This window comes from Lentzea albidocapillata subsp. violacea (assembly GCF_900100275.1).
Taxonomy (GTDB): Bacteria; Actinomycetota; Actinomycetes; order Mycobacteriales; family Pseudonocardiaceae; genus Lentzea; species Lentzea violacea.
Genome location: NZ_FNET01000002.1, coordinates 518,927 through 576,597 on the forward strand (window position 1 = coordinate 518,927; position 57,671 = coordinate 576,597).

Below are 57,671 nucleotides of genomic sequence, written 5' to 3' on the forward strand. Positions count from 1 at the left end.
TGCAGGAGCAGGTACTCACGCACGGGCTGACGCGCATCACGGCGTTCACGGTGACGGAGCCCGGGCGGATGCGGGCCCAGTTGCACCGGGTTCGGCGGGACGGGTACGCGCAGACGTTCGAGGAGATGACGCTCGGGGCGTGCAGTGTGGGGGTGCCGATCGAGGTGGACGGCCAGGTCGTGGCGGCGCTGGGGATCGTGGTGCCCGACCTGCGCAACGTGCGGGCCCGGCTGGTCGCGGCGCTGCAGGTGGCGGCTCGCGGGATCGCCCGGATGCTGGAGCCCGGTTTCCATCCATCGGAAGCAGGACTTGGATGATCAGGTGGTCTGCCGCTTGAATCCCTGACCGTGGCAAGCGAAAAACGTGAGCTCCTCATCGGCGGCGACAGCGTTCCGGCGCTGGACGGCCGCACCACCGACGACCTCAACCCCTTCACCGGCGAGGTCCACGCCGTCGTCGCGGCGGCCGGGCCCGCGGACGTCACGCGGGCCGTCGACGCCGCCGAGCAGGCGTTCGCCGGGTGGGCGGCGACGTCGCCGTCCGTGAAACGCGGGATCCTGCTGCGAGCCGCGGACGGGCTGGAGGCCAGGACGGCCGAGGTCGTCGCCCTGATGGCCGCCGAGGTCGGCGGCGTCGGCGGGTGGGCCGGGTTCAACGTCATGCTCGCGGCGAACGTCCTGCGCGAGGCGGCCGCGGCGGTCACCCAGCCCGTCGGCGAGGTGCTGACGACGGAGGTGCCCGGTCAGCTGTCGCTCGCCGTGCGGGAACCGCTCGGGGTCATCGCGGCGTTCGCCCCGTGGAACGCGCCGGTCATCCTGAGCACGCGGGCCGTGGCCGCGCCCATCGCCGCCGGCAACACCGTCGTGCTCAAGCCCAGCGAGGACGCGCCGATCGCGGCCGGGCTGCTGATCGCCGACGTGCTGCGCGAGGCAGGGCTGCCCGCGGGCGTGCTCAACGTCGTGACGAACGCCCCGGAGGACGCCGCCGCGGTCGCCGAGGCCCTGATCACCGACTCCCGTGTGCGCGCCGTGAACTTCACCGGCTCCACCGAGGTCGGCCGGATCGTCGGAACCCTTGCCGCGCACCACCTCAAGCCCGCCGTGCTGGAGCTCGGCGGCAAGAACTCGTTGCTGGTGCTCGACGACGCCGACCTCGACCACGCGGTGAACGCGGCGACGTTCGGCGCGTTCCACAACGCGGGCCAGATCTGCATGTCGACCGACCGCATCCTGGTGCACCGGGCCGTGGCCGAGGAGTTCACCGCGAAGCTCGCGGCCAAGGTCGGTTCGCTGCCGCACGGCGACCCCGCCGACCCCAGCACCGTGATCGGCCCCGTGATCAACCCGCGAGCGGCCGCGCGCGTCGCCGCACTGGTGCAGGACGCGGTCGAGAACGGCGCCACCGTCCGTGCGGGCGGCAACGGCGGCGCGACCGTGCTCGACGGCGTCACGCCGCAGATGCGCGTGTTCCAGGAGGAGATCTTCGGTCCGGCCGTCATCGTCGTGCCCGTCGCCGACGACGACGAGGCCGTGGCCATCGCGAACGACACCGAGCACGGCCTCACCGCGGGCATCCTCACCGAGGACTCGCGGCGCGGACTCGGGCTCGCGCAACGCATCCGCACCGGCATCGTGCACGTCGGCAACCAGACGGTGGACGACGAGCCGCAGGCGCCGTTCGGTGGCGTGAAGTCCAGCGGCTATGGCAGGTTCGGCGGCCGCTGGGGCATCGAGGCGTTCTCGGCGACGCGCTGGGTGACGATCGCCAGCGAGCACGGCCACTTCCCGTTCTAGGCGATCAGGCCCGCCTCGTGGGCCACGATGGCCGCCTGGACGCGGTTCTCCGCGCCCAGGCGGCTCAGGATCGCGCTGACGTGCCCCTTCACGGTGCCTTCGACGAGGTCTAGGCGCCGGGCGATCTGCGCGTTCGACAGCCTCTCGCCGAGCAACGCCAGCACGTCGCGTTCCCGCGCGGTCAGCGTCTCGACCCGCTCGTTGCCGGGCGCGGCTTCCCGCAGCGCCTCCCGAGCCCGTTCCACCGCTCCCGCCGCGTTTTCGGGCTGCGGCAGGCTCTTCTCCGGCAACGTCCGTGAGCGCTGCACCCCAGATGTTCATGGGAGAGAACGTAAGGATCAGCGCGGGCAGAAACCCGGCCCGAAAGACAGAGCGGACCCCGGACGAAAGTCAGGGGTCCGCTCCCAGCAGATCAGTGACCCGCGGCCATCTCCGCCGCCAGCCGGTCGTCACCGCTCGTCTCCTTGAGCGGCTTCTCCTTGATGAACGCCACGGCGAGCAGCGCGAGCACCGCGAACGGCGCGCCCACCAGGAAGATCTCCGCGGTCGCCGTCGCGTAGATCTCGGCGACCACGGCCTTGATCTCCGGCGGCAGCACCGAGATGTCCGGCACCGCGTTCTCGCCGCCGGCCGTCGTGCCGAACCTCTCGGCCGCGAGCGACGAGACCTTGCTCGCCAGCACGGCACCCAGCGCCGAGACGCCGATCGCGCCGCCCAGCGAGCGGAAGAACGTCAGCGTGGACGTGGTGGCGCCGAGGTCCTTGGCCGGCACGTCGTTCTGCGCCGCCAGCACCAGGTTCTGCATCATCAGGCCGACGCCGACGCCGAGCACGAACATGTGCACGGACACCATGAACACCGTGGTCTGCGCGGTGATCGTGGACAGCAGCAGCATGCCGCCGACCATGAACACGCCACCGGCGACCAGGAACGCCTTCCACCTGCCGAACTTCGTGATCAGCTGACCGGCCACCGTGGACGAGATGAGCAGCCCGAAGATCAGCGGCAGGCCCAGCAGGCCGGCCTGGGTCGGCGTCTTGCCGAGCGAGAGCTGGAAGTACTGCGAGAGGAACACCGTGCCGCCGAACATCGCGATGCCGACCAGGGCGCTCGCGATGGTCGTCAGCGAGACGGTGCGGTTGCGGAAGATCGACAGCGGCACGATCGGGTCGTGCGCGGTGGCCTCGACGCGGACGGCGGCCACGAGCAGCAACACGCCCAGCGACACCAGACCGGCGGTCCAGCCCGACACCCACTCGAACTTCTGCCCGGCCAGCGACGACCAGATCAGCAGCGTCGAGACGCCGGACACGATCAGGAACGCGCCCAGGTAGTCGATCTTCGTCTTCTCGTTGCGCACGACCGGGAGGCGCAGCGTGCGCTGCAGCATGTAGATCGCGGCGAGGGTGAACGGGATGCCGATGAAGAAGCACCAGCGCCAGCCGAGCCACGAGGTGTCGACCAGGACACCGCCGATCAGCGGGCCCGCGACGGTACCGACGCCGAACACCGCGCCGAACATGCCGGAGTACTTGCCGAGCTCACGCGGCGGGATCATCGCGGCCATCACGATCGTCGCGAGTGCCGTGACGCCACCGGCGCCCAGGCCCTGCACGACACGGCTGACGATGAGCATCTCGACGTTCTGCGAGAAGCCCGCGATCAGCGAGCCGACGACGAACAGGCTCAGCGACGCCTGGATCAGCAGCTTGCGGCTGTAGAGGTCGGCGAGCTTGCCCCACAACGGCACGGTCGCGGTCATCGCGAGCAGCTCGGCCGTCACGATCCACGCGAAGATCGACTGCGAGCCCTTCAGCTCGGCGACGATGCGCGGCAGCGCGTTCGACACGACGGTGCCGGCGAGGATGGCCACGAACATGCCGAGCATCAGGCCCCACATGGCCTGGACGACTTCACGTTTGCTGTGGACTGGTGTCGGTGCTGCCTCGATGCTCATGATCCCCCTTCGTGACGACCTGGTGTGTGAGCCAGCCCCGTGCCGAACAGCTCGAGTGCCTCGTCGACGAGCTCGCCCAGCGAGACGCTGTCGTCGCGAGCCCAGCGCGTCACCGCACAACGGAACGCGGCGCTGCCGGCGGCGACCAGCAGCCGTGGGTACGCGTGGGTCTCGGGCAGCCCTGCCCGCCGCGCCACCGCGTCCGCCAGCAACTGCTCGGACTCCGCGCTGTTCGCGAACGCGCGGACCAGCAGGTCCGGCCGCTGCATCAGGACTTCCTTGCGCAGCAGCCACAGGTCGCGGGCGTTGTTCAGCTCGTCCGTGATCTCCGCGAGCACCGACCGCCGGTACGCCTCGAACGGCGTGACGGTGCCGGGGAAGGCGAGGATCCGCTCGGCCATGCGCGGGCCCGCCTCGGGGTCCGCGCCGATGAGCGCCTCGTCCTTGCTCGCGAAGTAGTTGAAGAACGTGCGCACCGAGACGTCGGCCTCGGCGGCGATCTCCTCCACGGTGACGTGGTCGTAGCCCCGCTCGGCGGCGAGACGCACGGTCGCCCGCTCGAGCGCGGCACGGGTGCGGCGCTTCTTGCGGTCGCGCAGGCTCTCCCCCGACTGGTTCACGGGGCAAGAGTACAGGATCGTTTTGCAGTCACTGCAACTTTGCAGTGTGTGAACTAGGACTCGTTCACGGTAGCTATGACCAGGGACTCTTCGGCTTCTCCTGGAGCTCGCCGTCGAGGAAGAGGTCGACCTTCTCAGTGAAGAAGCACGCCATTCCAGCGATCTTCTGGCTCTCGGGCAGAGGCGACCGGTAGATCCAGACGAGGTCGTCGTGGGTCACACCGTTCACCTCGGCCGACCAGTACGTGGCGGTGCCCTTGTACGGGCACTGCGTCTGCGTGTCCGAAGGCCGGAGCAGATCGAACCGGACGTCGCTCAACGGCAGGTAGTAGCGCGGCGGAAGGCTCGTCTCGAACAGGATCCGAGGCTGGGACGACGCCGCCAGCGTCACCCCGTCCAGTGCGATCCGCACGTGCCGTGAGCTGCTCAGGACGTCGACCCGCTTGTACGGGTCGCGCGGGTGGACGTAGATCGGCTCGTCCTCTTCGAGCCACTCGTCCATCGCCGAGAACTCGAACCGGACGAGGTCCCGCAACGGCACCGAGTCCGGGTACGTCAACGCCGCGCCCGAGGCCGTGCCGCCGGGCGTGACGACGTCGTGGACCACGCCGTCGCCCCTGGTCTCCCCCGTCGCCTTCAGTTCGGCGCGGACCGAGGACAGGGGCAGGTAGTAGGCCGGGTAGTACGGAACCTCCCAGACCAGGCGCGGCGCGGTCGCGTCCGCGACCAGTTCGCCACCGAAGTACGCACGAACCCGCTTCGCCGAGGTCTCCACCCGCAAGTCGCCCATGTCACATGTCAACACAGAACGGGCGTGCGGGCTTCCCGGCTACGCGTTGCCGTCGAAGAGACTCGTCACGGAGCCGTCCTCGAAGACCTCCTGGATCGCCCGCGCCAGCAGCGGCGCGATGCTCAGCACGGTCAGGCCGGGGAACCGCTTCCCGGGCGGGATCGGCAGGGTGTCGGTGAGGATCACCTCGCGCGCCTTGCTCGCGATGAGCCGGTCGTGGGCGTCGCCGGACAACACTCCGTGCGTGGCCACGAGGACGACGTCCTTCGCGCCCTGCTCCAGCAACTGCCGGGCCGCCGTCGTGCTCGTCAGTGCCGTATCGATCATGTCGTCGACCACGACGCAGGTGCGGCCCTCGACGTCGCCGACGACGCGGTTGGCCACGACCTCGTTGGGGCGCAACGGGTCGCGCGTCTTGTGGATGAACGCGATCGGGCAACCGCCGAGCAGGTCGGCCCACTTCTCGGCGAGCCTGGTGCGGCCGGCGTCCGGCGAGACGATCGTGAGGTCCTCGCCCCGGTAGCGGCTGCCGACGTGGTCGCAGAGCAGCCACATCGCGTGCAGGTGGTCGACCGGGCCGTCGAAGAAGCCCTGGGCCTGCGCGGTATGCAGGTCGACCGTGACGATGCGGTCGGCACCGGCGGTCCTGAACATGTCCGCGACCAGACGGGCTGACACCGGTTCGCGGCCGGCGTACTTGCGGTCCTGGCGTGCGTACGGATAGGACGGCACGACCGCGGTGATGCGCTTGGCGGAGGCGCGTTTCAGCGCGTCCACCATGAGCAGCTGCTCCATCAGCCAGTCGTTGACGGGCGCGCTGTGGCTCTGCATGACGAACGCGTCCGCGCCGCGCACCGACTCCTCGAAGCGGACGAAGATCTCGCCGTTCGCGAAGTCGTAGGCGGCCTGCGGGGTGATGGCGACGCCCAGGTACTTGGCCACGGCCTCGGCCAGCTCCGGGTGCGCCCTGCCGGTGAGCAGGATGAGCTGCCGCTTGGCGATGCCCGGCTTGCCGCTGACCATCGTCACGCTCCACGCTCGTCCGGCCCCCGGCCGATCGTTCAGCATGGCCGCGAGATCACGCAACCGCGCGTCCGTCCGCTGAGATTCCACGTTGCGGGGCAACGCGCGTTAACTCGATCGAGGGCACCCACAGGGGGTCTCGTAGCAGGACCGTGGTCCCACACTGGGTATAGATCGGGGGAACCGGGTTCACCTCTTGGGGTATGACCCTGGTGATTTCTTGATCAGCGTCCGTGAGGTGTCAGGGACCATCCTTACTCTCCCCTCATGCCTGACAGCCAGGACACACCTGCGACAACACCGCAAACCCCGCCGGCGAACCCGGTCGTGATGGGCACGCCCATTCACGACCAGATCGCCGATCATCTGGGAGTTCGTCAAAAGCATCGACGCCCCGACTGAGCGCGGCGCGTCCCCACTGGCCGGTCACGACTTTCGGCGGTCGACGCGGCCGGTCGCGAGCCGGTAGGAAGAGCGCCTCTGGGACGAGAGGGGAGCTTGTCGATGCGACTCACCGTGCTGGCCGCCGCGGCCGCGCTCATGATCACCGGCACACCGGCCGTACCGGCCTCGGCAGGTGGCGCGCAGGTCCCGAAGATCGACTGGACGGCCTGCGGGCCCGAGCACCCCGGCTTCGAGTGCGCCTCCGTGAAGGTGCCACTCGACTACGACGACCCGCGCGGCGCCACGACCACCGTCGCGCTGGCGCGCAAGCCCGCGACGGACACCGCGCGCCGCATCGGCTCGCTGTTCCTCAACCCGGGCGGACCCGGCGGCTCGGGTGTGAACTTCGCGCTCGGCGCCGGCAACGCCCTGTCGGCGAACCTCCAGGGCCGGTTCGACATCGTCGGGTTCGACCCGCGCGGCATCGGCAAATCCGATCCTCTGCACTGTTTCGCCAGCGAAGCGGACCTCGGGAAGTTCTTCGAGGGCATCCCCGGCTTCCCGTACCAGGCGGCGCAGGAACGGCCGTTCTTCGACCGCTACCGCTCGCTCGGCCCCGAGTGCCGCGACGACCAGCGGATCGCCCGGCACATGAGCACCGCCGACGTCGCACGGGACATGGACCTGCTGCGCCGCGCCGTCGGTGACCGCAAGCTCAGCTACCTGGGCTTCTCGTACGGTTCGTTCCTGGGCGCGACCTACGCGAACCTGTTCCCGGACAACATCCGCGCGCTCGTGATCGACGGCGTGCTCGACCCCGAGCTGTGGTCGAGCGGCCGGCAGATCGAGTCGGACCGGATCGCGACGAAGGAGGAGTTCCGCGAGTTCCTCCGCACCTGCGACGAGGCCGCGTGCGTCTTCGGGCCGCAGTCGGAGCAGCGCTGGGACGCGTTGCTGAAGTCGGTGCGCGCCAACCCGATCGAACTCGGCGGCCAGGTCTTCACCTACGACGCCGTGATCAACTCCGCGATCGGCGCGATGTACTCGCCGAGCGACTGGCCGGACGCCGCCGCGTTCTTCGACCAGCTGTCCGACGCCGCCGCCGGGTCGCTTTCGGTCGCGGCGGAACCGGACTACGCCAACGGGTTCGACGCCTACAACGGCAACGTGTGCGCGGACATCGAGTACCCGCGCCACTTCAACGCCTACAAGGCGATTTCCCGTTACGCCGCAGCGGGTTCGGAGTTCGGGCCGGCGTGGTGGTGGGGCAACGCGGCGTGCGCGAACTGGCCCGTGAACCCCGACCGCTTCACCGGGCCGTGGCGCACCCGCACCAGCGCGCCGGTTCTGGTGGTGGGCAACTACTTCGACGGCGTGACGGACTTCCGGGGCGCGCAAGCCGCCCACCGTCAGCTCGCGGGCAGTCGTTTGCTTGCTTACGCGGGTTGGGGCCACACGGCGTACGGGGTGAGCCAGTGCGCGACCGACCACACGAACGCGTACCTGCTCAACGGCACGTTGCCGCCCATCGGGACGGTTTGCCCGGCGAACCCGAACCCGTTCCTGCCGTCGGTCACCTCAGCCGAGCCGCTGGTCAAGCCCAGCCGCAGGTAGTTCCTGGGTCAGTTCCACGGCGGCACGCGCCGGGTCGTCGCCGAACCGGCTGCCGAACGCGTCGTGCACGCGCCACCCCGCGTGGGTGAGCGCACGCCAGCGAGCGAGATGCGCCCGCACTCCTGAAGGGTGCGGGCGCGTCTCGACCGCGACGGCGTCGTCCTTCTCCCCCACCACCAGGTCCACTCGCCACTGCCCGACCGGATAGCCCGTGCGCACGGTCAGTCCCGCGGCCCGCAGTTCGTGCGCGAGGCGCGCGGTCCACTCGTCCTCGGGTTCGGCGCCGGCGGTCTCGGTCGGGGCGACGTCGGCGTGCCGCAGGTATTCGCCGATCAGGCCCGGTGGTTCGGGCGCGGACGTGATGACGTGCACCTTCCGGCGCGCGCGGGTGGTCAGCACGGCGAGCAGGTTGCGGTCGTTGACGAACCGCCACGCCCCCGGCTTGGCGTCCGCGGCGAGGCTGATCACGACCTCGTCGAACTCGCTGCCCTGCACGCCGTGCACGGTGCCGACACGCACGCCACCGGTGGTGATCTCGTCCAGCGTGAGCTCGCTGAGCAGCGCCTCCTCCAGCGCGTCGGCCTGCGCGCGGAACGGGGTCACGACGCCGATCGAGCGCACGCCCGCGGCCACCCGCTTGCGGACGTGGGCGAGCACGGCGTCGACCTCGGTCTGGTTGACGCCCTTCGTGGTGCGATCGCCGTCGACGCGTTCGGTGTCGATGCAGTCGACGTCGGCGATCGACGGGTGCGTGGTGAGCAGCGCGATCTTGCCGTCGTAGAACCTGGCCGCCGCGAACCCGATCAGGTGCGGCGCGCAGCGGTGGTGCTCGTCGAGCCAGTGCACGCCCGCCGTCGCCGCGCCCGCGTCGAACAGGCTCACCTTCGGCACGTCCAGCCGGTCGCGCAGGTCCTGGGTGCCCTCCGCGTCGACCGCCGCCCGCACCGCCTGGTCGCTGACGAACGACACGTGCCGCAGCTGCCGGGGATCACCGCCGATCACCGCGGACCGGCCGCGCAGCAACGCGGGCGCGGCCAGCGGCTGGTCGACGTGGCTGGCCTCGTCGATGATCACCAGGTCGAACATGCCGGGCACGGGCGGCAGGATGTCCTCCACATCGGACAGCGTGCCGACCCACAACGGCAGTGCCGCAACGAGATCCGCGCTGTCGATCTCGGCGAGCCCGCGCCGCCGGGCCGCCCGCCCGGACCGCAGCGCCTTCGCCAGCGCCGCCACCGCCCGGCGCGCGCCGGCACCCCGCCGGCTCACCGAGTACTCCTTGAGCCACGCGGCGGTGGCCATGCGGCTCGCGACGTCCTGCTCGGCCAGCAACGGCCGCAGCTCACCGAACGCCGTGCCGCCGTTCGCCCCGATCCGGACGGACGCCGCGGTCTGCTCGGCCGCCTCGACCGCGGCGCGGAGGTCTTCGACCGAGACCTCGCCCGCACCGGCGAGTCCGCGCGCCTTCCGCATCGCCCACCCGGTCCGCAGGCCACCGAGGAACCCGGTGCGCGGCTGGAGAAGTCCGTGCAGTGCGGCGAAGTCCACGCTCGCGTCGAACGCTTTCGGTGCCACGGCCCGATGCGCCGGCATCAACGCCTGGTGCTTCTTGGCTTCGGCGGCCAGCTGTTCGTCGGTGAGCGAGCCACCGGTCGTGCGTTCGACACGGCTGACAGCGGCGGCGGCCGCCCGCCGGACGCGGTCGAGTTCGTTCAGGCGCTCGGGATTGCTCGTGGCGGTCAGCCCGTCGCTCAGTTCGCGCGCCATCTCCTGCCGCAGCTCGGAGTCACCGAACAGCACCGGCACCGGCCCGCCCGCTTTCCGCAGCGCACCACCGAGCACGTCGGCGGCGTTGCGCGTGCGGCTCGCGAGGAGCACGGACTTCCCCGCCGCCACCGCATCGAGCGCCAACGCCGCGAGAGTGTGCGTCTTGCCCGCACCAGGAGGCCCGCCCACGACCGTGATCCGCGCACGGCGTGCGTGCTCGACCGCGCGCATCTGACTGTGGCTGAGCGGCAACGCCGAACTGATCGGCTCGTCGTGGTGGTCCGGCTCGGCGGCGGCGCCGTACAGGGCCGCGAACGCCGTGCCGTCGATGCCCTTCTTGCCCGACCAGTCGAACAGGGCCGTGCCGTGCTCGGTGTTCACGACGGGCTCACCCGCGTGCAGCCCGGCTCCCATCGCGACGACGAGTTCGCTGCCGGAGATCAGCTTCTTGGGGTCGTCGTGCACGATCGGCACGTTCTCGAACCCGGCGAGCCGCAACGTCTGGGTGATCCAGGCCTCGGTCGGCGCGAGCGCGGCCTCCCGTTCGGCGGTCTTCGCCCAGTCGTCGATCAGCGGGAACACCCCGGCGTCACCGGCGACGTGGTAGGCGTAGCCGAGGCCCAGCCCGTGGTGCAGCCGCACCGGCCGCGACACCAGCGGCAGGCACACGCGCCGCCGTTGCCCGCCGATCTGCGCGGGCCCGGCGAGGAACGCCCAGCCCAGCCGCAGCAACCGGTCCTCCTGGTGCAGCGCGTCGTACGCGGCCAGGTGCGTGACCTCGTCGCGGGCTTGCTTGGGCGCGGTCCACGACACCGGCGTCCAGTGCGGACCCTCCTGCACGAGCGTGATCGCCCGCCACGACGGCTCGTGGTCGCCGAGCCAGAGCAGCCCGGCGGCCTTGGTGAGGTCGAGCACGAGCTTCTGCGGCTGCTCGGCGGCACTCAACCGCGCCAGGGTGCGCAACACGGCAGAAACGTTCACGCGGGACATCGTGCCATTCGAGGCGCTAGCTTCGTGCACCGTGGAGGATCTTCCCAGCGGCTTGCCCGAACACGAGCTCAAAACCGGCCTCGCCCGGTACGGCATCACCGGGCCACCGGTCTACGCCCCCGTCGGCTTCGGCGACTACCACTGGACGGTCTACGACCGGTGGTTCACCTCGGTGTCGGACCTGACGACCAAGCCACTGGCCGGTCTGCGGCAGGCGATGGAGACCGCGGCGAGTCTGGCCGAGCAACTGCCGTTCGTGGTGGCACCGGTGCGATCGGACGACGGCGAGACCGTGGTCCTGCTCAACGACCGCTACGCGCTGAGCGTCTTCCCTTACGTCATGGGAAAAGCCGGATCTTTCGGTGATCCGGTCCATCCCGGCGTGAGCGAGCTGCTGACCGCGCTGCACCGCTGTGAGCCACCGGCGGGCACCCCGGTCGCCCCGATCGACGTCCCGGCCAGGGCCGCGCTGACGGCGTTGCTCGACGAGCCCGGCGAGTGGTTCTCGGACCAGGCCCGCGAAGTCTTCGTGGCCCACACCGAGATCCTCCGCGCCGCACTGACCGAACTGGACCTGCTCGCCGGGCAGCTCCCGGACGAGCGGGTCGTCACCCACGGAGAACCCCACGCGGGCAACGTGATCCACAGTCCGCAGGGCCTGTGCCTGATCGACTGGGACACGGTCGGACTGGCCCCGCCGGAACGCGACCACTGGCTGGTCGGCGGTTACAGCGCCTTCTACTCGCTGCGGTGGGCCGTCGGCGACATCGCGGAGTTCACCGAAAAGCTCCGCGCCCCGCACGAACAGTCGCGGGACGCGGAGCTCGCGTTGCACTACTTCACAGAGACACTCAAAAACCTTTAGAGCGTCAGCCGGCCAGCGCGAAAAGATCGTCCCGGTCGCCCGACTGCTTGAGCTGGGCGAGAGACTGCTTCTCCAGCTGGCGGATGCGCTCACGGGTCAGGCCGAGCTCCTGCGCGACCTCCTGCAGGGTGCGGGCACGCCCGTCCTCCAGACCGTAGCGCAGGCGCATGATCCGGCCCTGCCGTTCGGGCAGGACGTCCAGGAGGGAGCGGATGCCCTCGGTGAACTCCTGCTGCTCCACCAGGTCCGGCGCGGACACGCCGTCGGTGTCCTGGATCAGGTCGCCCAGCACCGACTCGCCCTCGCCGCCGACCGGCGTCTCCAGCGACACGCAGGTGCGCGCCGCGTCCCGCATGTCCTGCACGCGCGACGGCGAGCACTTGGCCTCGGCGGCGATCTCCTCGATCGTCGCCTCGCGCCCGAACGACGCGGACAGCTTCTGCCCGATCTTCCTGAGTTTGTTGACCTCTTCGACCACGTGCACCGGCAGGCGCACGGTGCGGGTCTGCTCGGCCAGACCGCGTTCGATCGCCTGGCGGATCCACCACATGGCGTAGGTCGAGAACTTGTAGCCCTTGGCGTAGTCGAACTTCTCGACCGCGCGGATCAGGCCGAGGTTGCCCTCCTGGATCACGTCCCCGAACGGCAGTCCGCGGAACGAGTGCTTCTTCGCGACCGACACGACCAGGCGCAGGTTCGCGCGGATCATGTGGTCCTTGGCGCGCTCGCCCTCGGCGGCGATCCGGCGCAGCAGCCTCGGCTCGCGCGTCGTGTCACCGGTCTGGAGCAGGTGCGCGGCGTACACGCCGGCCTCGATGCGCCGGGACAGGCCGACCTCCTCGGACGCGGTGAGCAGCGGTGTGCGCCCGACCTCGCGGAGGTACTGGCCGACCAGGTCCGCGTCCTGCTGCCCGGACGCGCGGTTCTTCAGATCTGCGGGCATGCCAAATCCCCCGTATCCGTTGGCAGGTGTTGCAGCGGGCGAACTCGCCGCCGTCTGCGGAGCAACGGCCCTATACACCGCTGCACTCCTATGTAACGGTTCAGAGGTCCACTTCATTCCGCGGTTTCGCCTGTGACCTCAGCCTCACGTTGGTGATCGCGTGGTGCTCGACCTGCCGGACCTCGATCTTCCAGCCGGAGACCTCCACCACGTCACCCGGTTCTTCCGGGATGCGGCCGAGGATCAGGAGCACCAGCCCGGCGACCGTCGAGTACGGCCCTGCGGGCGCGTCGCGCAGTTCGACGCCGACGTCCACCAGGTCGTGGATCGGGAACGTGCCGGGCAGCTCGATCGAACCGTCGGGTCCGGCCTTGACCGCCACCACGTCGGAGTCGGTCTCGTCGTAGATCTCGCCGACGATCTCCTCCAGCAGGTCTTCCAGCGTCACGATGCCGTCGACCGCGCCCTGCTCGTCCACCACCACTGCCAGTTGCTCGTGCTCGGCCTTCATCCGCCGCAACGCGTCCGTGACGCGCAGCGAGTCCGGTAGCACCATCGGCGCCCGTGCCACGTCCGTGACGGCCACGGTGTCGTCGAGCAGGTCCCGCAGGTGCACCACGCCGACCACGTCGTCCAGGTGTCCGTTCCTGGTCACCGGCGCCCGCGAATGTCCGGACCTCGCCAGGATTTCCCGTGCGGCGGGGGTGTCCAAACCTGATTCGACGATCGTCACCTGCCGCCGCGGCACCAGGACCTCGCGCAGCCTCCGTTCGTGGATCTCCAGCGCACCGGTCATGATCGTGCGTTGTTCCTGGTTCAGGTGCTGTTGCACCTCAACGAGATCACGCAGCTCCTCCGGGGACATCTGCTCCTCGTCGGCGTTCGGGTCGCCGCCGAACACGCGCACCACGAGGTCGGTCGACCTGCTGAGCAGCCACACCACGGGCCGGGAGATCGTCGACAGCAGGTCGAGCGTGCCGGCGACGATCTTCGCCCAGCGCACGGCGTACTGCATCGCGAGGCGCTTGGGCGCCAGTTCCCCGAAGACGAGTGTGACGAACGTCAGGACCACCGTCACGAGCGCGATCGCGACCCCGTTCGCGGCACCTCCGAGGAAGCTCAGCAGCGGCACGATCGGTGCCGCCAGCGAGACCGCGGCGGTCGCCGAGGCGAGGAACCCGGACAGCGTGATGCCGATCTGGACCGTCGCGAAGTACCTGTTCGGATCGCGTGCGAGGCGCACGAGCCTGCGGTGCCCGGTGCGTTCCAGCGAGCGCAGCTGACCTTCGCGCAAGGACACGAACGCCATCTCGCTGCCCGCGAAAGCCGCGTTGAGCAAGACCAGAACCGCGACCAGCGCGAGGTTGAAGCCATAGCCGTCCACACGTTTGGGGTAGCACGCACGGTGGTATTTCGCACCCTGACGGCAGTCTTGAGCAAGCAGGACGCCCTCAGGGACGAGGTGGGATGAATATGGACGCCCCCGAGGTGCTGAGCGCCTCCGCGAGGACCTTGCACACCCTGCCGGAGGACGAGCCGGATCTCGGCGCGATGCGCGGGTGGATCGGAACCTTGCTGAGGGACCTGCCGGAGGACGTCGTGCTCGACGTCCTCCTCGTGTGTACGGAGCTCGCGAGCAACGCGTACGAGCACGCAGAAGGACCACGCACCGTGCGGGTGCAACGACACACGGACTTCATCCGGGTGGAGGTCGACGACCACACACCGGCCGAACTCCCCCGGCTGGGGCAGTCGCGTCTCGGTGACACGCGAGGCCGTGGGCTGGTGTTGATCGCCCAGCTCTCCCGGTGCTGGGGAACTCGGGCGTTCACGGGCGGGAAGACCCTCTGGGCAGAGGTGAACGCATAGGTCGTCTGTGCGTTTCGCACAGAGAAGTCATGACAGCGCACGGGTGGGACTCGCCGCGCGTCTCTTCGATCCTCGAAGCATGACGACAACGGTTTCGCCGGCGGTCCGGCCGCTGGTGCGCCACGGGGCGGAGATGCTCGTGGCGATGCTGATCGGAATGGCCCTGCTCGGGCCCCTGTGGACGCCCGGACGGGTCGAGGTGGCCGCCACGGCTGGCCCTACCGGCGGAGACAGTCTGGGCGCGACGAGAGTCGTGCCTGAGGTTCGGCCGCCCCGAACCCGGCTATCGCGGACCAGACTTCGACACAGGCCCTACCGGCGGAGACAGGCGGGCACGGTCAGGGTGGTCGGCTGACCGTCGGTGAGCGTGCGGACGCTCGCGCCGAGCAGCAGGTCACCAGCCTTGTCGAGCACGGCGCGGGCGACCCGGCTGCGGTCCTCGCCGCGTTCGAACACGCGCATGACCTTCGCGCCCGTCCTGACCGCCGTGGTCCAGCCCCGCGAGTGCGGGACCTCCAGCCAGTCCGCGACCTCCTCGTCGACGACCTGCCGCACCATCGCCGCGACGACACCGTCGAAAGCCTTGCCGGGCACGAACTTCTCGTACAGCTCGACGAGGTTCCTGGTGAGCTCGACGCCTTCCTGCGACGGCGCGTAGGACGCCCGGACCATGGTGTTGCTGACTTCTTCGGCCTCTGCCAGCGTTTCCGGCATCGCGTCCGGGCGGATGCCGAGCACCGCGCCGGCGACGCGCCAGACGTGGTAGTAGTCCTCGGCCTCCGTGTCGGTCACCGAGACGCCGATGCGGCGCATGCCGTCGATCACCTGCGCGGAGAAGATCAGCAGCGCGCCGAGCAGGTCCTGCTGGCACACCGGAACGCCGTCCGCTTCATGGTCCCACTCCGGCGAGCGGCCGACGAAGTAGCGGACCGCCGCGTGGATCAGCCGGGTCTTCTGGATGGTCGGCACGAACGAGCCGCCCGTGCCGAAAGCGTTGGGCTCCATCATGTTCAGCACGAACTGCGACGTCTCCGACAGCCTGCGGTGCGGCTGGTTGAGCCGGTGGGTGATCGTGAGGACCCGGGACGGCCTGGGCTGCGCGTAGCAGTTGACCATCGCGCCGAACGACAGCACCGACGCCACGTGCACGCCGTCGTCGACGAAGAACTCGTGCGCGCGGGCGACGCGTTCCTCGTCCATCCACTCGGGCGGGTCGTCGGTGGCGACGAGGTAGTCGCGGACCACGGGCGGCAGGTGCGCCGGGATGGGCTCGTCGTTGCCGCGGAACTCCGCGAGCACCTGGTTGACCTCGTTCAGGCTGCCGCTCTCGACCAGGTGCGCGATCACGGCGTCGGCGAGCGGGTCGCCCTCGTACTTCAGCGCGTCCAGGTCCACGGCGCCGAGCGTATGGGTCTGTCCGGGCCGTTGATCGCCATGATCACCTCTTCAGCCCAGTGATTCCACGCGTTCGTGGGCAACGGTGACCTCGATTGGAGTAAGTGCAACCAGGCTCAGGAACCTGAGGTGAGGACGTCGAACGCGTGCCTGCGGTGTTCCGCGAACAGCTTCAGCGCCCCCTCCACGTTCCCCAGCCGCAGCGCGGCCACCAGGTCCCGGTGCTCGTCGCGGATCTGCTCCAGGTACCCGTCGGTACTCAGCCGCACCCGTGTGATCAGGAACAGGTGCACCTGCGACCGGATCGCCTCCCAGGCCTGGGTCAGTCGCGAGTGGCCGGCGGCGGCGTACACAGCGTCGTGGAACGCGATGTCGCACCGCACCATCTCGTGCGGCGTCAAGGCGCGTTCCATCTCCAGCGCCGCCGCCGCGATCTTCTCCAGCGAGGCGCCCGTGGCCACCACGCGCTGGACGGCCAGCACCTCCAGGGCGCCACGCAGACTGTCCAGCTCGGCAACATCCTGAAGGGACAGCTCGGCGACCGTGGTGCCGCGGTGCCACTCGGCGCGCACCAGGCCCTCGTGTTCGAGCACGCGCAGCGCGTCCCGGACAGGACCGCGCGAGACCTGGAGGGCCTCGGACAGCTCCACCTCGCGCAGCGCGCTGCCCGGCGGGTAGCCGCCGTCGAAGATGGCCTCGCGGATCATGTCCGCGACCTCGCTGCCCAGACCTCGCCGTCGTGCCGGACCCACTGTCATGTGAGCAATGTTAACAAGCGACACCTTGTAATGATGTTAACATCACTACATGCCGAACATCCCCCGCTTTCACCTCGCCATGCCCGTCGACGACCTCTCCGCCGCCCGCGAGTTCTACGGCGAGACCCTCGGCCTGGAGCAGGGCCGCAGCTCCGACACCTGGATCGACTGGAACCTGCACGGCCACCAGTTCGTCACCCATCTCGCGCCGAGGACCGAGCGCGTCAGCAACCCGGTCGACGGCCACGACGTGCCGGTCCCCCACTTCGGCCTGGTCCTGACCGTGGACGAGTTCCAGGCGCTGGCGGCCAAGCTGACCGGCGCCGGCACGAAGTTCGTCATCGAGCCGTACGTGCGGTTCCAGGGCGAGGCCGGCGAGCAGTGGACGATGTTCCTGCTGGATCCGGCGGGCAACGCGCTGGAGTTCAAGGCCTTCGCGGACGACGCCCAGGTGTTCGCGGTCTGAAGCCGCGTCGTCCAAAGCCCAGGTAAAAATCTTGCACAACGCGCAAGTTTCGGTACCGTGGAGGTGACGCCGAGCCACGGCCCGGTCACATCGGGTCAGACAGGGAGAGGTCATGACCACGGCCGAGCGGCAGCGCAACGCGCAGGAGCTCATCCGCCCGCAGTTGCCCGCTGAACTCACCAACCGGGGCAAGTGCCCGTTCGACCCGGCCACCGGGCTGACCGAGCTGAGCGAGCAGGGGCGGATCCACAGGATCGAGCACAACGGCGACACCGTCTGGCTCGTCACCGGGCACGACGAGGCACGGGCGGTGCTCGCCGCACCGCAGATGAGCTCGGACCGGATCAACAGCCCCCGCGCACGGGCGCTGATCTCCCCCGAGCTGCACGCGGAGATGTTCCCGCCGGAGCGCCAGGCCGGGTCGTTCATCTTCATGGACGCGCCCGAGCACACGCGCTACCGCCGGCTGCTCACCGGGCAGTTCACCGTGCGCAGGATGCGGGACCTCACGCCGCGCGTGCACGAGATCGTCACCGCCCAGCTCGACGCGATGATCGAGAAGGGACCGCCGGCCGATCTCGTGCACGACTTCGCGCTGCCGGTGCCGTCGCTCGTGATCTGCGAACTGCTGGGCGTCGACTACGGCGACCGAGACGAGTTCCAGCGCCGCACGGCCAAGCTGCTCAGCCTGAACACCACGGTCGACGAGCAGATCAAGAACACGACCGAGCTGCGGAAGTTCATGCACGGGCTCGTCCGCGCCAAGCGGCAGACCCCCGGCGACGACCTGCTGTCCGGGCTCGTGCGCGACACCGATCTCACCGACAACGAGCTCACCGGCATCGCGAACCTGCTGCTCATCGCGGGCCACGAGACGACGGCGAACATGCTGGCGCTCGGCACGTTCGCGCTGCTGGAGCACCCCGGCCAGTTCGCCCGGCTCCGCGACGACCCGGAGCTGACCGAGAACGCGGTCGAGGAGCTGCTGCGGTACCTGTCGATCATCAGCTCGGGCGTCTCACGGCACGCCAAGGAGGATGTCGTGATCGGCGGCGCCACCATCCGCGCCGGCGAGACGGTCGTGGTGTCGGTGCCCGCGGTCAACCGCGACGACAGCCAGTACGACGACCCGCACGCGCTGCTGGTGGACCGGCCGCGTGGGCATCACGTGGCGTTCGGGCACGGCATCCACCAGTGCCTCGGCCAGCAGCTGGCGCGCGTGGAGATGGCGGTCGGCTTCAGTGAGCTGCTGCGCCGGTTGCCGGCGTTGAAGCTCGCCGTGCCCGCCGGCGAGGTGCCGTTGCGGACCGACATGTCGATCTACGGAGTGCACCGGCTCCCCGTCACCTGGTGAAGACGGTCACCTGGTGAACCCGGCGCCGAGCTGGTCGATCATCCGGCCGACCAGCTCGGTGACGTCGAACCTGTCCGTGGCCTGGGGTGTGTCGAGCCACCACTGCACGACCGCGCGCATCGACGCGAGGATCGTCGACGCCGTCACCGCCGGATAGGGGTCCACCTGGGGGTCCACTCCGCAGCGCACGGCGATCGCCGCCGTCAACGCCTGCTCGCGGGCGGAGTAGGCGGCGAACACGTGCGGCAGCAGCGCGGGGTCCCGCCGGAGCTGGCGCAGCTGCCGGAGGCGGTCGAGGTCGACGTAGCGCGGGTAGATCGTCCGCAGGGCCTCGCGCAGGGCGACGAGCACCGGTTCGCTGTCGGGCCGTGCGGCGAACTCCTCCACGAACGCGAGCGCCGTGGCCGTGTCACCGGCGACGACCGCTTCCTCCTTGGAGGAGAAGTAGTTGAAGAACGTCCGCAGCGACACCCCGGCCGCCCGCGCGATCTGGTCCACCGTCACCCGGTCGAGGCCGTGCTCCACGCACAGGCTCCAGGCGGCGTCACCCAGCGCTTCCCTGGTCGCCGCCTTCTTGCGTTCACGCAGGCCCGTCATGGCGCAAAGATTAAAGCGTGCCGGAAATTGGTGTAGACCTTGCCGTCAGGTGAGCACCTCATTACGGTCCGTGAGAACGCTCTCACAGACCCTACGGAGGACCGGGTGCGCTTACTCGGAGTCGTCGTACTGGCCGGCGCCCTGCTCACCGCGGGCCAGGCCGGTGCATCTCCCCCACCAACCGCGGCATCAGCACCCACCGTCACGCTGATCACCGGGGACCAGGTGCTCACCGGACAGCGCGCGATCAGACCCGCGCCCGGACGTGAGCGCGTCCTGTTCTCCACGTACACCTCTGGAGGACACGAGTACGTGGTGCCGCACGACGCCATCCCGATGATCGCGGACGGCCGTCTCGACGAGCGCCTCTTCGACATCACCGAGCTCGCGACGTACGGCGGCACCCTGCCGGTCATCGCCACCTACCCCGAAGGCACCCTGAGCGCGCAGTCCGGCCTTCAGCTGCGCAGCATCAACGGCGTGGCGTTCGACGCGGCCAGGACCCCGCTCGCCGGCACCCTGTCCGCGTCGGGCGCGAAGAAGATCTGGCTCGACGCCAGGCGCAGGGCGAACCTCGACCGCAGCGTCGCCCAGATCAACGCCCCCGCCGCCTACGCCGCGGGCCTCACCGGCAAGGGCACCACGGTCGCCGTCCTCGACACCGGCGTCGACCACACCCACCCGGACCTCGCGGACCGCGAGATCGGCGAGCGCAACTTCTCGAACGCGGCCGACAACGGCGACCACTACGGTCACGGCACGCACGTGGCGTCGATCGTCGCGGGCACCGGCGCGAAGAGCGGCGGCAAGTACCGCGGCGTCGCACCGGACGCGCGCATCCTCGACGTGAAGGTGCTGGGCGACAACGGTTCCGGGCAGGACAGCGGGATCATCGCCGGCATGGAGTGGGCGGTCGAGCAGGGCGCCCAGATCATCAACATGAGCCTCGGCGGCTACGACACCCCCGAGGTCGACCCCCTCGAAGAGGCCGTGAACCGCCTCAGCGCCGAGAAGGGCGCGCTGTTCGTGATCGCCGCCGGCAACAGCGGACCCAACGCGCGCACGATCGGCTCACCCGGCACCGCCGACGCGGCCCTGACCGTCGGCGCGGTCGACGACCGGAACGGGATCGCGGAGTTCTCGAGCCGCGGCCCGACGCAGGCCGGCACGCTCAAGCCCGACCTCACCGCGCCCGGCGTCGGCATCGTCGCAGCCCTGCACTCCGACGGCAGGATCGGCGCGCCGGTCGCCGACGGCTACACCTCGCTCGACGGCACCTCGATGGCGACCCCGCACGTCGCGGGCGCGGCGGCACTGCTGCGCCAGCAGCACCCGGAGCTGAACGGCATCGCGCTGAAGGCCCGTCTCACCGGCACCACCACGCCGACGGAGCAGCTCACGCCGTTCGAACAGGGCTCCGGCCGTGCCGACGTCGCCAAGCTGATCAAGCAGAACGTGACATCCTCCCCGGCGAGCATCAGCTTCGGCGCACACCAGTGGCCGCACACCGCCGAACCCGTGCTGACCAAGGAGATCACCTACTCCAACGCGGGCTCCGAGCCGGTCACGCTCGACCTCACCACCGACACGAACGGCACCCTGTTCAGCGTCTCCCCCGCCCAGCTCACGGTTCCGGCGGGCGGCACCGCGACGGCCACGGTCACCGCGGACGTCACCAAGCAGCCGGCGGGTGGCGTGTTCGGCGGCGCCGTCGTCGCGAGCGGCCTGCGCACCACCGTCGTGGCCGACCTGGAGGTGGAGAGCTACGACGTCAAGGTCACCGGCGTCGAACGGTCCGGCGTCACGACGGCGTCGACCTTCGCGTTCCTGATCAACGTCGACACCGGCGCCCGCGTCTGGCCGAACAGCACGACCGGCGTCGCACGGGTGGCCAAGGGCCGCTACCTCCTGAACGGCAGCGTGATGTCGTCGTCCGGTGCCTACACCCACGACGTCATCAACTACCCGAACCTGACCGTCTCCGGCGCCACGACGATCAGCCTCGACGCCCGCCAGGCCAGGCCCGTCCAGGTGACGCTGCCGGTCCCCGCGCGGCTCTCGTTGCTGCAGACCGGTTTCGAGCGGGTCGTCGACGGCGCCGCCTACACCATCGGCAACTTCTCGGTCGGCGGTTCCATCGACCACCTCGGCGTCGCGAGCCTCGGCCCCGACTCGAACGAGGTCACCGGCAAGATCGCCACGTTCTGGACCGCGGGCCCGGACTTCTACGGACTCGCCTGGTACCGCAAGGGATCCGCGCCCAACGGCCTGACGAAGACCATCGCGAAGAAGGACCTCGCGACGGTCAAGGTCGACATGCCCGCTCTCGAACCGGGCCAGAGCGCGTCGATCGGCCACACCTCCTCACCCGAGGGCCGTGCCGGCTGGACGTACGGTTCGCTGGACAACTTCGTTCCCGGCCGGCGCACCGAGTACTACGGCGGCGAGGGCGGTGACTGGTCGCGCAGGTTCAACCTGTTCGACGAGACCGGCAACATCGGCGCGCTCGTCACCCCGCTGCGGCACTACAGGCCGGGCAGGTCGTACGTGGAACCGTTCAACCGCGCGGTGTTCGGCCCGGCACTGCCCCCGGCCCGCGGCGTCCCGCACTCGTTCCGTACCGGCGACTTCGTCCGGATCACCGTGCCGCTGTACGGCGACAACGCGGGCAACGCGGGCTACGGCCCCGTGACCGAGGCTCGCACGACGCTGTACCGCGACAACGTGAAGGCCGCCGAGACGGCCGAACCGGGCTGGGCGATGGCCGACGTCCAGCCGGGCGCCGCGCACTACCGCCTGGAAACCTCCGCCGTCCGGGACGCCGCCCTGAGCTCCAGGGTGTCCGGTGTGTGGACGTTCCGCAGCGACACGACGGCCCGGCAGACGGCGCTGCCGCTGTCCGTCATCCGCTTCGCCCCGCAGCTGGACGACAACGGCTACGGCCGCGCCGGCCAGATGCTCTCGGTGCCGATCTCCACGCAGTCGCAGGTGGACGCGGTGCGCGTGACGTCCGTCGAGGTCTCCTACGACGGCGGCACGACGTGGAAGCGCACGCAGATCACAGCCAACCGCGTGCTGCTCGCCCACCCGCGGGACGCCAGGTCGGTCTCCTTGCGCGCCAAGGCGTCCGGCAGTGGCCAGACAGTGGAGCAGACGATCGTCAACGCGTACCTGCTCCGCTGACCGAACCGGCCCGCGCGCTCCCGAGCCCACGAGGCGAAGGAGCGCGCGGGCTTTCCCACTCCCGGCGGGACGCCGTCGAACGGGATCGTCGTCGCTGTAGTTGACTGGAGATCATGCGAAGGGGGCCGCGGTGCGGGAACTGACTGACGAGATCGCCGCCGCCCACCGCCCGCCACCCACCAAACCCACGCCGGCCGGGGTGAGCATCCCCGGCCGCCACGTCGCCGAGGTCGCACGACATCCCGACGGCCGGCTCGCGGTCATCACCTGGTCGTCACCGAAGATCGACCCCGGCCTGCTCAACCCCGCCCTGCACGTCGTGGAGACCGGCGGGACCGTCACCGACCTGGGCGCGACGCCCGCGGACGCCGGTTCGCCGGTGTGGTGGGGCGACGAGGTCTGCTACCTCGCGCTGACGCCGCCGCACCTGCAGGGCGGCAACGCCGTCTTCGACCAGCGCCACCGCAACCTCACCGAAGGCATCCGCGCCTGCCCGATCGACCTCGTCCAGGACGACGGCGAGGCACCGGTCGTGGTCGTCGCGACCGGCCTGGACACCGAGTTCCGCCGCCTCGACGGCCGCTTCCTCGCCCGCGTCCGGGGATCGCACCTGCCGCCCCGCTACCGCGACCTCGACGGCATCCCCTGGGGCACCCAGGAACGCCTCCGGTACCGAGCGCCGGACGGCCTGGAACTCGACGGCCTCCTGGTGCTGCCGCCGGGCAGGACCAGCCGGGACGGACCGTATCGCCTGGTCACGCTCGTGCACGGCGGGCCCTACGACCGCTGGACCGACGACCTGCAGTTGCACTGGGTGCCGTCGGCGCAGTGGTTCGCGCATCAGGGGATCGCGTGCTTCCTGCCCAACCCGCGGGGTGGACAGGGGCGCGGCCACGAGTTCGCCGCCGCCGTCGCGCACAGGGTGGGGCAGGAGGAGTGGCACGACATCGAGGCCGGCATCGACCTGCTCGTCGCGGAAGGAGTCGCGGACGGGAACAGGCTCGGCATCGCCGGGTGGAGTCACGGCGGGTTCATGGCCGCGTGGGCCACGACCCGGACGGATCGGTTCAAGGTCGCGCTGGTGGGCGCGGGGATCTCGGACTGGCCGCGCCTGATCGCCACGGGTGAGTGGGGTGCGTTCGAGGCGGCGCTGGGCGACGGCCCCGAGCACAGTCCGCTCACCTACGCGGATCGGATCCACACGGAGATGTTGATCGTGCACGGCGCGGACGACACGAACGTGCCGGTGGAGCAAGCCGAGCTCCTGCACGGCGCGGTGAAGCACTCCGAACTCGTCGTCTATCCCGGCGAAGGACACTCGCTTCGGCAGCGTGAGCACAGGCTGGATCTGCTGAACCGAACCAGAAGGTTGTTCGCGAAGCTCTGAAACTTGCGCAAACCCTGCGCAAGGCAAGCAAGCTCAGAGCAAGCGCCCGCAAGCCGGACTATCGAGCGCACATCAATTTTTCGGGCAGGTTCGGGCCCGAACCTCCCGCGACATCGGATGTCCTGTCGCTGGTGATCGCCCTAGCGCACGTTGGGACACTGGTCGGACGTGTCCACGAAGACCCGTCTTTCCTGCTCAAAGCGCTATGTCGCAAATTTGCGCAATCACGTCGAGATATTGCGGTAATCTGCTGGTCACTTCTACGGTGAGGCGCGCCATACCCCCTCGCGTCCCCACCGAGAAGGGCCAAGCACGCCATGCATCGCTTGTCACTGACGACACGCCGCCGCTCCCTGCTAGCCCCCATAGCGGCACTGATCACCGCGGCGGCGACCCTGACCATCGCCCCCGCCGCCCAGGCCGCTCAGGTCAGCCTCGACCTGGCCGAACACACCCGGATCGACCAGGTCACCCTCACGGCCCCGAAGAACAGCACCGAAACCTTCGCCGTGCAGACCAGCCTGGACGGCAGAGGCTGGTCGACGCTGGTCGCGGAACGACCACACGCCTTCAAGAACGGCAAGGTGACGTTCCAGGTCGACCCGACGGTGGTCCGGCACGTCCGCGCCACCAAAACCACCGCGAAGCTCGAAGTCCGCGAAGCAGCCGTCAGCGCCCAGTTGCAGGCGACGTACAGCGCGAGCAGCACCAACCAGAACTACGGGCCGGGCAACGCCGGTGACGGCAACCAGGGCACGTACTGGGAGAGCGCGAACAACGCGTTCCCGCAATGGATCCAGGCCGACCTCGGCGCCGCGCTCAAAGCCGACCGGGTCGTGCTGAAGCTCCCGACCGCCGGCTGGGGCGCCCGCACCCAGACCCTCGCGGTCCAGAGCAGCACGGACGGCCAGAACTTCACGGACCTCGTCGCATCAAGGGGTTACGAGTTCGCGCCGTCCGCGAACAACACCGTCACCATCGACTTCACCGCGGCCACCGCGCGGTACGTCCGGCTGCGGATCACCGGGAACACCGGCTGGCCGGCGGCCCAGCTCAGCGAGTTCGAGGTGCAGGGCCCCACCGGGGGTGACACGCAGGCCCCCACCGCGCCGGGGAACCTCGCCCTCACCGAGCCGCAGGCCGGGCAGATCCGGCTGACCTGGAACGCGAGCACCGACAACGCGGGCGTCACCGGCTACGACGTCTACGCCAACGGCACCCTGCGGACCACGGTGACCGGCACGACCCACACCGACAGCCAGCCCGACGGCCTGCACGTCACCTACCACGTGATCGCCAAGGACGCGGCCGGCAACCAGTCCCCCGCCAGCAACTCCGTGACGCGCGAGGGCGCCACCGGCACGAACCTGGCGCAGGGCAAGCCCGTCACAGCGAACAACAACGTGCACGACTTCGTCGCCGCCAACGCCAACGACGGGAACGTGGCCACCTACTGGGAGTCCAACGGGTTCCCCGGCACGCTGACCGTCCAACTGGGATCGAACGCGGACGTCAGCTCGGTCGTGGTCAAGCTCAACCCCGACCCGATCTGGGGCGCCCGCACGCAGAACGTCGAGGTCCTCGGCCGCGAGCAGAACGCCACCGGCTTCACGAGCCTCGCCGCGGGCCGCGACCACCGCTTCGACCCGGCGTCCGGGAACGCCGTCACGATCAACACGGCCGGACGGGTCGCCGACCTGCAGCTGCGCGTCACGTCCAACACCGGAGCGCCCGGCGCCCAGGTGGCTGAGGTACAGGTGTTCGGCACCCCTGCCCCGAATCCCGACCTCACCGTCACCGCGACGTCGATCACGCCGGCGAGCCCCGTCGAGACCGACCAGATCACGCTGAACGCGACAGTCCGCAACGCCGGAACCGCGGCGTCCGGAGCCACCGACGTGACGTTCTTCCTCGGCACCACCAGTGTCGGCACGGCCCAGGTCGGTGCCCTCGCGGCCGGCGCGCAGGCGAACGTGAGCACGACGATCGCGGCCAGGCCCTCGGGCAGCTACGAGTACACGGCCAAGATCGACGAGACCAAGAAGGTCGCGGAGCAGGACGAGACCAACAACGCCCGCATTCACCCGGACGCGCTGGTCGTGACCCCGGTCCCGAGCTCCGACCTGGTGGCCGTGCCGTCGTGGTCACCGAGCAACCCGGCCAACGGCCAGAACACCACGTTCAGCGTCGCGATCAAGAACCAGGGCACCATCGCCAGCGCGGCCGGCGCCCACGGCATCACGGTCACGATCCTGAACAGCAGCGGCCAGACCGTCCGCACGCTGACCGGCAGCCACAACGGCACGATCAACGCGGGCGCGACGACCGCCGCGGTCAACCTCGGCACGTGGCCCGCCGACGACGGCCGCTACACCGTCCGCACGGCGATCGCCGACGACGGCAACGAGATCCCTGCCAAGCAGGGCAACAACACCAGCGAGCAGTCGCTGTTCATCGGCCGCGGCGCCAGCGTTCCGTGGCAGCACGTCGAGGCCGAGGACGCCGCCGTCGGCGGTGGCGCGCAGGTCCTCAGTCCGAACAGGACGATCGGCGACCTCGCCGGTGAGGCGTCCGGCCGCCGTGCCGTCACGCTGAACGGCACCGGCCAGTCGGTCGAGTTCACGACGTCCGGTCCCACCAACACCCTCGTCACCCGGTTCTCCATCCCGGACAGCTCCAGTGGCGGCGGCATCACGTCGAACCTCAACGTCTACGTCAACGGCCAGTTCCACAAGGCCATCGACCTCACGTCGAAGTACATGTGGCTCTACGGCAACGAAGCCGGGCCGGGCAACTCCCCGGGAGCGGGCGGGCCACGCCACATCTACGACGAGGCGAACGTGATGCTCGACTCGACGTTCCCGGCGGGCACGAAGATCAAGCTGCAGAAGGACGCGGCCAACACCACGAACTACGCGATCGACTTCGTGAACTTCGAACAGGTGACGGCTGCCGGAAATCCTGACGCCGCACGCTATGCCGTGCCCGCCGGGTTCACCCACCAGGACGTGCAGAACGCGCTCGACCGCGTCCGGATGGACACGACCGGCACGTTCGTCGGCGTCTACCTGCCCGCGGGCACCTACCAGACGGCGCAGAAGTTCAACGTCTACGGCAAGGCGGTCCGGGTGGTCGGCGCGGGTCCCTGGTTCACCCGGTTCCAGGCTCCGCTCGCGCAGGAGAACACCGACATCGGCTTCAGCGCACAGTCGTCCGCTAGCGGCTCGACGTTCAGCGGCTTCGCGGTGTTCGGCAACTACACCGCGCGCATCGACGGGCCGGGCAAGGTGTTCGACTTCGCCGGCGTCCAGAACATGACCATCGAGAACATCTGGGTCGAGCACATGATGTGCCTGTTCTGGGGCAACAACGTCGACAACAACGTCATCAGGGACAACCGCATCCGCGACATGTACGCGGACGGCCTCAACCTGACCAACGGGTCGGCGGGTAACCGGATCGCGAACATCGAGGCCCGGTCGACCGGCGACGACGCGTTCGCGCTGTTCGCCGCCACCGACGGCGGTGGCAGCGGCCAGCAGAACAACGTCTTCGAGAACCTGTCGGTGCTGACGCCGTGGCGTGCGGCCGGTCTCGCGGTCTACGGCGGCAAGCTCAACACGTTCCGCAACATCTACGTGGCGGACACGCTCACCTACTCCGCCGTGACGATCAGCTCGCTCGACTTCGGTTACCCGATGGAGGACTTCGGGCCCGAGCCGACGACGTTCAGCGGGCTCACGCTCGTGCGGTCCGGCGGTCATTTCTGGGGCGCGCAGACGTTCGGCGCGATCTGGATGTTCTCCGCTTCCAAGAAGTACACCGGGATCCGGGTGAGCGACGTCGAGATCGTCGATCCGACGTACAGCGGAATCATGTTCCAGACCAAGTACAACGGTGCGGCCGAGAACATCTTCCAGGACACGGTGCTGTCCAACGTGAGCATCTCGGGCGCGCGCAAGAGCGGTGACGCCTTCGACGCCAAGTCCGGCTTCGGCCTGTGGGCCAACGAGATGCCGGAGCCGGGTCAGGGCCCGGCCGCCGGTGAGGTCACGTTCAACGGCCTCAGGTTCAGCGACAACTTCCAGGACATCAGGAACACGACGTCCACCTTCAAGATCACTATCAACTGATTTCCCCTGCCAAGAAGGACAATCAATGAAAAACACGCTAGTGAGGCGTGCGGTGAGTGCTGCCTTGGTCAGCGCCCTCGCACTGTTCGGATTGACACCCACGGCAGGAGCAGCGGTCGTCAGGCTGTCCGCGAACCTGACCGCGTCCAGCACCAACGGCCCGTTCGGCGCCGGGAACGCCGGTGACGGCAACCAGGGCAGCTACTGGGAGAGCACGAACGGCGTGTTCCCGCAGTGGATCCAGGCCGACCTGGGCGCCGCGAGGAGCGTCAGCAAGGTCGTGCTGCGCCTGCCCTCGGACTGGGAGCAGCGCACGCAGACGCTTGCCGTGCAAGGAAGTTCCGACGGCTCGCAGTTCAGCGACCTCGCCGGCTCCGCAGGGCGGGTGTTCTCGCCCGGCTCCGGCAACACGGTGACGCTGGACTTCGTGGCCACCAGCACCAGGTACGTGCGCGTCACGATCACCGCGAACACCGGCTGGGCCGCCGGGCAGCTCAGCGAGTTCGAGGTGCACGGCGAGTCCGGACCGGTCGACCCGCCGCCCCCCGGTGACAACCTCGCGGCAGGCAAGCCGGTCGAGGAGTCCGGGCACGTGCACGACTACGTGCCGGGCAACGCGGTCGACGGCAACACCGGCACCTACTGGGAGTCGGGCGGCCTCCCCGGTCACCTGACCGCGAAGCTGGGCTCGAACGCCGATGTCACCTCGGTCGTCGTCAAGCTCAACCCCGACGGCGTGTGGGGTGCCCGCACGCAGAACTTCGAGGTGCTCGGCCGTGAGGCGAGCGCCACGGCGTTCGGCACCCTGAAGGCACGCGCCGACTACCGGTTCGACCCGGCCACCGGCAACAGCGTGACCATCCCGGTGTCCGGCCGCGCGTCGGACGTGCGGCTGCACTTCTACTCGAACACCGGCGCGCCCGGCGGCCAGGTCGCCGAGTTCCAGGTGTTCGGTGCCTCCGCGCCGGCGCCCGACCTGACCGTCACGAACCTGACGTGGACCCCGGCGAACCCGAGCGAGGCCGACGCGATCAGGCTCACCGCCACCGTGCGCAACGGCGGCACCGTGGCGTCCGGCGCGACGACGCTGAACGTGACGCTCGGCGGCACCGCCGCGGGCACCGCCCAGGTCGGCGCGCTCGCCGCGGGAGCCACGGCGGCCGTCACCGTGGACGCCGGCCGGCGGGGTGCCGGGTCCTACGCGGCCGCGGCCACCGTGGACCCGGCCAACCAGGTCGCGGAGTCCAACGAGGGCAACAACACCTTCACCTCCGGCTCTCCCCTGGTCGTCGGCCAGGCACCGGGACCGGACCTGCAGATCACCGGTGTCACGCCGAACCCGTCATCACCGGCGGCGGGCCAGCCGGTGACGTTCGCGGTGCAGGTCAACAACCGCGGCACCTCCGCGGCGGGCGCGTCGGTGACCCGCGTGGCCGTCGGCGGCAGCACCTTGACCGCCGACACCGGAGCGATCAACGCCGGTCAGACCGTCACCGTCAACGTCGGCACCTGGACCGCCACCAACGGCGGTGCCACGGCCACCGCGACGGCGGACGCGACCAACGTGGTCACGGAAACCAACGAGAACAACAACACCGCCACCCAGTCCATTGTGGTCGGACGCGGTGCGTCCGTGCCGTTCACGAGCTACGAGGCGGAAGCGGGCCGCTATCAGGGCACGCTGCTGCAGGCCGACGCGGAGCGCACGTTCGGGCACACCAACTTCGGGTCCGAGTCCTCGGGCCGCAAGTCGGTGCGTCTCGACGCTCAGGGCCAGTTCGTGGAGGTCACCTCGACGGTCAGCACCAACTCGATCGTCGTGCGCAACTCGATCCCGGACGCAGCCGCGGGCGGTGGCCAGGAGGCGACGATCAGCCTGTACGCGAACGACCAGTTCGTGCAGAAGCTCACCCTGTCGTCGCGCCACAGCTGGCTCTACGGCACGACCGACGACCCCGAAGGCCTCACGAACCGTCCGGGTGGCGACGCCCGCAGGCTGTTCGACGAGACTTCCCAGCTGCTGGCGAGCAGCTACCCGGCGGGCACGAAGTTCAAGCTGCAGCGCGATTCCGGTGACAACGCGCAGTTCTACGTCGTCGACCTGATCGACCTGGAGCAGGTCGCGCCGGCCGGGCAGAAGCCCGCCGAGTGCGTCTCGATCACGCAGTACGGTGCCACGCCGAACGACCAGACCGACGACGCCGACGCGATCCAGCGCGCGGTCACGGCCGACCAGACCGGCCAGATCCCGTGCGTCTGGATCCCGGAGGGCAGGTTCCGCCAGGAGAAGAAGATCCGGTGCCCTGCCTGAACTTCAGCACCGTCATCTGCGGGTCGATGCCGGCCGGGAAGGCGCCCTTGTCGGGGTTGCGGTCGAACGCGACGCGCGAGCGGTTGACCGACGCGTTCGTGAGCTCGCCGATGCCGAGGCTGATCGAGCCGGGCCGCACGTCCTCGTGCGCCTCGACGACCGACTCGGTGATGCCGTCGACCACGGCGGCCAGTGCCTGCGGCTGCATGCCGAGGATCGACAGGTTGTAGGCGAGGTTGTGCGACTGACCGCCGGGGCCGCTGTGCGTGTGCGTGGCGGAGAGCAGCAGGTTCTCGCGCGTGTAGGTGCTGCCGTACCTGGCCTGCAGCTTGGTGAGCACGCCCTCCTGGACCGCGCGGAAGATCATCGCGAGGTCGGCGTTGACGTACGCGACGCGCTTGTTCGTGGCGCGGTCGACCACGACGTAGGCGCGCGACCGCAGCCGTTGCTGGATGCCCGTCGTCTTCTGGTCGAACTTGGAGTAGCCCATCATGCCGTTCTCGGCGGCCGGGCCGGTGACGTCGGAGATGCCCCGGCCCACCAGGTAGGGCTCGGGTTCCGCCCATGCGAACGGGCCGCTGACCAGCGCCGCACCGACCAGTGCGGCGACCACCGTCAAGACTTTCGTCCGCATGAGCACCCCGCTAAGTGAATGGCATTCACATTTCGGAGTTGACGGTAGGTGATCCAGACCACTTCGAGCAAGTCACCGCGAGTGCGTTGGCCGTGACGACGAGCGAGATCCCAGCCCAATGGTGGAGTGCGAGCGTCTCCCCCAGCACCACGAGCCCCGCCAGTGCCGCCAGCACCGGGTGCACACTCATCGCCAGCCCGAACAGGCGCGCGGGCACCTTCCGCAGCGCGATCACGTCGACGGCGTAGGGCACGACGCTGCAGAACACGCCCGCGCCGACCGCGTACAGGATCGACATCCCGGTCAGCTTCCCGTGCAGCACCAGCAGCACCGCGACCGGGACGTAGAGCATCGCCGACATCGCGGTCGCGACGGCGGGCGCCTGCAGACCGGGCAGCCGGGCGCCGACCAGGCGGTTGAGCAGGATGTACGCGGCCCAGCAGCCCGCGGCGAGCAGGCCGAGCCCGACGCCGAGGTAGTCGCTGCTGGGGCCCGGCAGCACCAGCACGTACACGCCGGCCGCCGCGATCAGCACGAACAGGAAGTCGCGGCGGGTTCGTGAGCCGGCGAGCGCGACGCCGAGAGGCCCGAGCACCTCCAGCGTGACGGCGAGGCCGAGGCCGATGCGGTCGATCGCCATGTAGAGGCTGAGGTTCATCGTGGCGAACACGAGCCCGAGCGCGAGCGTCGGCCACCACTGCGCCCGGGTGAATCTTCGCAGGTTCGGCCGGGCCACCGGGAGCAGCACCGCGGCGGCCACGAACTGACGCACCGCCACGACACCCGCCGGGCCGATGGCGGCGAACGCGTGGGCGCCCACGGCAGCGCCGATCTGGTTGCTGGCCGCGCTCGCGGTCATCGTGGCGAATCCACCGAGGCTCTTCATGCCGCCCAGCCTGCGGTCCAGGCTTTGATACGGGAAATGCATCGGCCGCGTCACCTATACGCTGAACGCATGGATCTGCGGCACCTGCGGGCGTTCGTAGCGGTGGTCGACGCGGGCACGTTCACCGACGCGGCAAGGGAACTCGACCTGACCCAGGCGTCGGTGTCGCGTTCGGTCGCCGCGCTGGAGGCCGCGCTCGGCGTGCGGCTGCTGCAACGCTCCACCCGGCACGTCGCGCTCACCGCCGTGGGCACCCAGGTGCTCGACGGTGCCCGACGGGTGCTGGACGAGGTCTCCCACCTGCATCGGATCGCGTCGCAGTCGCTGACCGAGCTGCGGATCGGCTACGCCTGGGCGGCGCTCGGCAAGCACACCCGGCGCGTCCAGAAGGCCTGGGCCACGGAGCATCCGGGGTTGCCGCTGGTGTTCGTGCAGTCGAACTCACTGAGCGCCGGACTCGCCGAGGGCATGGCCGACGTCGCGGTCGTGCGCAGGGCACTCGACGACACGCGGTTCGAGACGGCGCTGCTCGGCACCGAGCGGCGCTACGGCGTGGTCGCGACGGACAACCCGTTGGCGCGCAAGCGTTCGCTGAAGCTCGCCGACCTCGCCCGCTACTCGCTGGCGGTGGACGACCGGACCGGCACGACCACCCTGGACCTGTGGCAGCCCGGCAAGGCCCCCGCCGTCGTGCGCAACACCCACAGCGTCGACGAGTGGCTGACGCTGATCGCCGCCGGGCAGGCCGTCGGCATGACGTCGGAGGCGACCGCGAGCCTGAACCCGCGTCCCGGCGTGGCCTACCGGGCCGTGGTGGACGCGCCGCCGATCGCGGTGTGGCTGGCGTGGTGGAAGGACCAGCCGCCACGGCACCTCACCGACCTGATCACGCTGGGGTGCGACGCCTACCGCGCTGTGTGAGGAATCGCTGCCAGACCAGGGGAACGAGTAACGACAACGAGCCCGGTGCCGACCCGCAGGCATGAGGTTCTTGATCGCACCTGTGCTCCTCGCCTTCCTCGCCGCGGGCTGCACCCCGGAGGTCGCCGGGTCCGGTTCGGCGACCGGCCTGCCGGAGACGACCACCCCAGAGACGACCACGCCGAGCACCACGACGGCGGCCGCCCTCGACGGGGTGCCTCCGGAGAAGTACGAGGGCATGCCGTCGCAGTACTGCGAGCAGCCCTTCACCGGCGCGCTCGGCAAGCAGATGCTGGCTGTCGTCGTGGAGACCCCGCAGGGGCGGCTGAACTGCGATCAGGCCGGGGCGGTGCTGTTCGACTACTACGCGCAGCGCGCGGAGCCGAAGGCGGGCCTGCCACCGATCGACATCGGGCCCCTGTCGTGCAACCAGGTCGCCGAGGGCATCATGCCCCAGGTCGTGTGCGCCGACGGGGAGAACGTCATCTACTCGATGTGGCCGCAGACCTGACGCCGGCGGGGGTGGGCGGGTCGATCCCGCCCACCCCGCGACGTCAGTCCGTGCCGAACTCCATGGCCGCCGCGTCGAGCAGCTCGTCGGCCGCCGAGACCTCACCGCGTGAGGCGATGGCCTCCGCGCCGCCGTCCGGCACCTCGCCGATCAGCTGGGTCGGTTCCGGCAGGGCCGAGATGAGCGCCGACTGGCGGGTGCCGACCATGCCGAGGCTCGCGAAGAGCTCCAGCTTGGCGCGCGAGTCCGCGATGTCGAGGTTGCGCATGGTCAGCTGGCCGATGCGGTCGACCGGGCCGAACGCCGAGTCCTCGGTGCGTTCCATCGACAGCTTGTCCGGGTGGTAGCTGAACGCCGGGCCGGACGTGTCGAGGATCGAGTAGTCGTCGCCCCTGCGCAGCCGCAGCGTGACCTCGCCGGTGACCGCCGCGCCGACCCAGCGCTGCAGCGACTCGCGCAGCATCAGCGACTGCGGGTCGAGCCAGCGGCCCTCGTACAGCAGCCGGCCGAGCTTGCGGCCCTCGTTGTGGTAGGCCGCGACGGTGTCCTCGTTGTGGATCGCGTTCACGAGGCGGTCGTAGGCGATGAAGAGCAACGCCATGCCGGGCGCCTCGTAGATGCCGCGGCTCTTGGCCTCGATGATGCGGTTCTCGATCTGGTCGGACATGCCCAGACCGTGGCGGCCGCCGATGGCGTTCGCCTCCAGCACGAGGTCGACGGCGTCGCCGAACTCCTTGCCGTTGATCGTGACCGGGCGGCCCTGGTCGAAGCCGATGGTGACGTCCTCGGTCGCGATCTCGACCGACGGGTCCCAGAACTTGACGCCCATGATCGGCTCGACGATCTCGATGCCCTCGTTGAGCAGCTCGAGCGACTTGGCCTCGTGCGTCGCGCCCCAGATGTTCGCGTCGGTCGAGTACGCCTTCTCGACGGACGAGCGGTAGGGCAGGTCACGCTCCAGCAGCCACTCGGACATCTCCTTGCGGCCGCCGAGCTCCGTCACGAACGCGGCGTCGAGCCACGGCTTGTAGATCCGCAGCGACGGGTTCGCGAGCAGGCCGTAGCGGTAGAACCGCTCGATGTCGTTGCCCTTGTAGGTAGAGCCGTCGCCCCAGATCTGCACGTCGTCGTCGAGCATGGCGCGCACGAGCATGGTGCCCGTGACGGCCCGCCCGAGCGGCGTCGTGTTGAAGTAGGCGCGGCCACCGGACCGGATGTGGAACGCGCCGCAGGCCAGCGCCGCGAGGCCTTCCTCGACGAGCGCGGCACGGCAGTCGACGAGACGCGCGATCTCGGCACCGTACGTGCCCGCGCGACCGGGGACGGTCTCGATCTCGGGCTCGTCGTACTGGCCGATGTCCGCGGTGTACGTGCAGGGCACTGCGCCCTTCTCACGCATCCACGCGACCGCGACGGAGGTGTCGAGACCACCTGAGAAGGCGATGCCGACGCGTTCGCCGGCGGGAAGTGAAGTGAGCACCTTGGACACGTTGAGAATTATGCACGACGATGTATGGGCATGCACGTCGGGGTCTCTGTTAGTTGCGCCTCAGCCCTGTCGCCACAGCTCTTGGACGCCATCCAGGGGCGGGTCGAGCTCGTCGGCCTTGGCCTGCATGCGCTGAATGCTGCCCTCGTGCTCCATGGAGCGCATCGCCGTGATCGCCGCGTACAGGTGCGCACCCACGTACGGATCCCGCTCCTTGCGTTCGGAGACCTCACCGAGCGTGGCGTTGTACATGGCGTCCGTCATCGCCGCGAGCAACGCGCGTGCGCGCGGAGCGACCCCCTTGGGCGCGGAGGCGTCGATGATCGGCGTGACCCGTTCCCACACCTCGTCCGGCGGGCCGGGCGGGTACAGCTGGTTGAGACCGAGCAGACCGTTCTCCAACGCGCCCATCACCAGCCAGATCTCGCCCTCGTCGGCGGGCAGCAGCCGTTCGACGGCCTCGGCGTCCCGCCGGAGGTAGGCGATGGCGAGCCGCAGACCGGTGGCCTGGCTGCGGTTCTTGCTCGCAGGCTCTTCGAACCACCATTGTTGTTGCGCGGTCCTGGGGAACATGTCCGCAGTGTGCGCTCTCCATCTCGATTTGGCCCGATGGCTTAGGCAAGCCTAACCAAACGTGTACGTTGCTGGCATGTCGCGTTACTCCGCCTTCGACCGGTTCACCCTCAAGGCCGCCACCAAGGCCGCCGAGATGATGATGGCCCCGGCGAACCGCCGCGAGGTCTTCGACCAGTTCGTCATGACCGTCACGGCGGTGACCGAACTCAGCGACCACATGCGCCGGATCACCTTCCACGCGCCGGAGTTCGCGTCGTTCGCCGTGACCGGGCCCGACGAGTACTTCGGCCTGCTGATGGCGACCGGCCGCGAACTCGTCATGCCGGCCGACGACCGCATCAACGTCCGCACGTCGTTGCGCGCGATGCCCGAGGACACGAGGCCGGACCTGCGCTGGTACACGGTCCGCGCGCACCGGCAGGACGTGGCCGAGATCGACGTCGACTTCGTGGTGCACGGCGACGCCGGCCCCGGCACGCGGTGGGCGCGGCGCGCGATCGCGGGTGACAAGGCCGGGTTCCGAGCGGGTGGCTCCGCCTACCGCCCGCCCGCCGGCGGGTCGGTGCTGCTCGCGGCCGACGAGACCGCGCTGCCCGCCCTCGCCGCGATCCTCGAGGTCGAGACGCGGCCGGTGCACGTGTTCGTCGAAGTGCCGGACGAGTCCTACCGCGTCGACCTCGACGTGGAGTGGGTGCTGCGCGGCGACGCCGAGCCGGGATCCGCCGTGCTGAAGGCGATCCAGGACAAGGCGCTGTCCACTGTGGAGTACGCGTGGGCGTGCGGGGAGTCGGCGCTCGCGACCGGGGTGCGCCGGCACCTGGTCAAGGACCGCGGGGTGGACCGCAAGGCGATCATGTTCAGCGGGTACTGGAAGGTCGGCTCGGCCCGCATGTGAAACGCCCGGCGACGGGCCTGATGAGAGCGCGACCCCGGAACGTGATCGCTTCCGTTCCGGGGTTGTTAATTTCCCGGTACGGCAAAGATTTGATGAAGTACCTAGACGTGAAGGTGCTTCATGTACCACCTTCGGCCTCGCAAGCCTCGCTCCCCTGCATCCCGGAGGCCGCTGTTGAGGAAGAAACTCCTGTCCGCGCTCGCCGGAGCACTGCTGATCACGGCACTGTTCCCCGGCATCGCGCTCGCTGACCCGCCCCGCGCCATCCCTGCCAACCACGAGGCGGCCGACGGCAAGTGGCAACCGGCGTTCGACTACGACGGTGACGGCTGCTACCCCACCCCGGCGATCTCGCCGAATGGTGACATCGCGACCGGCCTGAAGAACTCGGGCGCGCTGAACGGTAACTGCCACGACCGGTCCGACCTGGACAACACCAACTCCTACAGCCGCTCCAAGTGCAACAACGGCTGGTGCGCCTACCTCTACGACCTGTACTTCGAGAAGGACCAGGCCGTGCCGCTCTGGGACTGCTGCGGCCACCGCCACGACATCGAGCACGTGGTCGTCTGGGTGCAGAACGACGTGGCCCAGTACGTCTCGACGTCGGAGCACGGCAAGTACAAGACACACCCGCGCGCCAACGTGCAGTGGGAAGGCACCCACCCGAAGATCATCTACCACAAGGACGGCGCCAGTACGCACTGCTTCCGTCTCGCGGGCGCGGGCGAGCAGGCGGAGAACCACTACGGGGTCTACCAGTACCCCGCTCTGGTCAGCTGGGACCGCTACCCCGCCGGGGTGCGCGACAGGCTCGTGAACGCGAACTTCGGCAGCGCGTCCCTGGCGATCAAGGACGGCGCGTTCAACCACAACCTGGGTATCGCCAAGCCGGCCGGGATCCCGTTCGACCCGAACGCCTGATCACGACGGCACGAGGGCCGTCCCCACCGGGACGGCCCTCGTCAGGCGATCAACGCTCGCCGAGCTGCCACTCCGGCCGCACGTAGTGGCACGTGTAGCCGTTCGGGTAGCGCTCCAGGTAGTCCTGGTGCTCCGGCTCGGCCAGCCAGAAGTCCGACTCCTGGGTGACCTCGGTGACGACCTTGCCCGGCCACTTGCCGGAGGCGTCGACCGCGGCGATCGTCTCCTCCGCGATCTTCTTCTGGGTGTCGTCGGTGTAGAAGATCGCCGAGCGGTAGCCGGCGCCGATGTCGTTGCCCTGGCGGTTGCGGGTCGACGGGTCGTGGATCTGGAAGAAGAACTCCAGGATCTGCCGGTAGCTGAGCTGCTCGGGGGCGAACACGATCTCGATGGCCTCGGCGTGGTTGCCGTGGCGGCGGTAGGTGGCGTTCGGCGTGCTGGGGTCGCCGGTGTAACCGACGCGCGTGGAGACGACGCCGGGGTGGCGGCGGAACAGGTCCTGCATGCCCCAGAAACAGCCGCCCGCGAGAACAGCCTTCTCCGTCACAGTGTCACTCCTCTTCTCGGTGTTCACTCAGGAGAACGTTCGGTCTCCCCTGGTTCATCCCCGTCAGGTTGTGACGTAACCATTACGGACCTGGCTTCGATGACCTCGCCCAGGTAGCGCATCACGACGGCCACGGCGGCGGCGACCGGGACGGAGAAGAACGCGCCCGCGATGCCGTAGAGCGACGTGCCGGCCGTGACGACGAGCAGGACGAGCGCCGCGTGCAGGCGCAGGCCGCGCGACTGCAGGATGGGCTGCAGCACGTTGCCCTCGACCTGCTGCACCACGATGACGATGACGAGCATGATGACGGCCGTGGTCAGGCCGTTGCTGACGAGCGCGACCAGCACGGCCAGCGCACCGGCGATGAACGCGCCGATGATCGGGATGAAGCCGCCGAGGAACGTCAGCGCGGCCAGCGGTACCGCGAGCGGCACGCCGAGGATCACCAGGCCCAGCCCGATGAAGATCGCGTCGATCAGCGACACGACGGCCTGGCTGCGGATGAAGCTGCCGAGCGTGACCCAGATCCGCTCCAGCACCGTCGTGACGTGCCCGCCGGCGCGCTCACCGATCAGCCCGCGCACCCAGGGCGTGAACCGCATGCCGTCCTTGACGAAGAAGAAGGCCAGCAGCAGCGCCACGATCCCGGTCACCAGGCCCGACGTCACCGCGCCCGCGCCGGTCAGCAGCCCGCCGGCGATCGACCCGATGCTGGACTGGATCTGGTCGACGCCCTGCGAGATGAGCCGGTCGAGATCCGTGTCGCGCAGGTTGAACGGCGGCCCGGACGCCCAGTCCTGCAGCTGCCTGACGGCCTTCTGCGCGCTCTGCGCGATCTCCGGCACACCGGACGCGATCGACGACGAGATCGCCGCGATGACCCCGCCCAGTACGCCGAGCCCGACGAGCAGCACGATCGTCGCCGCCAGGGCCGAGTTGAGGCCCTTCGACATCATCCACCGGGCCGGCGGCCACAGCACCGTCGTGATCAGCAGGGCGAGCAGCACGGGCATGACGACCACCCACAGCTTCCCGACCAGCCAGAAGACCATCCAGAAGCCGAGCGCGGCCAGCGCCACCCGCAGACTCCACCGCGCGAGCCAGCTCACGCCGTGCCCGATGGCCTCACCCTTGTCCGTCCACCTGCGATCCCGTTCCACGTCCCACAGTCTGTCGTGACTTAGCCCGATCGGGTGGCGGGACGCGCCGAAATCACCCTGACCCGGAACGCGTCAGGTGGCGGGGGTGAGCACGCCGTCGACGTCCGGCGCGACGGAGCCGCGGATCAGCTTCCGCACGACGGGCAGGCCGGAGAGCCGCAACACCATGTCCCGCAACGCGATCCGCCACGCGGACGAGGGCGCCATCCAGCCGATGAACCGCCGCCCGAACTCCTGGGTGTGCTCCACGGCGGGCTTCATCCGGCCCTGATAGCGCTCGAAAGCGCCCTCGGCACCAGCGGTGAGCTCTTCCGCCAGCACGCAGGCGCCGGTCATCGCGAGTGAGGCCCCGTGGCCGGCGAACAGCGAGACCGCCCCGCACGCGTCGCCCACGAGCACGACCCTGCCGCGATGCCACACCGGCATGTCCACTTGGGACACTTCGTCGTAGTAGACGTCCTCCGGCAGCACGGAGAGCAGCGCGGGCGCGACCCAGCCGAGGTCGCCGAACCGCTCCCGCAGCGCCGCAGCCGGATCAGCCGGCAGCTCGGGAGAAGCGGACCGGTAGAGCATCAACGCGGCCATCGCCCCGTCCCGCACGGCGTAGCAGCCGATCATCCGATGCGGCACGGTCAGCATCTGGTAGCGGTGGCCGATCCGGGCGCTCAACTCCACGTCCCGGACCGAGAACGCCGCCGTGTGATGCCCCAGATACCGCACGAACGACGCCGAGGGCCCGAACACCAGCTCCCGCACCCGCGAGTGCACCCCGTCGGCACCGACGACCAGGTCGAACTCGTCCGAGGACCCGTCGGGGAACGTCACCCGGCCGTCGTCGAAGACAGCGGAAACCGTTGTGCCGTAACGGATCGAGGCTCGCAGTTCAGCGCGGATCACCGAGGCCAGGTCGCCGCGCAACAGGCTGATCACCCCGTCCGCGACCGCCTCGTAGGCGGCGGCGGAGATCTCAGCGCGCCGGCGCCCGGAGGAGTCCACGCTGGTCACCGACGAGATCGGCGCCCGCCGCGCCTCCAGCGCCGGCAGCAGCCCCATCCGCCGCGCCACCTCGTGGCCCGGCCCGAAGAAATCGATCAGGTAGCCGCCCGCACGGAACGACGGTGCCTTCTCCACCACCGACACGTCCCACCCGGCACGCTCCAGCCACCACGCGGACGTGAGCCCGGCGATCCCCGCTCCGACGATCAGCGCTCGTTGTTGGGCGTTCGACTTAGGCATATGCCCAATCTAGCACTACGGGTGCGGCCTGCGACTGCTCCGCCCACTCGTCCAGAACCAGAGACCGGCCACGACCAGCGCCAGCACGCCCAGTCCGAGCGCGCCGTCGGGGATGTCGCCGTCGTCCTGCTGTTGCAGTTGCTGAAAGTTCTGCGCGGCCGCCTGCGGCACCTGGATGGGCGGCGGCGTGGGCGTGATCGACGCAGGCTGCGCGACCAACGCCAGCGGAATCGCCTCGGTGTCGTTGAAGTCGACCATCCCGGTGGCCTCGAGCACCGTCATGTGGTCGAGCACGGTGTCCATGCAGACCTTGGCGTAGTCACGGATCGCGGTGTTGCGCGTGCCGGTGCGCACGGCGGCGAGGAACTTGTACACACCGCCGTGCGCCGCCCTGAGCCGATTCGCGAACACACGGTCGAACTCGGGGCTGCGCGCGGGGGCGGCCGTCATCTCGTTCAGCCAGCCCTGCTGCGCCTCGCTGGGCTGCGTCGGCAGTGACACGCCGAACGTGCGAGCGAGCACGGCGGTGCGCCGGTCCAGGTCGGCGTGCCCGTCGATGAGGTGCCGACCGGCCTCCTGCACCTTCGGGTTGGCCGACTTCTCGAGCCCCATCCGTCCGGCGGGGCCCTCCCACAACCCCGCGAGGGCCACCTTCTCCAGCAGGTCCCGCCCGGCCGGACCCATCGGCCCGAACTGGGTCTGCACGTAGTCGGGCCCCAGATCCTGCTGCGCGAACGCGGGCTGCGCTCCGACCAACAACGCCAGCAAAGCGACGAGGAGTATCCGCATGCCGAGAGGTACGGACAGGCGACGGCGCACCGACTGTTGCACAGTGCAATGTTTATCGTTTCGTTACCCGAGGCGGGCCCTGTCGTCCGCCGAGGCCGGTGGCGAGCCGCGCTGGTCAGCCCGCGACGAGGCGCCGGAACGGGCCCGCGACCACGCGGAAGTCGACTGACGAGTCCAGCGCGCGATGCAGTACCAAGCCGTCGATGGCCGCGCCCAGCAGCAACGCCACCGCGTCGGCGTCCTGCACGCCCGAGTCCCGCAACCACTCGGCGACCCGCGTCCGGAAGTCCACGACCAGCGCCGACAGGCCGGCCCGCAACTCGGGCAACCGATGCGCGGCCAGGAACGCCTCGGCCAGCAGCAACGACTCGGGATCCGTGCCGGTGAAGCGGGACAGGTCCTCGAAGATCCGCTCGACGCCCTCGGCCGGCGACACCGCCGCCAGCGCCCGCGCCGACTCGGCCAGCACGCGCGAGGCGAACTGCAGCGCGGCCGTCGACAGCAGTTCGGACACCGACGAGTAGTGGTAGTGCACGAGCGCGGCGTTGACGCCCGCCCGTTCGGCGACCAGCCGCGTGGTCACCGCACCCCAGCCGACCTCGCCCACGAGCTGTGCGGCGGCGTCGATCAGTTGTTCACGGGTGCGGCGACCGCGGTCGGCTGACTTGGGCACGTGCTCAACTTAGCTTTCGGCCTTCTTCGTGAACGCCTCGAGCACCTCGGACCAGCCGCCGGTGTTGTCCTGAAGAGCCTTCGCGCGCAGCTCCTCCGAACCCGCGAGCTGCGAGAACCCGCTCTCCACAACCTTCAGCCGAGTCGCCGTACCTTCAGGCGTGAGGGTGAACTCGACCAGCGTCGTGTTGTCCGCGCTCAGCTCCTGCCCGCCGAACGCGCTGGCCCAGCGGTAGGACACGTACGTCTGCGGCGTCACGGTCTCGACCCGCACCGGGAAGTCGCCGTACTGCTCGTTCTTACAGAGGGTCGTCTCCCCCTCGACCGCGGTGCCGGAGGGCTGGGAGGCCACCCAGAACCCCGGCTCGGTCACCAGCTGCCAGACCCGCGTCAACGGTGCTTCGATCAGGGTCTCGCGTTCGATCCGGTCCACGCTCACGACAACTCCCAGGTCCGCCAATAAGTGCAACCCCAGAGTTGCACATCCCCCCGAGGATGCGCAACCCCAGGGTTGCATGTTCACCGTTAGGGGCGGCCACCCAGCGAGCCGACCACCCCGGAGACCACGGAGTAGGACTGGCGGACGGTGCCCTTGCCGAGCCCGCCCTGGTCCTTGGACAGGTCTTCGGCGACGGTGTACCGGCCGCCGATGAAGTCGCCGTTCTCCGGGTCGATGATGATCTCGGTGAAGTCCTCGATGTACCGGATGCCCAGCGCGACGCCTTCCTTGCCGTCGAGGTTCGCCTTCTTGTCCGTGACGACCAGACCAGGCATCAGCGCGAGCGCACGGAAGATGTTCGCGCGCACCTCCGCCGGGTACTCACCCGACTGCAGCGCCTCGCGAGCCTGTTGCAGAGCAGCCCCGTCCGAGTCCCCGCCCTCGCCCCTGAGCTTGGCCAGCAGTTCCTTCGGGTCCTCCGGCAGCGCGGCGATGAACTCCGGTGTGGGGTTGTGGAAGTCACCGGCCGTGCAACGATCCGGCTGACCCTCGGCGAAGTAGGAGTACTTGCCGCACTTGCCGCGGAACTCCTGACCGTCCTTGAAATGTGTGCCGGCCTCCGGCTCGCCGTCGCCCTCGTGTCCTGGCAGCCACCCGACCGAGTTGATCCTGACCTTGAGCATCCACTCGTCGCGGCGGTCTGCCGGGATCCACTCCTCGTCGGTCATGTCCGTGGTCGTCGCCGTGTCGACGGGGTCCTTGATGGAGATGCCCTTGTACCGGGTCCGTACATAGAGGAACTGGCCAGGCGCGACAGGGCGTTCGACCACGCGGGACGCCAGGTCGGCGGCCTTGATCAGCTCTTCGGCGGCGGTCGCGGAGTTGCTGCCGGCACCGGTGAGGCCGACGGTCGACGCGGCCAGGCCACCGCCGGTCAGCACCGCCACGGCGGCTGCGGCGGCGAGCCAGCGGACCCGCCTGCGCGGCCGGTGCCCGGTGCCGGCAGCGATCGGCTCGGCCACTTCGGCGCGTGACTTCAGAGCGGCGGCCAGGGCGTTCCTGCCGGCGGCCACGTCGAAGTGGACGGGCTCGTCACCGGCACGCGAGAGGGCGGCGTCGAGCACTCGGTCGAGGGTCTCGGGCTTGGTGGGCTCAGACATGGCTGTCCTCGGTGAAGTCGTGGGCGGTCGCGGCGAGGCGAGTGCGCAGCCGTGCGCGGCCACGGTGCAGACGGGTGCGCACGGTGGCCACCGGAACGTCGAGCGCCACAGCGATCTCGGTGGGCGTGAACTCCGCCCACGCGTTCAGCAGCAGCACCTCGCGTTCCTCGACGCGCAGTTCGGCGAGCCAGGAGGTGAGCGGTCCGGCGAGCACGTCGGCGTCCGCCGCGGCACTCACCCGGTCGCCGATGTCGGCCTCGTCGGTGCGGGCCGCGTACTCCTTGCTCCACGCCCGCAGCTTGCGTTCCTCGGCGCGGACGTGGCCGCGCAACAGGTTCGTCGCCACCCCGTAGAGCCACGCCCGCACGGCGTCGGCCTCGTAGGCCTGCCCGCCGCGCTGGTCCCAGAGCACGAGGAACGCCTCCGACACCACGTCCTGCGCGGTGTCGGCGCCGACCCGCCTGGCCACGTAGCGGTGCAACCGCTCGGCCGTCGACTCGTAAAGCTCCAGCAGCGCGGACTCGTCCAGCACCGCCGGCGCCACTTCTGGTGTCAGCGCCACGGGCGCCACCTGGGTTCGCACTGACCTACCTGGTCGCAGGCCCCAGGAGCGTTCCCGACGTGTGCTCACCGCCACATCGTGCGGCAGCCGGTCAGATCTCGCGCGGGTACCGGCGCAAGATCAACGGCCACCCGATCGTGTCTGCCGGCGGATTACTACTATCGACCGATGACCGCCTACGACGATCTCGAGCTCGACACGACCGTGCTGCCGGAGCGCCAGCAGATGATCCTGGTCGCCATTCGTGACTGGGTCGTCGAGCACGGCTACTCCCCCAGCACGCGCGAGATCGGCGAGGCCGTCGGCCTGAAGTCGTCCTCCAGCGTCTCCCGGCACCTGACGGCGTTGGAGGACAAGGGTTTCCTCAAGCGCGGTGGCTCGGTGACGCGGCCGATGGACGTGCGGGTCTTCCTGAGCGGCGCGCCGATGGCGCCGGGAATGGTCTCCGAGGACTCGATCTCGGTGCCGGTCGTCGGTGACATCGCCGCCGGTGCGCCGATCTCCGCCGTCGAGCACGTGGACGAGGTGCTGCACCTGCCGCGCGGCCTGGTCGGCCGGGGCAGCAACGTGTTCGCGCTGCGCGTGCGTGGCGACTCGATGATCGACGCCGCGATCTGCGACGGCGACACGGTTGTCGTGCGGCAGACGCACGAGGCGTACAACGGGCAGATCGTCGCCGCGATGATCGAGGAGGAGGCGACGGTCAAGGTGTACCAGCGCAAGGGCGGCCACGTGTACCTGGAGCCGCGCAACGCCGACTACCCCGTGATCGACGGCGACAGGGCCGTCATCCTCGGCATCGTCGTGTCGGTGCTCAGGAGCGTCTGAGAAGCCACCGTCCACTCAGAGGACACCCCAGTCGCGTGACCGCAGGTGCTCCGCGACGGCGTCGGTGGCCGGCGTGGTCGTGCCGCGGGTGACGACGTAGAGGGTGTTGAGCGGGGGTACCTCCGGGTGGTGCAGCTGTTCGACCGATCCGGCGGCGAGCGCGGGTTCGGCGAGGTAGCGCGGCAGGGCGGACACCCCGGCCCCAGCGATCACCGCGGCCAGCACGGCACGCAGGTCGGGCACGGTGACGGCGACGGTGTTCGCCGGGCGGGTGCCGAACTCGCTGCGCCAGTAGCGGCGGATGATCGGCAGGTCGCCGTCGTAGGCGACGAGCGGCAGGTGTTCGAGGGCTCGCGCCGGGTCCGTGGCCAGCACGTCCTGGTCCACGGTCCTGGCCAGCAAAGGTGGCCCGACCAGCAGGAACTCCTCGTCGGTGAACGGCGTGGCGGTGAACCCGGCGGCGGGGCGCACGGAGGACAGGACCACGTCGAGCTTCGCAGCCCGGAGCGCGGCGAGCAGGTCACCGGCCAGGCCGAACATCACCTCGAACCGGAGTCCCCTGCGCGTCAGCGGGGCGAGTGCGGGCAGGCCTCGCACGGTCATGAACTCCGCCGCTCCCCCGATCCGGACCGTGCCCTCGAGGGTTTCTCCGGGTTCGAGCGCGGTGCGGAGCTGGTCGACGTGCCCGCCGACGCGGCGGGCGAGTTCGTCGGCACGGGGTGTGGGTGTAACCCCACGGCTACCCCGTACGAACAGCGGCTCGCCGAGCTCCTTCTCCAGCTTGGCGAGCTGGCCGCTGACCGCCGGCTGGGTGAGTCCCCGCCTGGCGGCCGCGCTGGTGAGCGAGCCGCCCCGGTAGATCTCCAGGAACGTCGCCAGCAGGTCCAGGTCCGTCAACCTCGAAGCCATAAGTCATCTTATAGCTCGTTCGTCGCGTTCGGCAGATCTGTGATGTCCTGGTCGACATGAAGAAGCTACTGATGGTCGTGTCCGGCGCCGACTCGCTCACGCTGGCGGACGGTTCGGCCCACCCCACGGGGTTCTGGGCGGAGGAGGTCGTCGAGTCCGTGCGCGTGCTGCGGGAAGCCGGTGTCGAGGTGACGCTGGCGACGCCGGGCGGAGTCGTGCCGACCGTGGACAAGGCGAGCCTCGACGGCAAGTTCGACGAAGCCGTTGCCTCACTGGAGGACCTGCGCGCTCCGGCCGTGCTGTCCGATGTGGACGCGGCCGCCTTCGACGCGATCTACCTGCCGGGTGGGCACGGCCCGATGGCGGACCTGGCGTTCGACGCGTCGCTGGGCGCGTTGCTGGCGGACTTCCACGACGGCGGCAAGCTCGTCGCGGCACTGTGCCACGGACCGGCCGGGCTGCTCAGTGCCGTCCGCGCGGACGGCACGTTCGTGTTCGCAGGCAAGGAGATGGCGGTGTTCAGCGACGAGGAGGAGCGCCAGGGAGGCCTGGCCGTCCCCTACTCGGTCGCCGGTCGGCTGACCGCTCTGGGTGCCCGGCTAGCGTCGGGTGAGCCGTGGTCGAGCACGGTGGTGGTGGACGGCCTGCTCGTGACGGGTCAAAACCCGCAGTCCACCGTGGCCACCGCCACGCGGGTAGCCGAACTGCTCGGCTGACGCGATGTCCCCCGGACCTCCTACAGCGCCAGCTGCAGGAGGCCGAGCACCGCCAGCAACGCCGGACCGCGACTGAACTGCACCACCAGGCCGAGCGGCGTCGGCCCGAGCACCCCGAAGTCGATGATCGCGGCGCCGTAGTCGACCGGCGGCCGGCTGGCGATCCGGTACACGACGGCCACCGCGCCCACCGCCGAGATCAGCGCGTTGACCGCGGACACATGCGGGGTGAACGCCGCCGTGACAGCGCACCACAAAACCGCGCCGGCCGCGGGGAACACAAGGTGCGCCAGCATCAGCTGCCGGTCCGGCAGCCCCAGGGCGCGCCGCATAGCCGGGGACCGGCACACGAACTTAAGCCCCGCGGCCAGCCGATCGGTAGCGAGGAACGCGGCAACAAGGTGGACGACAGGGACGACAGCGCCCTGCCAGCCCACGGACACCAGAGCCGGAGCGGGCAGCAACGCCGCCCAAACCAGCGCGGCGTTGGGCGTCCGGCGCAGCCGGAGCGCGTCGGTCCAGGCGAGGACGACAAGCCGGGAACCCCTCAACCGCACCGACTTCACGCGGCCAAGCGCGCGAGCACGACGTTCGGCCAGCACAGCGCCGAGAAGCGCGAGGTCAAACCAGCTAACCGACACCCGCGCCACCCCCGCCAGCGCACCGCCCGCCGCAAGGCCGGACCGCCGCAGGAACCGCAGCGAGGCGGCCGCCACCACCGCCAGGCCGATCGCCACCACCCAGGCAGCGCCGACCACACCGGTCCACCCGCCCACCGAACCCAGCCCACCCACCGAGCCGCCCACCGAACCCGGCTCACCCACCGGCCCACCCAACGAACCCAGCTCACCCACCTGCACACCGACCGACCGCGGCTCGTCCACCGACCCACCCAGCGAACCCAGCCCACCCACCGAGCCGCCCACCGAACCCAGTTCACCTACCGAGCCGCCCAGCCAACCCAGTTCACCTACCGAGCCGCCCAGCCAACCCGGCTCACCAACCTGCGCACCGACCGACCCCGGCTCGTCCACCGGCCCACCCAGTGATCCCAGCTCACCCACCGAGCCACCCAACGAACCCGGCTCACTCACCCGCGCACCGACCGACCCCGCCCGCACCCCAGAACCGCCCGCCCCCGCCTCCCCACCACCGGAACCAGGCCAGGACACCGGCAGGCCGAACCGGCCAGCCGGCACCAGCAGCGCCACCACCGCCAGCCCGACCAGCCCGCTCAACCACCCCTGCGGCCGCACCCGAGCCCGTTGCAACACCACGGCCCCGGCCACCACAGCCACCCCGCAGGCGGCCCCAGCACCCGCCGCGACCCAAGGCGGGACCACAGCCCCCACGATCCCGGACACAACCGCGGGCCAGCCGGCACCCACCACCGCCCCCACCGCGAGCAGCCCCAAAAACCGAGGCCGCAACAACGCCTCGCGCGGCACCGGCGAGCTCAGCACCCAGAACATCCGGTCCGCGCCCGCGAAGACCGGCCCGGCCGCCAGCGCCACCTTCATCAGCACGGTAGCGCCCAGCACCGACAACCAGAGCGCGGTCCACGCGCCCCCGGGATAAGAGGTCTTGGTCAGTCCGGCATACGCCCAGCCGTAGCCGACCAGGCCGACGATCGAGAAGTTGACGAAGGGGGCGTACAGCCGCGCGACCTGGAAGCGCCCCGGCGGTCGCAGCCGGCGCCGGACGGCTGACGCGGTCACAGCGTGACGGTCCGGCACGCCACCGCCTCCACCAGCTCGTGGTCGTGCGACGCGAACACCACGGCCACACCGGCGGCCTTCTCCGCCAGCAGGCGGGACCGCAGCCAGGTGCGGCCGGCCGCGTCGAGGCGCTGTTCGGGTTCGTCCAGCACGAGCACCGAGCGCGGCCGCACGAAGCACGATGCCAGCCCGAGCCGGTGCCGTTGCCCCGAGGACAGGGTCGGCGGCAGCTGGTCCGCCACCGCGGTCAGCCCGACCTCCCCGAGCACCGCCGGGACATCGGCCGACGACCCGTGCAGCCAGGCCAGCAGCCGCAGGTGCTCCACGACGGACACGTCCGGGAAGTAGTCGGCGTCGTCCAGCAGCGACGCGACGGCGGACCGGACCGCGCCCGACGACTCGTCCAGCTCGGCGCCGTCGAACAGCACGGTGCCGGAGTCCAGCACCTCGGCCCCGACCAGGCAGCGGAGCAGCGTCGACTTGCCCGAGCCGTTCGGGCCGACGACGGCGACGGCCTCACCAGGGTCGACGGTGAAGGACAGATCTGCGAAAACGGGGACTCCGCCGTAGCTGAAGCCGGCGTCCCCCACGCCCAGCGACATGTGATCAGGGTAGTGGGAATAGGACGGGCAGCCAGGCGTTAAAGTAGATGCAAACGCATAGGTCACTAAGTTCGAAGGAGGCGGGTGCCGTGCAGTTCGGAATCTTCTCGGTGAGCGACATCACCAGGGACCCGGTGAGCGGCGAGACCCCGAGCGAGGCCGAGCGCATCGACGCGATCGTGCAGATCGCGGAGAAGGCCGAGGAGGTCGGGCTCGACGTGTTCGCGATCGGCGAGCACCACAACCCGCCGTTCTTCTCGTCCGCGCCGACCACGCTGCTCAGCCACATCGCGGCGAAGACGAAGAAGCTCATCGTCAGCACCGCCACGACGCTGATCACCACGAACGACCCGGTGCGCATCGCCGAGGAGTACGCGATGCTGCAGCACTTGGCGAAGGGCCGCATGGACCTGATGCTGGGCCGCGGCAACACCGCGCCGGTTTACCCGTGGTTCGGTGCCGACATCCGGCAGAGCCTGCCGCTGGCGCTCGAGAACTACAACCTGCTGCACCGGTTGTGGCGCGAGGATGTCGTGGACTGGGAGGGCAAGTTCCGCACGCCGTTGCAGGGCTTCACCAGCACCCCGCGGCCGCTGGACGACCTGCCGCCGTTCGTGTGGCACGGGTCGATCCGCACGCCCGAGATCGCCGAGCAGGCTGCCTTCTACGGCGACGGCTTCTTCGCCAACAACATCTTCTGGCCGAAGGAGCACTACATCCGGCTGATCGAGTTCTACCGCCAGCGGTACGCGCACTACGGCCACGGCACGGAGAAGCAGGCCATCGTCGGCCTCGGCGGCCAGGCGTACATCGCGAAGCGGTCGCAGGACGCGGTCAAGGAGTTCCGCCCGTACTTCAACGAGGCTCCCGTCTACGGCCACGGCCCGCGGATGGAGGACTTCATGGAGCAGACGCCGCTGTCGGTCGGCAGCCCGCAGGAGGTCATCGACAAGACGCTGACCTTCCGCGAGCACTTCGGCGACTACCAGCGCCAGATGTTCCTGATGGACCACGCCGGCCTGCCGCTCAAGACCGTGCTCAACCAGCTCGACCTGCTCGGCGAGGAGGTGGTTCCGGTGCTGCGCAAGGAGATCGAGGCGCGCCAGGACCCTGAGACCGCCAAGCCGCCGACGCACGCCGGGCGCGTCAAGGACAAGTACGGCGACGGCCCGGTCCGCCAGCCCAAGCCGAACGCCAACCGGGGTGACAACGTCACGGGTGGCTCGCCGTACCAGGACTCCCGGTGACCCGGGCCAACGAGGCGTGGGAGTCGCTGATGAAGGCGTACGCCGTGTTGATGAAGCAGTTCAACGCGGAGGACGTCTGGGGCGACCTGACCATGCGGGAGTACGACGTGCTCTACCAGCTGTCCAAATGCGACAGTCCACTCAGGATGGGTGAGCTGAACCGCCACGTGCTGCTGAGCCAGCCCGCCCTGTCCCGCATGGTCGAGCGCCTGGTCGAACGAGGTCTGGTCGAACGCTGCCCCGACCTCGGCGACCGCCGGGGTGTGCGCCTGACGCTCACCCCGGCCGGCCGCGAGACCCAGCGGGCGATCGGCCGCCCGCACGCACGCAGCGTCGCGCGCGCCCTGAGCGTGCTGACGCCGGAAGAACTCGAACAGCTCGCCGCGATCACCGGCAAGCTCAGCCAGAGCGAGGAGTAATGGGCCAGAACTTCCAGCTGGTGGTGGTGTCCGCCGGCACGAGCGACCCGTCGTCCACCCGTCTGCTCGCCGACCGCGTCGCCGGACGGGTCACCACGCTCGCCGGCAAACGGGCGCACACCGTCGGCACGACGGTGGTCGAACTGCGCGAGCTCGCCACCGAGATCGCGAACGCCCTGGTGTCCAACCACATCGGGCCGAAGCTGCGGAACGCCATCGCGACCCTGCAGCGCGCGGACGGCATCGTCGCGAGCACCCCCGTCTACAAGGCGGGCGCGAGCGGCCTGCTCACGTCGTTCTTCCAGATCCTCGACAACGACCTGCTGATCGCGAAGCCCGTCGTGCTCGCCGCGACCGCGGGCACGGCGAGGCACGCGCTCGTGGTCGACGACCAGATGCGCGGGCTGTTCGCCTACCTGCGGACCGTCGTGGTGCCGACCTCGCTGTTCGCCTCGACCGAGGACTGGCAGGACAACGGCCTCAACAAGCGCATCGACCGCGCGGCCCTCGAACTGGTAGCGCTCATGACCTCGGGCTTCGAGAAGACCGTGCGCGACGAGTCGTGGGGCAGCTACCAGCACGAGTACGGCAGCGCGGGCGGCACGGAGCTGACGATCGACCTCGACTCCGACCTGATGCGCCTGGCCGCGGGCGGCGGCGCAGGCTAGGCGAGCTGCCGGACCCGCCTGGCCCGCCGAGCACCTGGCCAGAAGTCTCGCCCGGTTCGTCGTCGAACCGGGCTACTTGTAGGGCTCGATGTCCTCGAGCTCGGCGACCCGCCGCACCTCGACCGACATCTCCTCGACGCCCGCGAAGCACGTGATGTACTCCTCGGCGACGGCGGTGGCCTCCGCGAGGTCCTTCGCGCCGATCAGCAGGAACCCGCCGACGACCTCCTTGGCCTCGGCGAACGGCCCGTCGGTCGACTTGATCGCCGTACCGCTCCTGCGCACCACCGCGCCCTGCGGCAGCACGCCTTCGGCGCCGAGCATGACGCCGTCCGCCGTCAGCTTCTCGACGAACGCGTTCATCCGCTCGATGAGCTCGGGGCCCGGTTCCCACGAGGCCGGGTCGTCCTGCGGGACTCGGTGCATGAGCATGAACCGCATGTTGTCTCCTCGTTGTCGACTGGCAGCGTCCGCTGCCACCCCTGCGTCGATCGGCGGCACGGAACTTTCGACATCTTCGCCATGATGGCCCGGTGAGATTCTCGCGGCTGGTCGTGCCCCTGCTCAGCATGTGGCTGTTCGGCAACCTCTACGAACAGGTCGTGTGGAATCCGCAGCTGCTGGCGGACCCGCGGCCCGGCTCGCTCGTGGGCGTGTTCGCCGCGGGCAGCCCGATCTACTACTACCTGCCGTGGGGGCCGCTGGCCGTGGTCCTGGCGGTCGCCACACGTGCGCCCTGGCCCGCGCTGGGCTGCCTCGCGGCCTCGGTCGCGATGAAGGTCCTGCTGATCACGCAGGTCAACCCGGTCTTCCGCGACCCGTCCGTCTCCCGTGACGTCGTCCACGACCACGCCGTGCTCTGGGCGTTCGGCAACGGCGTCGTCATCATCGCGGTGGCGGCGGCGATCCTGCTGATTCAGCGAGCGCGACTCCAGGTCCGGTCCGGCACGTAGCGACCAGGTGGTCCGCGGTGCGCAGGACCAGGGCGGCCATCGTCAGCGACGGGTTGGACGTGCCGAGCGACGGCATGCTGCCGCACCCCACCGCGTACAGGTTCGGGTGGTCCCAGCAGCGTTGCCACTGGTCCACGACGGAGTCGCGCGGCGAGGTGCCCATGACGTGCGTGCCGCCGCCGTGCCCGGCGCCCCAGTACCGCAGCGGCTCGCCGTCGTGCTCGAAGTACCGTTCCTCGTCGGGCTTGTACGAGGTGTAGTCGTCGGCGCCGAGCATCTCGAAGATCCGGTCCGAGACCCGTTTCGCCGCCAGCAGGCCGTCCTTGACGTAGTCGGACAGTCCGTAGTGGATCGACGGGCGCGGATTGCCGAGCGGGTCGCGGTGCGTGTGGTCGAGTGTCACGCGGTTCGCGGGGTCGGCCTCCTGCTCGATCTCGAACTGGAGCGTGAACTGGCGGCCGACCCGGTCCGCCACCGCCTCCCGCAGCGCCCTGCCCCGCAGTCCCGCCGCGGCGAACTCCGCGGTGTCGGAGTCGGGGCTTCCTGCCGACCAGCCCCAGCCCCAGTTGCCGATCTCGATGCGGAACGGCGCCCGCGCACCGCGTTCGGGACCGCCGCGGAACGCCTCGATGCCCGTTGTCGAGCCCGGACCGCGGAACGGGCCGATCGCCTGCGGCATGAGCGCCCACGTCAGCAGCGCGGGGTGGTCCATCAGGTTGCGGCCGACCTGGTCGCTGCTGTTCGCGAGCCCGGACATGAGCAGCAGCTTGGCGTTCTCGATGGCGTGCGCGGCGAGGACGACGACGTCCGCCTCCTCCTCGTGCCGCGTGTGCCTGCCGGACGTGTCGTCCTCGTAGCGCTGGTAGCTGACCTTCGTGACGCGCCCGGACTCGTCGGCGTGCACCCGGTTCACCACGCAGCGCGTGCGCAGTTCGACGTTCGCGGACCACCGCTTCTGCGTGCGGTGCGGCGTGTACTTGGCGTTCTCCGGGCAGACCGGCACGCAGCTCGCGTAGCCGCTGCACCGGCGGCCGTCCGGCCGGTAGCCGTTCACCGGAACCCCGTTGCGCGCCTGCGGTGTGCCGACGACGAGCAGTTCGTGGCCGTCGATGCTGGCACCGTCCACAACGGACGCGATGGCGTGGTCGAGGTACGTACGGGGCAGGGCGTGCATGGGATAGCGGTAGCCGTCCGCGACGGGCAGGTGCTGCCGTTGTTCGTCGGCGTCGGCCGCGATCCCGATCTCCCACTCCGCGGCGCGGTACGAGGGTTCCAGGTCGGCGTAGCTCAGCGGCCAGTTGCGGCCGCGCCCCAGGTCGGCGGTGTGGAAGTCGTCGGGGTGCATGCGGGGTGTGATGCCGGTCCAGGCGGTGCCGGTGCCGCCGTTCATCCGCAGGTACGGGCTCGAGTAGTCGAACGGCCCGGTGTTGATCAGGTAGTCGCTGGACGGCGCGGCGGCGGTCGTGCGGTAGGGCTTCAGCGGTGACTTGACGAGCGCCGTGCGGAACCTGCCGACCGCGTCGTGGTTCGCCTCCGCGCCCGCCTCCAGCACGAGCACGCGGAACCCGTTGTCCCCCAGCACTTTGGCGATGAGCGAGCCGGCGAACCCCGCGCCGACGACCACGGCCCTCACCGGGCGCTGCTCCGGGGTCTCTGCTCCCAGCTGCCGAACCCGGGAGCGCGGGTGCCCGGCGCGGCGACGCCGACCGCCTTCCACGCGAGGCCCTCGGCGTAGGCGCGCTCGTCCGGGATCACCCCTCGCCAGACCCCGGTGTACCAGAGCTGGATGATCTCGTTCTCCGGCGCGCCGTCGGCCAGCGCGCGGTACCGCTCGACCAGTCCGGTCGACCTCAGCTCCTCCGCCGAGAAGCCGGTCAGCTCGGCGGACAACTCCACGAAGGCGTCCATGGCGCCATCCTGGGCGGAGGAACCGCACTGCGCCAAACGATCCGGGCAAGGCTCACCCTCGTGGCGCAACCTCCATCTCGCCCAGCGCCGACCAGTCGTCCTGCTCGACCATCTGGCTGACGACGCGCGGCGTCTCCGCGAGGTACGGCGGCAGTTCCGCCTGGGCGGCCTTGAAGTGGTCCGACTGCACGTGCGCGCCGCCCGCGTCGCCGTCGCGGAACGCCTCGACCAGCACGTACTCGTTCGGGTCGTCGAGGCTGCGCGACCAGTCGAACCACAGGCAGCCGGGTTCGGCGCGGGTGGCCTCGGTGAAGCTGCGGCTGATCGCGGGCCAGGCCTCGGCGTGCTCGGGCAGGACGCGGAACTTGGCGGTGATGAAGATCAAGACGGCCTCCTTCGGGTGATCGCTTCCGAGCCTAAGGCGTGCTCTTCCGCCCTGCGAGACCGCCCGGCCTGCGCGACGATCGCCCCGTGCCCGAGATGATCGACACTCGCAGGCGGAACCTGGTCGTCGCGGCCGTCCTGCTCGCCATGCTGCTGGCCGCCCTCGACCAGACCATCGTGTCCACCGCGCTGCCCACGATGGTGGCCGACCTGGGTGGCGGCGCGCACCTGTCGTGGGTGGTGACGTCGTACCTGCTCGCCGAGACGATCATGACCGTGCTGATCGGCAAGTTCGGCGACCTCTACGGGCGCAAGAAGACGTTCCTCGTCAGCGTCGCGCTGTTCCTGGTCGGGTCGTTCTTCGCGGGCTGGTCGGAGTCGATGGGCACGCTCATCGCGTTCCGCGCCGTGCAGGGGCTGGGCGCGGGCGGGCTGATGGTCACCTCGATGGCGATCATCGCGGACGTCGTGCCGCTGAAGGAACGCGGCAAGTTCCAGGGGCTCGCGGGCGCGGTGTTCGGCGTCGCGACGGTCGCCGGGCCGTTGCTCGGCGGGCTGTTCGTCGACCACCTGAGCTGGCGCTGGGCGTTCTACGTGAACATCCCGCTCGGCATCGCGGTGGTGCTGGTGGCGATCGCCGCGCTGCCTGCGATCAGGACGGAGGGCCGGCCGAAGATCGACTACGCCGGCATCGCGCTGATCGCACTGGCCGCGACCGGGCTGACGCTGGTCACGAGCTGGGGCGGCACCGAGTACGCGTGGACGTCCCCGATGATCCTGTGGATGGCCGCGGGCTCGATCGTGCTGCTGATCGCGTTCGTGCGGGTGGAGCAGCGCGCGGCCGAGCCGATGCTGCCGATGAGGTTGTTCCGCAGCAGGGTGTTCACGGTGTCGGGCATCCTGAGCTTCGTCGTCGGGTTCGCGATGCTCGGCGGCATCACCTACCTGCCGATCTACCTGCAGTACGTGCGCGGCGAGTCGGCCACGGCGTCCGGTCTGTGGATGCTGCCGCTGATCGCCGGGCTGATGGCCACGGCGCTACTCACCGGCAACACGATCAGCCGCACCGGCAGGTACCGGATCTTCCCGCTGATCGGCTCGGTCGGGCTCACCATCGGCCTGTTCCTGCTGTCGCTACTGGACGCGTCGACCAGCTACTGGGAGATGGGCGCGTTCATGATGGTGCTGGGCGCGGGCATCGGCCTGGTGATGCAGGTGCCGGTGATCGTCGTGCAGAGCACCACGAACTACACCGACCTCGGCGTCGCCACGTCCGGCATCACCTTCCTGCGCACGATGGGCAGCTCGTTCGGTGTCGCGATCTTCGGCACGATCTACGCGAACCGGCTGCCGCAGAACCTGGTGGTCCCCCAGGGCGTCGACCCGCGCGCCATCGCCAGTCCCGCCGCCGTCCACGCGCTGCCGGACGCGCTGAGAGCGCCGATCGTCGCCGGGTACGCCGAGACCGTGCAGATGATGTTCCTGATCGCGGCGCCGATCGGGCTCGTGGCCCTGGCCGTCGCGTTCTTCCTGCCCCAGGTGCAGTTGCGCGACACGTCCCGGGCCGCCGCGGCCGGCAACAGCGGCGTGGGCGAGAGCTTCGCGGCACCGCCGTCGAACTCCTACGACGAGCTGCGCAAACTGGTTTCCACCGTGGTCGCGAGGTCCGGCCAGGACCCCGGCCTGGCCGTGCTGCGGCGCTCCGGCGTCGACCTGCCGCTGGAGCAGGCGTGGCTGCTCGGGCGCGTGTACCGGGCGTCGGCGGACGACGGCGTGGCCACGCTCGACGAGATCGCCGACCTGACGAAGGTGCCCGGCGGTATCTTCGAACCGACCGCGCAGGCCCTCGTGCGGTCCGGGCACCTGGCGTCCGGTGACGACGGCTACCGCTTCACCGACCGGGGCGCGGACGTGTTCGCCCAGCTCGTGCGGGCGTGGCGGCGCTGGCTGCTCGACCAGTTGCAGGACTGGCACGAGCCGGACCAGCGCGACTTCGCGCAGGCGCTCGACTCGTTCACCGACGAGCTGATCGAGAGCGGCCGGCAGATGAGCCGCGTCTAGACGCGTGCCTGCAAGGCCGCGGCCTCCGTGTCGCGGCCCTGCTCCCGGTACAGCTCCAGCGCCCGGTCCCACTGCTCGCGCGCCTGCACGGTCTCCCCCGCCGCCGCGTGCACGTCACCCAGGTGTTCCAGGACGGTGGCCTGCTCGGCGGAGTTGTCCAGCTCCCGGTACAGCGCCAGCGCCGCGCCGTAGTGCGCGACGGCGTCGGCGTGGCGGCCGTCGTGGTGGGCGATGTGCGCGAGGCTGTCGAGGGTGGCCGCACATCCCTCCGCGTGACCGAGTTCGTCGTTGAGCAGCATGGCTTCCTCGCAGAACGTGCGGGCCTCGGCATAGCGGCCCAGGCAGGCGTAGCGCCAGCCGGCCTCGTTCAGCGCCTCGGCCACGCGGATCGCCGTGCCGGCCGCGCGGAACTCCTCCAGGCCGGCGAGCGAGTGCTCCAGAGCTTTCTCCAGATCACCCACGAACTCCGCCGCCCACGCGATCGCCCGGTGCGCGCCGCCACGCGCCTCGTGGTCGCCGGTGCGCGCCGCCAGTTCCAGACCTCGTTCGAAGTGACTGTGCCCCAACGATGTCCGGCCCACCTCGATGTAGTCGGCACCGAGGCACCGGTGCGCGGTGGACTGTTTGATCGGGTCTCCCAGCGCCTCCGCGGCGCGCAACGCCGTCAGCCAGGCGTCGATGTCGTCGGAGGTGCGGCCACGCCGGAGGTGGTAGTTGTTCAAGGCGCGGCCGATCAGCCAAGCCGCGTCGAAGTCGTTGCGCTCCAAGGCTTGTCGCTGTTCGGCCATCAGGCAGGCGTGCTCGGCGTCGAACCAGGCCATCGCCGCCGCGTTGGTCTCGAAGGTGAGCGCGTGGCCGCTTTCGTGCTCCGGCAACACCTTGTGCGGTTCGAGCGCGAGCGCGGCGGCCCGTGCGGTGGCGGCGTAGAAGTCGGCCAGCCGGGAGCCCGCATCGGCGGGGAGGTCCGCCGCGTACCGGCCGACCAGGTCGTGCATCCGGTACCGGCCGGGCACGTGCTGCTGTACCAGGTGCGCGTTCTCCAGTTCCCGCAACACCATTCGCGACCGCGTGACGGGCCGGTCGAGCAACGCCGCCGCCGCCGTGAGACTCACGTCCGCCGTGCCGACGGTGCCGAGCAGGCCGAACGCGCGCGCTGCCTCGTCCGAGAGCGCCGCCACGGACCAGGAGAACACCGTCCGCAGATTCGTGCCGATCTCGCCCGCGTCCAGCGCGTCGAGGGGGTGCTCGCGCAGTTCCGCGGCGAACGCGGCCAGGGGGAAGTCCGGTTCCATCGCGGCGCGGGCGGCGACGATCGACAGCGCCAGCGGCAGTCCGCCGCACCAGGTCACCAGGTCCGCGACCACCCCTGGTTCGGCCGCCACGCGCGGGGCCCCGAGCCTCGCCACGAGGAACTCGCGGGCATCGGCCGGGTGCAGCACATCCAGCGACACCGACCGCGCTCCGTGCGCGGCCACCAGCCCCGCGAGCTTGAGGCGGCTCGTGACCAGCACCGTCGCGTCGGAGCCCGGCAGCAGCGGCACGACCTGCTCCGTCGAGCGGGCGTTGTCGAGCAGCACCAGCAGCCGCCGTCCCGCGACCACGCTGCGGTAACGCGCGGCCCGTGCGTCCAGGCCCGCCGGGATCGTCTCCTCCCC

The 57,671-nt window shown here is 70.0% G+C and carries 54 protein-coding genes (2 of these 54 running past the window's edge); 23 read left to right on the forward strand and 31 right to left on the reverse strand.

Annotated elements, in window-relative coordinates:
* Positions 1-317: the 3' end of an IclR family transcriptional regulator gene (locus tag BLR21_RS07115; RefSeq protein ID WP_090004870.1), read on the forward strand. It extends 445 nt beyond the left edge of the window; the window shows 317 of its 762 coding nt (coding positions 446-762); the start codon falls outside the window, past its left edge; it ends in the stop codon at positions 315-317.
* 30 nt (positions 318-347) lie between these two features.
* Entirely contained in the window at positions 348-1,793 is a 1,446-nt protein-coding gene (locus BLR21_RS07120; protein ID WP_218130779.1) for an aldehyde dehydrogenase family protein, read from the forward strand.
* Here the strand turns inward: BLR21_RS07120 and BLR21_RS43590 are convergent.
* The 5 genes from BLR21_RS43590 to BLR21_RS07145 form a co-directional block, all read right to left on the reverse strand.
* Positions 1,790-2,101, reverse strand: coding sequence for a response regulator transcription factor (locus BLR21_RS43590; protein ID WP_218130780.1), 312 nt, complete (start codon positions 2,099-2,101; stop codon positions 1,790-1,792). The two genes, BLR21_RS07120 and BLR21_RS43590, sit on opposite strands and share 4 nt — an antisense overlap.
* 104 nt (positions 2,102-2,205) lie before the next feature.
* Positions 2,206-3,750 (reverse strand): MDR family MFS transporter, encoded by a 1,545-nt coding sequence (locus BLR21_RS07130; protein WP_090004872.1) that lies wholly within the window; start codon positions 3,748-3,750, stop codon positions 2,206-2,208.
* On the reverse strand, positions 3,747-4,370 hold the full coding sequence (locus BLR21_RS07135) for a TetR/AcrR family transcriptional regulator (protein WP_090004873.1): 624 nt from the start codon (positions 4,368-4,370) through the stop codon (positions 3,747-3,749). The genes BLR21_RS07130 and BLR21_RS07135 overlap by 4 nt, the downstream gene beginning before the upstream one ends.
* Positions 4,371-4,443: 73 nt before the next feature.
* Positions 4,444-5,160 (reverse strand): DUF427 domain-containing protein, encoded by a 717-nt coding sequence (locus BLR21_RS07140; RefSeq protein WP_090004874.1) that lies wholly within the window; start codon positions 5,158-5,160, stop codon positions 4,444-4,446.
* A 39-nt stretch (positions 5,161-5,199) separates the two neighbouring features.
* Positions 5,200-6,183, reverse strand: coding sequence for a ribose-phosphate diphosphokinase (locus tag BLR21_RS07145; RefSeq protein ID WP_090005113.1), 984 nt, complete (start codon positions 6,181-6,183; stop codon positions 5,200-5,202).
* A 267-nt stretch (positions 6,184-6,450) separates the two neighbouring features.
* Between BLR21_RS07145 and BLR21_RS43595 the strand changes: the two genes are divergently transcribed.
* Together BLR21_RS43595 and BLR21_RS07150 are read left to right on the forward strand one after the other, a co-directional pair.
* Positions 6,451-6,585, forward strand: a complete 135-nt coding sequence (locus BLR21_RS43595) for a hypothetical protein (RefSeq protein WP_256334524.1) — start codon at positions 6,451-6,453, stop codon at positions 6,583-6,585.
* 102 nt (positions 6,586-6,687) lie between these two features.
* On the forward strand, positions 6,688-8,181 hold the full coding sequence (locus BLR21_RS07150) for an alpha/beta hydrolase (RefSeq protein ID WP_090004875.1): 1,494 nt from the start codon (positions 6,688-6,690) through the stop codon (positions 8,179-8,181).
* On the opposite strand, the gene BLR21_RS07155 is transcribed toward BLR21_RS07150, so the two are convergent.
* Positions 8,146-10,929, reverse strand: coding sequence for an AAA domain-containing protein (locus tag BLR21_RS07155; RefSeq protein ID WP_176929519.1), 2,784 nt, complete (start codon positions 10,927-10,929; stop codon positions 8,146-8,148). The two genes, BLR21_RS07150 and BLR21_RS07155, sit on opposite strands and share 36 nt — an antisense overlap.
* Positions 10,930-10,969: 40 nt before the next feature.
* On the opposite strand from BLR21_RS07155, the gene BLR21_RS07160 reads away from it, so the two are divergent.
* Positions 10,970-11,803: a phosphotransferase gene (locus tag BLR21_RS07160; RefSeq protein ID WP_256334525.1), complete on the forward strand. Its 834-nt coding sequence runs from the start codon at positions 10,970-10,972 to the stop codon at positions 11,801-11,803.
* Between the two features lie 4 nt (positions 11,804-11,807).
* Here the strand turns inward: BLR21_RS07160 and BLR21_RS07165 are convergent, their stop codons facing one another.
* Positions 11,808-12,746 carry a sigma-70 family RNA polymerase sigma factor gene (locus BLR21_RS07165; protein WP_090004877.1) on the reverse strand — a complete coding sequence of 313 codons (939 nt, stop codon included), beginning with the start codon at positions 12,744-12,746 and terminating at the stop codon, positions 11,808-11,810.
* Positions 12,747-12,846: 100 nt separating this feature from the next.
* Positions 12,847-14,130 (reverse strand): hemolysin family protein, encoded by a 1,284-nt coding sequence (locus BLR21_RS07170; RefSeq protein WP_090004878.1) that lies wholly within the window; start codon positions 14,128-14,130, stop codon positions 12,847-12,849.
* Positions 14,131-14,219: 89 nt separating this feature from the next.
* On the opposite strand from BLR21_RS07170, the gene BLR21_RS07175 reads away from it, so the two are divergent.
* Positions 14,220-14,615, forward strand: a complete 396-nt coding sequence (locus BLR21_RS07175; RefSeq protein ID WP_176929520.1) for an ATP-binding protein — start codon at positions 14,220-14,222, stop codon at positions 14,613-14,615.
* 312 nt (positions 14,616-14,927) lie between these two features.
* Here BLR21_RS07175 and BLR21_RS07180 read toward each other — a convergent pair whose 3' ends face one another.
* Both BLR21_RS07180 and BLR21_RS07185 read right to left on the reverse strand, forming a co-directional pair.
* Positions 14,928-16,010: an oxygenase MpaB family protein gene (locus tag BLR21_RS07180; RefSeq protein WP_090004880.1), complete on the reverse strand. Its 1,083-nt coding sequence runs from the start codon at positions 16,008-16,010 to the stop codon at positions 14,928-14,930.
* A 116-nt stretch (positions 16,011-16,126) separates the two neighbouring features.
* Positions 16,127-16,768: a GntR family transcriptional regulator gene (locus BLR21_RS07185; protein WP_030475997.1), complete on the reverse strand. Its 642-nt coding sequence runs from the start codon at positions 16,766-16,768 to the stop codon at positions 16,127-16,129.
* Positions 16,769-16,817: 49 nt separating this feature from the next.
* On the opposite strand from BLR21_RS07185, the gene BLR21_RS07190 reads away from it, so the two are divergent.
* Positions 16,818-17,234, forward strand: coding sequence for a VOC family protein (locus BLR21_RS07190; RefSeq protein WP_090004881.1), 417 nt, complete (start codon positions 16,818-16,820; stop codon positions 17,232-17,234).
* Positions 17,235-17,346: 112 nt separating this feature from the next.
* A complete protein-coding gene (locus BLR21_RS07195) occupies positions 17,347-18,588 on the forward strand; it encodes a cytochrome P450 (RefSeq protein ID WP_090004882.1) in 1,242 nt (413 codons plus the stop codon).
* Positions 18,589-18,594: 6 nt separating this feature from the next.
* Here BLR21_RS07195 and BLR21_RS07200 read toward each other — a convergent pair whose 3' ends face one another.
* A complete protein-coding gene (locus BLR21_RS07200) occupies positions 18,595-19,185 on the reverse strand; it encodes a TetR/AcrR family transcriptional regulator (RefSeq protein WP_090004883.1) in 591 nt (196 codons plus the stop codon).
* A gap of 105 nt (positions 19,186-19,290) precedes the next feature.
* Here BLR21_RS07200 and BLR21_RS07205 point away from each other — a divergent pair, with 105 nt between their 5' ends.
* From BLR21_RS07205 to BLR21_RS07220, 4 genes are all read left to right on the forward strand, one after another.
* A complete protein-coding gene (locus BLR21_RS07205; RefSeq protein ID WP_143027638.1) occupies positions 19,291-22,368 on the forward strand; it encodes a S8 family peptidase in 3,078 nt (1,025 codons plus the stop codon).
* A 130-nt stretch (positions 22,369-22,498) separates the two neighbouring features.
* Complete coding sequence (locus BLR21_RS07210) at positions 22,499-23,755, forward strand: alpha/beta hydrolase family protein (protein ID WP_256334526.1); 1,257 nt, start codon at positions 22,499-22,501, stop codon at positions 23,753-23,755.
* Between the two features lie 326 nt (positions 23,756-24,081).
* Positions 24,082-27,888, forward strand: a complete 3,807-nt coding sequence (locus BLR21_RS07215; RefSeq protein WP_256334527.1) for a galactose-binding domain-containing protein — start codon at positions 24,082-24,084, stop codon at positions 27,886-27,888.
* A gap of 52 nt (positions 27,889-27,940) precedes the next feature.
* Positions 27,941-30,199 (forward strand): CARDB domain-containing protein, encoded by a 2,259-nt coding sequence (locus BLR21_RS07220; protein ID WP_256334528.1) that lies wholly within the window; start codon positions 27,941-27,943, stop codon positions 30,197-30,199.
* On the opposite strand, the gene BLR21_RS07225 is transcribed toward BLR21_RS07220, so the two are convergent.
* Positions 30,111-30,833, reverse strand: a complete 723-nt coding sequence (locus tag BLR21_RS07225) for a neutral/alkaline non-lysosomal ceramidase N-terminal domain-containing protein (RefSeq protein ID WP_256334529.1) — start codon at positions 30,831-30,833, stop codon at positions 30,111-30,113. The genes BLR21_RS07220 and BLR21_RS07225 overlap by 89 nt on opposite strands.
* Before the next feature lie 25 nt (positions 30,834-30,858).
* Positions 30,859-31,761 (reverse strand): EamA family transporter, encoded by a 903-nt coding sequence (locus tag BLR21_RS07230; RefSeq protein ID WP_256334530.1) that lies wholly within the window; start codon positions 31,759-31,761, stop codon positions 30,859-30,861.
* 27 nt (positions 31,762-31,788) lie between these two features.
* Here BLR21_RS07230 and BLR21_RS07235 point away from each other — a divergent pair, with 27 nt between their 5' ends.
* Both BLR21_RS07235 and BLR21_RS07240 read left to right on the forward strand, forming a co-directional pair.
* Positions 31,789-32,640, forward strand: coding sequence for a LysR family transcriptional regulator (locus BLR21_RS07235; RefSeq protein ID WP_090004888.1), 852 nt, complete (start codon positions 31,789-31,791; stop codon positions 32,638-32,640).
* Between the two features lie 61 nt (positions 32,641-32,701).
* Complete coding sequence (locus tag BLR21_RS07240; RefSeq protein ID WP_090004889.1) at positions 32,702-33,151, forward strand: hypothetical protein; 450 nt, start codon at positions 32,702-32,704, stop codon at positions 33,149-33,151.
* A gap of 43 nt (positions 33,152-33,194) precedes the next feature.
* Here BLR21_RS07240 and argG read toward each other — a convergent pair whose 3' ends face one another.
* Positions 33,195-34,640, reverse strand: coding sequence for an argininosuccinate synthase (gene argG / locus BLR21_RS07245; protein ID WP_090004890.1), 1,446 nt, complete (start codon positions 34,638-34,640; stop codon positions 33,195-33,197).
* A gap of 60 nt (positions 34,641-34,700) precedes the next feature.
* On the reverse strand, positions 34,701-35,213 hold the full coding sequence (locus tag BLR21_RS07250; RefSeq protein WP_090004891.1) for a hypothetical protein: 513 nt from the start codon (positions 35,211-35,213) through the stop codon (positions 34,701-34,703).
* Positions 35,214-35,289: 76 nt separating this feature from the next.
* Between BLR21_RS07250 and BLR21_RS07255 the strand changes: the two genes are divergently transcribed.
* Positions 35,290-36,111 (forward strand): siderophore-interacting protein, encoded by an 822-nt coding sequence (locus BLR21_RS07255; protein WP_218130781.1) that lies wholly within the window; start codon positions 35,290-35,292, stop codon positions 36,109-36,111.
* A gap of 174 nt (positions 36,112-36,285) precedes the next feature.
* Entirely contained in the window at positions 36,286-37,035 is a 750-nt protein-coding gene (locus BLR21_RS07260) for an NPP1 family protein (RefSeq protein ID WP_420843857.1), read from the forward strand.
* 49 nt (positions 37,036-37,084) lie between these two features.
* On the opposite strand, the gene msrA is transcribed toward BLR21_RS07260, so the two are convergent.
* The 8 genes from msrA to BLR21_RS07300 all read right to left on the reverse strand — a co-directional run bounded on the left by msrA (position 37,085) and on the right by BLR21_RS07300 (position 43,603).
* On the reverse strand, positions 37,085-37,582 hold the full coding sequence (gene msrA / locus BLR21_RS07265; RefSeq protein WP_090005121.1) for a peptide-methionine (S)-S-oxide reductase MsrA: 498 nt from the start codon (positions 37,580-37,582) through the stop codon (positions 37,085-37,087).
* A gap of 23 nt (positions 37,583-37,605) precedes the next feature.
* Positions 37,606-38,745 carry an AI-2E family transporter gene (locus BLR21_RS07270; protein ID WP_090004893.1) on the reverse strand — a complete coding sequence of 380 codons (1,140 nt, stop codon included), beginning with the start codon at positions 38,743-38,745 and terminating at the stop codon, positions 37,606-37,608.
* A gap of 72 nt (positions 38,746-38,817) precedes the next feature.
* A complete protein-coding gene (locus BLR21_RS07275) occupies positions 38,818-39,981 on the reverse strand; it encodes an FAD-dependent oxidoreductase (RefSeq protein ID WP_090004894.1) in 1,164 nt (387 codons plus the stop codon).
* A 15-nt stretch (positions 39,982-39,996) separates the two neighbouring features.
* On the reverse strand, positions 39,997-40,812 hold the full coding sequence (locus tag BLR21_RS07280) for a DUF4142 domain-containing protein (RefSeq protein WP_218130782.1): 816 nt from the start codon (positions 40,810-40,812) through the stop codon (positions 39,997-39,999).
* A 73-nt stretch (positions 40,813-40,885) separates the two neighbouring features.
* Positions 40,886-41,443, reverse strand: coding sequence for a TetR/AcrR family transcriptional regulator (locus BLR21_RS07285; protein ID WP_090004896.1), 558 nt, complete (start codon positions 41,441-41,443; stop codon positions 40,886-40,888).
* Between the two features lie 9 nt (positions 41,444-41,452).
* On the reverse strand, positions 41,453-41,881 hold the full coding sequence (locus tag BLR21_RS07290; protein ID WP_090004897.1) for an SRPBCC domain-containing protein: 429 nt from the start codon (positions 41,879-41,881) through the stop codon (positions 41,453-41,455).
* Between the two features lie 86 nt (positions 41,882-41,967).
* The gene (locus BLR21_RS07295) at positions 41,968-43,041 is read right to left on the reverse strand and encodes a CU044_5270 family protein (protein WP_090004898.1); all 1,074 of its coding nucleotides are present in this window, start codon (positions 43,039-43,041) and stop codon (positions 41,968-41,970) included.
* Complete coding sequence (locus BLR21_RS07300) at positions 43,034-43,603, reverse strand: RNA polymerase sigma factor (RefSeq protein WP_176929521.1); 570 nt, start codon at positions 43,601-43,603, stop codon at positions 43,034-43,036. The genes BLR21_RS07295 and BLR21_RS07300 overlap by 8 nt, the downstream gene beginning before the upstream one ends.
* Positions 43,604-43,771: 168 nt before the next feature.
* Here BLR21_RS07300 and lexA point away from each other — a divergent pair, with 168 nt between their 5' ends.
* Entirely contained in the window at positions 43,772-44,431 is a 660-nt protein-coding gene (gene lexA / locus BLR21_RS07305) for a transcriptional repressor LexA (RefSeq protein ID WP_090004900.1), read from the forward strand.
* 15 nt (positions 44,432-44,446) lie between these two features.
* Here lexA and BLR21_RS07310 read toward each other — a convergent pair whose 3' ends face one another.
* Positions 44,447-45,340, reverse strand: a complete 894-nt coding sequence (locus BLR21_RS07310) for a LysR family transcriptional regulator (protein WP_256334531.1) — start codon at positions 45,338-45,340, stop codon at positions 44,447-44,449.
* Between the two features lie 56 nt (positions 45,341-45,396).
* Between BLR21_RS07310 and BLR21_RS07315 the strand changes: the two genes are divergently transcribed.
* Positions 45,397-46,056: a type 1 glutamine amidotransferase domain-containing protein gene (locus BLR21_RS07315; protein WP_090004901.1), complete on the forward strand. Its 660-nt coding sequence runs from the start codon at positions 45,397-45,399 to the stop codon at positions 46,054-46,056.
* A gap of 20 nt (positions 46,057-46,076) precedes the next feature.
* Here BLR21_RS07315 and BLR21_RS44370 read toward each other — a convergent pair whose 3' ends face one another.
* Entirely contained in the window at positions 46,077-47,774 is a 1,698-nt protein-coding gene (locus BLR21_RS44370; protein ID WP_090004902.1) for a DUF6297 family protein, read from the reverse strand.
* Positions 47,771-48,376: an ABC transporter ATP-binding protein gene (locus BLR21_RS07325; RefSeq protein WP_090004903.1), complete on the reverse strand. Its 606-nt coding sequence runs from the start codon at positions 48,374-48,376 to the stop codon at positions 47,771-47,773. Before BLR21_RS07325 ends, BLR21_RS44370 begins: the two co-directional genes overlap by 4 nt.
* A gap of 89 nt (positions 48,377-48,465) precedes the next feature.
* Here BLR21_RS07325 and BLR21_RS07330 point away from each other — a divergent pair, with 89 nt between their 5' ends.
* Genes BLR21_RS07330 through BLR21_RS07340 form a run of 3 tightly spaced genes read left to right on the forward strand, consistent with a single transcriptional unit; the run spans position 48,466 to position 50,710 of the window.
* Positions 48,466-49,623, forward strand: a complete 1,158-nt coding sequence (locus BLR21_RS07330) for an LLM class flavin-dependent oxidoreductase (RefSeq protein WP_090004904.1) — start codon at positions 48,466-48,468, stop codon at positions 49,621-49,623.
* The gene (locus tag BLR21_RS07335; RefSeq protein ID WP_256334532.1) at positions 49,620-50,042 is read left to right on the forward strand and encodes a MarR family winged helix-turn-helix transcriptional regulator; all 423 of its coding nucleotides are present in this window, start codon (positions 49,620-49,622) and stop codon (positions 50,040-50,042) included. Before BLR21_RS07330 ends, BLR21_RS07335 begins: the two co-directional genes overlap by 4 nt.
* Entirely contained in the window at positions 50,042-50,710 is a 669-nt protein-coding gene (locus BLR21_RS07340) for a CE1759 family FMN reductase (protein ID WP_090004905.1), read from the forward strand. Before BLR21_RS07335 ends, BLR21_RS07340 begins: the two co-directional genes overlap by 1 nt.
* 72 nt (positions 50,711-50,782) lie before the next feature.
* Here BLR21_RS07340 and BLR21_RS07345 read toward each other — a convergent pair whose 3' ends face one another.
* Complete coding sequence (locus tag BLR21_RS07345; RefSeq protein ID WP_090004906.1) at positions 50,783-51,151, reverse strand: YciI family protein; 369 nt, start codon at positions 51,149-51,151, stop codon at positions 50,783-50,785.
* A 92-nt stretch (positions 51,152-51,243) separates the two neighbouring features.
* Here BLR21_RS07345 and BLR21_RS07350 point away from each other — a divergent pair, with 92 nt between their 5' ends.
* A complete protein-coding gene (locus BLR21_RS07350; protein WP_090004907.1) occupies positions 51,244-51,663 on the forward strand; it encodes a hypothetical protein in 420 nt (139 codons plus the stop codon).
* Here BLR21_RS07350 and BLR21_RS07355 read toward each other — a convergent pair.
* From BLR21_RS07355 to BLR21_RS07365, 3 genes are read right to left on the reverse strand one after another with little or no spacing between them, the layout of a single operon-like run.
* On the reverse strand, positions 51,596-53,296 hold the full coding sequence (locus tag BLR21_RS07355; RefSeq protein ID WP_090004908.1) for a GMC family oxidoreductase: 1,701 nt from the start codon (positions 53,294-53,296) through the stop codon (positions 51,596-51,598). The genes BLR21_RS07350 and BLR21_RS07355 overlap by 68 nt on opposite strands.
* The gene (locus BLR21_RS07360; protein WP_090004909.1) at positions 53,293-53,571 is read right to left on the reverse strand and encodes a hypothetical protein; all 279 of its coding nucleotides are present in this window, start codon (positions 53,569-53,571) and stop codon (positions 53,293-53,295) included. The genes BLR21_RS07355 and BLR21_RS07360 overlap by 4 nt, the downstream gene beginning before the upstream one ends.
* A 52-nt stretch (positions 53,572-53,623) precedes the next feature.
* Positions 53,624-53,956, reverse strand: coding sequence for a putative quinol monooxygenase (locus BLR21_RS07365; protein ID WP_090004910.1), 333 nt, complete (start codon positions 53,954-53,956; stop codon positions 53,624-53,626).
* 95 nt (positions 53,957-54,051) lie between these two features.
* Here BLR21_RS07365 and BLR21_RS07370 point away from each other — a divergent pair, with 95 nt between their 5' ends.
* Complete coding sequence (locus BLR21_RS07370) at positions 54,052-56,016, forward strand: MDR family MFS transporter (RefSeq protein ID WP_090005126.1); 1,965 nt, start codon at positions 54,052-54,054, stop codon at positions 56,014-56,016.
* Here the strand turns inward: BLR21_RS07370 and BLR21_RS07375 are convergent.
* On the reverse strand, positions 56,013-57,671 hold the 3' portion of the coding sequence (locus BLR21_RS07375) for an AfsR/SARP family transcriptional regulator (protein WP_420843858.1). Its footprint extends 960 nt past the window's final position; the window shows 1,659 of its 2,619 coding nt (coding positions 961-2,619); its start codon lies beyond the right edge, outside the window; the stop codon is at positions 56,013-56,015. The two genes, BLR21_RS07370 and BLR21_RS07375, sit on opposite strands and share 4 nt — an antisense overlap.

Coding starts and splice junctions, on each gene's coding strand:
- BLR21_RS07130 (WP_090004872.1), bottom strand. CDS start 3,750: ATGAGCATCGAGGCAGCACCGACACCAGTCCACAGCAAACGTGAAGTC.
- BLR21_RS07255 (WP_218130781.1), top strand. CDS start 35,290: ATGTCGCGTTACTCCGCCTTCGACCGGTTCACCCTCAAGGCCGCCACC.
- BLR21_RS07175 (WP_176929520.1), top strand. CDS start 14,220: ATGGACGCCCCCGAGGTGCTGAGCGCCTCCGCGAGGACCTTGCACACC.
- BLR21_RS07370 (WP_090005126.1), top strand. CDS start 54,052: ATGATCGACACTCGCAGGCGGAACCTGGTCGTCGCGGCCGTCCTGCTC.
- BLR21_RS07310 (WP_256334531.1), bottom strand. CDS start 45,340: ATGGCTTCGAGGTTGACGGACCTGGACCTGCTGGCGACGTTCCTGGAG.
- BLR21_RS07250 (WP_090004891.1), bottom strand. CDS start 35,213: ATGTTCCCCAGGACCGCGCAACAACAATGGTGGTTCGAAGAGCCTGCG.
- BLR21_RS07190 (WP_090004881.1), top strand. CDS start 16,818: ATGCCGAACATCCCCCGCTTTCACCTCGCCATGCCCGTCGACGACCTC.
- BLR21_RS07295 (WP_090004898.1), bottom strand. CDS start 43,041: ATGTCTGAGCCCACCAAGCCCGAGACCCTCGACCGAGTGCTCGACGCC.
- BLR21_RS07185 (WP_030475997.1), bottom strand. CDS start 16,768: ATGACAGTGGGTCCGGCACGACGGCGAGGTCTGGGCAGCGAGGTCGCG.
- BLR21_RS07150 (WP_090004875.1), top strand. CDS start 6,688: ATGCGACTCACCGTGCTGGCCGCCGCGGCCGCGCTCATGATCACCGGC.
- BLR21_RS07200 (WP_090004883.1), bottom strand. CDS start 19,185: ATGACGGGCCTGCGTGAACGCAAGAAGGCGGCGACCAGGGAAGCGCTG.
- lexA (WP_090004900.1), top strand. CDS start 43,772: ATGACCGCCTACGACGATCTCGAGCTCGACACGACCGTGCTGCCGGAG.
- BLR21_RS43595 (WP_256334524.1), top strand. CDS start 6,451: ATGCCTGACAGCCAGGACACACCTGCGACAACACCGCAAACCCCGCCG.
- BLR21_RS07340 (WP_090004905.1), top strand. CDS start 50,042: ATGGGCCAGAACTTCCAGCTGGTGGTGGTGTCCGCCGGCACGAGCGAC.
- BLR21_RS07145 (WP_090005113.1), bottom strand. CDS start 6,183: ATGGTCAGCGGCAAGCCGGGCATCGCCAAGCGGCAGCTCATCCTGCTC.
- BLR21_RS07360 (WP_090004909.1), bottom strand. CDS start 53,571: ATGGACGCCTTCGTGGAGTTGTCCGCCGAGCTGACCGGCTTCTCGGCG.
- BLR21_RS07315 (WP_090004901.1), top strand. CDS start 45,397: ATGAAGAAGCTACTGATGGTCGTGTCCGGCGCCGACTCGCTCACGCTG.
- BLR21_RS07275 (WP_090004894.1), bottom strand. CDS start 39,981: ATGCCTAAGTCGAACGCCCAACAACGAGCGCTGATCGTCGGAGCGGGG.
- BLR21_RS07235 (WP_090004888.1), top strand. CDS start 31,789: ATGGATCTGCGGCACCTGCGGGCGTTCGTAGCGGTGGTCGACGCGGGC.
- BLR21_RS07230 (WP_256334530.1), bottom strand. CDS start 31,761: ATGCATTTCCCGTATCAAAGCCTGGACCGCAGGCTGGGCGGCATGAAG.
- BLR21_RS07165 (WP_090004877.1), bottom strand. CDS start 12,746: ATGCCCGCAGATCTGAAGAACCGCGCGTCCGGGCAGCAGGACGCGGAC.
- BLR21_RS07240 (WP_090004889.1), top strand. CDS start 32,702: ATGAGGTTCTTGATCGCACCTGTGCTCCTCGCCTTCCTCGCCGCGGGC.
- BLR21_RS07345 (WP_090004906.1), bottom strand. CDS start 51,151: ATGCGGTTCATGCTCATGCACCGAGTCCCGCAGGACGACCCGGCCTCG.
- BLR21_RS07140 (WP_090004874.1), bottom strand. CDS start 5,160: ATGGGCGACTTGCGGGTGGAGACCTCGGCGAAGCGGGTTCGTGCGTAC.
- BLR21_RS07225 (WP_256334529.1), bottom strand. CDS start 30,833: ATGCGGACGAAAGTCTTGACGGTGGTCGCCGCACTGGTCGGTGCGGCG.
- BLR21_RS07325 (WP_090004903.1), bottom strand. CDS start 48,376: ATGTCGCTGGGCGTGGGGGACGCCGGCTTCAGCTACGGCGGAGTCCCC.
- BLR21_RS07195 (WP_090004882.1), top strand. CDS start 17,347: ATGACCACGGCCGAGCGGCAGCGCAACGCGCAGGAGCTCATCCGCCCG.